Below are 57671 nucleotides of genomic sequence, written 5' to 3' on the forward strand. Positions count from 1 at the left end.
TGATGCCGTCGCAACCTTCCTTCTGCACGCCGGGCAGACCCGCGAGGAACTTGTCGGTGACGTCCTTGCCAAGGCCTTCCTTGCGGAACTTGCGGCCTTCGATCGCCAGCGTCTCCTTGCGCAGCGGCTTTTCGCCGGGCGCGCGGTTGCCGTCCGACCACTGCAACTCGAACGTCGCCACCGGCACATCGTGAATCTTGCCGAGGTTGTGGTCCATGCGCGTGATCTCGAGCCAGTTGCCCTCGGGATCGACCATGCGCCACCACGCGAGATTGTCGAGTGCGGTGCCCCACAGCACGGCCTTCTTGCCGCCGGCGTTCATGGCGACGTTGCCGCCGATGCACGAGGCATCGATCGAGGTCGGATCCACCGCGAACACGAGGCCCGCCTTGTCGGCGGCATCCGCCACGCGGCGCGTGACCACGCCCGCGCCAGAGAAGATGGTCGCTACCTTGTGCGCCACGCCCGGCAGATCGGTCTGCTCGACCGGCCCCAGCTGCTCGAGCTTTTCGGTGTTGATGACCGCCGAGAACGGCGTCAGCGGCACCGCGCCACCGGTATAACCGGTGCCGCCGCCGCGCGGGATGATGGTCAGGCCGAGTTCGAAGCAACCCTTCACCAGGCCAGCGATCTCTTCCTCGGTGTCCGGCGTGAGCACCACGAACGGATATTCCACGCGCCAGTCGGTGGCGTCGGTCACGTGCGAGACGCGCGACAATCCATCGAACTTGATGTTGTCCTTCTGCGTGACGCGGCCCAGCACGCGCTGCGCGCGCTTGCGCAGATCATAGGCGTCGGCGAATTCCTGCTGGAAGGCCTCGATCGCCTGCCGCGCGAACGCAACCAGTTGCTCCACGCGGTGCGAGCGATCCTCGGCGGCCGGCTCGGCATGCTCGGCGCGATCCGCCGCGCGACGCTTCTCGATCTCGCCCAGCCGATGGTGCAGCGCGCCCACCAGCATCTGGCGGCGCTTGGGATTTTCGAGCAGGTCGTCCTGCAGATACGGGTTGCGGCGCACCACCCAGATATCGCCCAGCACTTCGTACAGCATCCGTGCCGATCGACCGGTACGGCGCTCGCTGCGCAGCTCGTGGAGAATGCGCCAGGCTTCCTCGCCCAACAGGCGGATGACGATCTCGCGGTCGGAAAAGGACGTGTAGTTATAGGGGATCTCTCGCAGGCGCGGAGCGGTGTCCTGCGCGGCGAGCTTGGCGTCTAGCACGAGTGGGGCGTTCATGGCGGGACCGCTTCCTGCGGGCGCACGGGGACAGTGCGCATTTATTCGTTGAAGCGCGATTGTACTTCAACCCCCCTCCCTCCGCCCCTTGTTGGGGCGGTCTTTCCTGTTTATCCCGCACTGCAACAAGGGGCATTCGGGCCGGTCAGAACCACGCCTTCAGGGTGTTGCCGATGCTATGCCAGAAGCTGTCGGGGATCCATAGCAGACTGCCCGTCATGGCCAGATAGCGCAAAAACTTGCCAATCGCCATGTAACCGAGGCTCGGCCAGAACGACAGACGAAGCCAGCCGGCCAATGTGCACAATGGATCACCAACAACAGGCAACCACGACAGCAGCAGTGTCGGCGGACCGAGCCGGCGCATCCAGCGAAAGTATTTGGCGTCCAGCGCGGGCTTGCGCGGCTTGCGGGGATGGCGCTGATGCTGGGCGTGCTCGGCCTCGTGCTGCCGGTGCTGGCGCCGCAGGTGGTAGCGCACGAGCGCGAGCTTGGCCCAATAGCCGAGCCACCAGTCGATCGCCCCACCAATCGTATTTCCGGCCGTCGCGACGAGGATCGCGGGCCAGAACATGTCCGGGTTCAGCTTGATATAGCCGAACACCGCCGGCTCGGAGCCGAGCGGCAGCAGCGTGGCCGAAATCAGGCTGATCAGGAAGATTGCCGGCAGCCCCACCTTCGGGAGGGCCACCATGCCGAGCAGCGAATCGAGGAACGCTTCCATATAAGAAATACCGGCTGAATACAGGTGGCACGGGAGGTTCGCCGCCACACATCGAGGTGCCCAAACGGTGAGCAACACTCATAGCGATACCGTGCAATTTGTGATTAACTGTTAGAGCCAGTTGCGGTCAAACGTTCACCGCTCATCACCCGGCAAGCACCAATATCACGAAATAGCCGTAGCAACCAAGCGGCAGTACAGCGTCGTGGCCAGTCCCGCGCAGTCATGTGTTTGGGATGCCGGTATTGGCCATGCGCGTCACCCACATGGAGACAAGCATGGCGATTCCGATCCGCCTGACGGTCAATGGCAAGCCCGTTGACGCGCAGGTCGAACCTCACACCCTCCTCGTCCAGTTCCTGCGTGAAACCCTGCGTCTGACCGGCACCCATGTGGGTTGCGACACGGCGCAGTGCGGCGCGTGCACGGTGCATATGGACGGCCGCGCGGTCAAGGCCTGCAACCTGCTTGCGGTGCAGGCGGACGGCATGCAGGTGACCACGATCGAGGGCTTGTCGGACCACGGCGAACTGCACCCGATGCAGGAAGCGTTCCGGGAGTGCCACGGCCTGCAATGCGGCTTCTGCACGCCCGGCATGGTCATGGCCGCCACCGCGCTGCTGCGCGAGCGGCCCAATGCCGATGCCCAGGCGATCCGCGAACAGCTCGAGGGCAACCTGTGCCGCTGCACCGGATATCACAACATCGTGCGCGCGGTGCAGCAGGGGCAGGCCATGATGCAAGCGCCGGTCGCGGCGGAATAAGGGGAGCGACGCCATGAACGCACCCGAGAGACACCCGCTGATCGGCACGCCGGTCCGGCGCAAGGAAGACTATCGCTTCCTGACCGGCAACGGCCAGTACACCGACGACATCGTGCTGGCGCACCAGAGCTATGCATGTTTCGTGCGCTCGCCGCATGCGCATGCGCGCATCCGCTCGATCGACACTACCGAAGCACTGGCCGCGCCCGGCGTAATCGCCGTGCTCACCGGCGAGGATATGGCAGCCGACAAGGTCGGCGGCCTGCCCTGTGGCTGGCTGATCCACAGCATCGACGGCACGCCAATGAAGGAGCCGCCACATCCGGCGCTCGCGCATGGCAAAGCGCGCCACGTGGGCGACCAGGTGGCCGTGGTGATTGCCGAGACGCTGCAGCAGGCGCGTGACGCGGCCGAGAAAGTGGACGTCGACTACGAGCCATTGCCCGCGGTGGTGGCGCCGGCCTCCGCCGCGCAGTCGCAGACGCTGGTCCATGACGACGTGCCCGACAACACGTGCTACACGTGGGGCCACGGCGACAAGGCGGCGACCGATGCGGCGTTCGCCAGGGCCGCGCATGTGACCACGCTGGAGATCGTCAACAACCGGCTGATTCCGAATGCGATCGAGCCGCGCGCGGTCAATGCCAGCTATCAGCGCCAGGACGACAGCTACACGGTCTACGTGGCCAACCAGAATCCTCACGTCGAGCGCCTGCTGATGGGTGCGTTCGTGCTCGGCCTGCCCGAGTCCCGGCTGCGCATCATCGCGCCCGACGTCGGCGGCGGCTTCGGCTCGAAAATCTTCCTGTATCCGGAGGATGTCGCGCTGACGTGGGCCTCGAAGAAAATCGGCCGCCCGGTCAAATGGACCGCCGATCGGTCGGAGTCGTTCCTGACCGACGCCCACGGCCGCGACCACGTGACGCGTGCCGAGCTCGCGATCGATGCCGATGGCCATTTCCTTGCGATGCGCGTGCATACCGTCGCCAATATGGGCGCGTATCTGTCCACGTTCGCGAGCAGTGTGCCGACCATCCTGTATGCGACGCTGCTGGCCGGCCAATATGCGACGCCGGCGATCTATGCGGAAGTGCACGCGGTGTTCACCAACACCGCGCCCGTCGACGCGTATCGCGGCGCGGGCCGGCCCGAGGCCACGTACGTGGTGGAGCGGCTGGTCGAGACCGCCGCGCGCGAGCTCGGGACCGATCCGGCCGAACTGCGCCGCAAGAACTTTATCCGCGAGTTTCCGTATGCGACCCCGGTGGGGCTGACCTACGACACCGGCGACTACGAGCCTTGTCTGGCGCGCGCGCAGGAACTCGCCGACGTGGCGGGCTTCCCGGCGCGGCGCGAGGCATCGAAGCAGCGCGGCAAGCTGCGTGGGCTCGGTTACTCGTGCTACATCGAGGCGTGCGGGCTGGCGCCATCGAATGTCGCGGGCGCGCTCGGGGCGCGCGCGGGACTGTTCGAGGTGGGCGAGATCCGCGTGCATCCGACTGGCACCGTGACCGTGTTCACGGGGTCCCACAGCCATGGCCAGGGGCACGAGACCACCTTCGCGCAGATTGTCGCGGACCGGCTCGGCATCGCGCTGGACGCGGTGGAGATCGTGCACGGCGATACCGGCCGCGTGCCGTTCGGCATGGGCACCTACGGTTCACGCTCGCTCGCGGTGGGCGGCTCGGCGATCATGAAGGCGCTCGACAAGGTGGAAGCCAAGGCGAAGAAGATTGCCGCGCATCTGCTGGAGGCGTCCGATGTCGATATCGAGTTCAGTGACGGCGTGTTCCGCGTGGCCGGCACCGATCGCACCAAGACGTTCGGCGAGGTGGCACTGACGGCTTACGTGCCGCACAACTATCCGCTAGACAAACTCGAACCGGGCCTCAACGAAAACGCGTTCTACGATCCGACCAACTTCACGTATCCATCGGGCGCGTATATCTGCGAGGTGGAGGTCGACGCGGATACCGGCGAGTCGCAGGTGGTGCGCTTTACCGCGGTGGATGACTTCGGCAACGTGATCAACCCGATGATCGTCGAAGGGCAGGTCCACGGTGGCATTGGCCAGGGACTGGGCCAGGCGATGCTCGAGCAGTGCGTGTACGACGAGGACAGCGGCCAGTTGCTGACCGGCTCGTATATGGACTATGCAATGCCGCGCGCGGGCGATCTGCCGGACTTTACCGTGGAGACCGCCAAGGGCACGCCATGCACGCACAACCCGCTGGGCGTGAAGGGTTGCGGCGAGGCCGGCGCGATCGGTTCGCCGCCGGCGTTTATCAACGCGCTGGTCGATGCGCTCTCGCCGCTGGGCGTGCGCGATATCCAGATGCCGGCGACCCCTCACCGTGTGTGGCAAGCGATCCAGCGTGCCGCGCAGCAGTCCACTACCGCCTGAGCGAAAGGAGCACGACATGTACGCATTCCAGTACGAACGCGCGGCCGATGCCAAGGCGGCCGTGGATATGTTGAAGGCCGACGGCGAGGCGCGCTTCCTCGGTGGCGGGCAAAGCCTGCTGGCCTCGATGAAGCTGCGGCTGGCTTCGCCTTCCACGCTGATCGACGTCACGCGGATCCCGGGCATGTCGGCGATTCGCATGGAGGGGGACGAACTGGTGATCGGCGCCGCCGCGCGCCATGCCGATGTGGCCAGCAACCCAGAGGTCATGCGCCGCATTCCGGCGCTTGCCGTGCTCGCCAATGGCATTGGCGATCGGCAGGTGCGCGCGATGGGCACGCTCGGCGGCTCGCTGGCCAATGACGATCCGGCCGCGGACTATCCGGCGGCGGTGCTCGCGCTCAACGCGATCATCGTCACGGATCGGCGCAATATCGCCGCGGACAATTTCTTCAAAGGCCTGTTCGAGACGGCGCTCTCGCCCGACGAGCTGATCACCGCGGTGCGGTTTCCGCAGCCTGATCAGGCGGCCTACGTGAAATTCCGCAATCCGGCGTCGCGCTTTGCGCTGGTCGGCGTGATGGTGGCGCGCACCGGCAAGACCGTGCGCGTAGCGGTGACCGGCGCGGCCGACAAGGTGTTTCGCGCGCCCGCGCTGGAGCAGGCCCTGTGTGCCGCGTTCACCCCGGCCGCGGCGCGCGCGGTGCGCATGGACCCGTCGGGGCTCGGCGCGGACCTGCATGCATCGGCCGAGTATCGCGCGCACCTGATCCCGGTGCTCGCGAGCCGTGCGGTGGAACAGGCGTTGAAGGGATAGTTGCGGTTGCACCCCTCTCCCGGTGGGAGAGGGGGACATAATCGGCTACGCCTATGCTGCCTGCTTCCATCGACGACACGATCGCGCTGCTGGCGCGTCAGCAATACTTTGCCGATCGCGAGACGGCCACTGTGGTCTACCTTGCGCTGCGCATGCAGCGGCCGCTCTTCCTCGAAGGCGAGCCCGGCGTGGGCAAGACCGCGCTCGCGCAGGCGATGGCGGACGGACTCGGCACGCGGCTGCTGCGCCTGCAGTGCTACGAGGGCCTCGATATCGCGAGCGCGCTCTACGAGTGGGACTATCCGCGCCAGATCATGGCGCTGCGACTGGCCGAAGCGCGCGGCGAACGGCCCGCGCAGCAGTCGCTCTATCACGACGATTTCCTGCTCAAGCGGCCCCTGCTGGAGTCGCTGCTGCCCGATGCAGCCGCGCCAAACGTGCCGCGCGTGCTGTTGATCGACGAGATCGATCGCGCCGACGAACCGTTCGAGGCGTTTCTGCTCGAAGTGCTGGCCGACTATCAGGTGTCGATTCCCGAGATCGGCACCGTGCGCGCCGAACGGCCGCCGTTGATCATCGCCACCTCCAATCGCACGCGCGAGGTGCATGACGCGCTCAAGCGGCGCTGCCTGTATCAATGGATGGGTTATCCGGGCCGCGAGCGCGAGTTGCAGATCGTGGCCGCGCGTGCGCCCGAAGCCGCCGCCGCACTGCAGCAGCAGGCCATCGATTTCGTGCATCGCCTGCGCGGCATCGACCTGTTCAAGGCGCCGGGCATCGCCGAAGCCATCGACTGGTGCCGCGCGCTGGCGACGCTGGGCGTCACGGAGCTCGATCCACAGTCGGTACGCGACACGTTGGGCGTGCTGCTCAAGTATCAGGACGATCTGGCGCGCGCCGATGGGCCGACCATCGCCGACCTGCTCGCGCGGCCCGCCTCATGACCGGCATGGATGCGCGTGCGCGTGAACCCGCGGATGGCATTGCCTTGCCCATGCTGGCGCGCAACGTCACGCATTTCATGCGGCTGCTGCGCGACGCGGGCTTTGGGCTATCGCCCGCGCATGCGGTGGATGCGCTCGAGGCGCTGCGGCACGTCGAGATCGGCCAGCGCGACGAGGTGCGCGCGGCGCTGGCGGCGCTGACGTTGTCGGGCCCCGATCAGCGTCCGCTTTTCGACGCGGCCTTCGATCTGTTCTGGCGCGACCCCGACTGGGAGGGCAAGCTGCGCGCGCTGCTGCTGCCACGCGTGGATGCCGGTGCCCCGCCGCCACGACGCAGCAACCGTCTGGCCGATGCGTTGGCCGCGCGCACACCCGAGGCGCCACCGCGGCCGCAGCCGCCCGCCGCGGAAGAGCGCATCGCCATACCGTTGACGTTCTCCGCGCAGGAGCGCCTGGCGCAGCGCGACTTCGAAACGCTCGATGCCGAGGAATGGCGCGCATTGCAGCATCTGATTCGCACGCGGCGCGCGCATCTGGGTCTGCAGCGCACGCGTCGTCTGCGCGCGGCCACCCACGGTACGCACGCGGATCTGCGCGCGAGTGCAAAGCTTGCGGTGCGCCAGCATGGCGAATGGCTGCGCTGGAAGTATCGCCAGCATGCCGAGCGCAAGCTGCCGATCGTGCTGTTGCTCGATATCTCGGGCTCGATGAGCCAGTACTCGCGCGCGGTGCTCTACTTCTGCCACGCGCTGATGCAGTCGCGCGAGCGGATGCATGTGTTTCTGTTTGGCACGCGCCTGACCAATGTCACGCGCGCGCTGCGCGAGCGTGACCCCGACGATGCGGTGCGGCTGATCACCGAACAGGTGCGCGACTGGGCCGGTGGCACGCGCATCGGCACCGCGCTGGCCGAGTTCAACCGGCACTGGGCGCGGCGCACGTTGTCGGGACGCGCCACGGTGCTGCTCGTGACCGACGGTATCGACTTAGAGGACATCGACCTGCTCGACGCCGAGATGGCGCGGCTCGCGCGCTTTGCGCATCGCATCGTGTGGCTCAATCCGCTGCTGCGCTATGCCGGGTTTTCGCCACAGGCGCGCGGCATGCAGGCCATCCTGCCGCATGTGGATGCGCTGCGCGCCGCGCACAACCTGGACAGCCTGCTGCAGCTGGAGACGCTGCTCGCGCACGCCACGGATCGCACAACGGATCACCCCACGGATCACATCAAGGCGGATAGACAACGCCAGAAGAGGCCATCATGGAAATGAATCAGACCCAGCGCCTGCCCGTGCCGCGCGACATCGCATGGGCCGCGCTCAATGACCCTGAACTGCTCAGGCAATGTATCCCCGGATGTGAGAGCATCGAGCCCGATGGCGACAATGCGTGGCAGCTGGCGCTGACGGCGGCGGTCGGGCCTGTGAAAGCCCGTTTCAAAGGCCGTATGGCGCTACAGGATATTCAGCCGCCCGAAAGCTATACCATCGCGTTCGATGGCCAGGGCGGCGCGGCCGGCTTCGGCAAAGGCGTGGCGCGGGTGTCGCTGGCACCCGATGGTGACGAAACGCTGCTCACCTATGCGGTGACCGCGCAGGTGGGCGGCAAGATTGCACAGATCGGCTCGCGGCTGATCGATGCAGCCGCGCGCAAGATGGCCGATACTTTCTTCGTGCGCTTTACCGAGGTGGTGAGCGGTAGCGATGCGGAAGCGGACACGGAAGCGGCAAATACGGACAACGATGCCGGCGGGCAGGCGGATGGCGCCTCTACCGCCGGAGAGCAACAGGAAGGGAAGCGGAAACGATCATGGACAGCGTGGATCTCGAAGCCTTGAAGAGCAGCGTGCGGTGGCAGGCCGAAGGCCATCGCGTGTTGCTGGTGACGGTGGTACGGACGTGGGGCTCGTCGCCGCGGCCTGAAGGCGCGATGCTGGCGGTGCGTGACGATGGCCTGGTGGTAGGCTCGGTGTCGGGCGGCTGTATCGAGGACGACATCATCGATCGCGTGCGGCGCGAGGGCATTCGCAGCGATCGGCCGGAAGCGGTCAAGTACGGCGTCAGTGCCGAGGAAGCTCACCGGTTCGGGCTGCCGTGTGGTGGCACGATCGAACTCGTGACGGAACCGCTGTCGGCCATAAGCGGGATTGGCGAGCTGCTGGCCGCGGTGGAGTCCGGGCGGCTGGTCTCGCGCCGCCTCGACATGGCCACGGGGCGTGCGACGCTTGGTTCCGCCCAGGTCACCGATGGATTGGGGTTCGACGGCGACACGCTGCTGACGATTCACGGGCCGCGTTATCGCATGCTCGTGATCGGCGCGGGTCAGCTTTCGAAGTATCTGTGCCAGATTGCGGTGGGGCTGGGGTTTCAGGTGACCGTGTGCGATCCGCGCGAGGAGTACACCGAGACGTGGGATATTCCGGGCGTGTCGATGGTCCGCACGATGCCCGACGATACCGTGCTGGCGATGCGGCTCGACGAGCGTTGCGCGGTCATTGCGCTCACGCATGATCCCAAGCTCGATGATCTGGCGTTGATGGAGGCGCTGCATACGCCAGCGTTCTATGTTGGCGCGCTGGGTTCGCGCCGCAACAATCAGGCGCGACGCGAACGGCTCAAGGAGTTCGATGTCACCGAGGCCGAGCTCGCGCGTCTGCATGGGCCGGTTGGCATTTATATCGGCAGTCGCACGCCGCCCGAGATTGCGATTTCGATTCTGGCCGAGGTGATCGCGGCCAAGAATCATGTGTCGCTGCCGGACATTCTTCAGGTGGAAGGCGCGAAGGCCGCGCGCGAGATCGCGGCGGGCGAGGCGGAATGTCCCATTACGCCCGCCGGCTCGGCGGTGGCCTGAGCGCATGAGTGCCGCACCGCTGATCCTCACGGACCTGCCCACGGGCGTGCTGCTTGCCGCGGGCTTCGGCCGACGGTTCGATGCCACCGGCACGCGCAACAAGCTGCTACAGACGCTGCCCGACGGCCGCACGGTCGCGTGGCGCAGTGCGCGCACGCTGGCCGTGGCATTGCCCACGACGATTGCGGTGGTACGACCCGGGCAGGACGAACTGGCGGCGCAACTGCGCCATGCCGGTTGCCGCGTGATCGAAAGCGCCGCGGCGGAAGCTGGCATGGGGGCCGCGTTACGCGACGCGGTGGCCGCGACCCCGGACGCGCGCGGCTGGGTGGTGGCGCTGGCCGATATGCCGTGGCTGCCGATCGAGCTGGTGCGCGCGGTGGCGCTGACGATTACCGCACCCGACACGATTGCCGCGCCGTGGCGCAATGGACAACGTGGGCATCCGGTAGGTTTTGGCGCTGCGTGGCGCGAGGAGCTGCTGAAGCTCGAAGGCGATGAAGGTGCGCGCGCGCTGCTGAAAACGCAGCCGGTCACGCGCATCCTTACCGAGGATGATGGGGCGTTTCGGGATATTGATTTGCCCAAGGATCTGGCTTGACCCGTGTGCCCTCACCCCCGGCCCCTCTCCCCGAGGGAGAGGGGAGAAAACAATGGGTTAATTAACCTTTCACCCTCTCCCCCGGCCCCTCTCCCTCCAGGGAGAGGGGAGCAAACCAAGGGCATGCGGCACGCCTGCCCTTCCCGGCGGGAGAGGGTTCACGGCGAGGGCGGCGGGCGCATCAGTCCGCCACCACTATCCCTTCAACCGTTTTCCGTTTCCGCCAGCGCGCGCAGGAACTCGCTGCTCCACCAGTGCACGTCCTGCGCGCGAATGCGTTCCAGCAGTTTGGCATGTCGCGTGCGGCGTTCCGCCAGCGGCATATGCAGTGCCTGCTGAATCGCCTGCGCGGTTGCGCGGAAGTCGTATGGATTCACCAGCAACGCTTCCTTCAGCTGCTCGGCGGCGCCCGCGAAGCGCGATAGCACCAGCACGCCCGGATCGTCGGGGTCCTGCGCGGCGATAAACTCCTTGGCCACCAGGTTCATGCCATCACGCAGCGGCGTGACCAGTGCCACGCTGCTGGCGCGGCACAGCCCCGGCAAACGCTTGCGCGCGGTCGAGCGGTGGATGTAGCGCACCGGCATCCAGTCGAGCTCGCCATACTCGCTGTTGATCGCGCCCGTAATGCCCTCCATATCGCGCCGCAGATCGGCGTACGCATCGACCGACTCCCGCGACGGTGCCGCGATCTGGATCAGTGTCGCGCTCGCGCGGTTCTCCGGATACTCGGCCAGCAGCGTCTGAAACGCCTTGAGACGTTGCGGCAAACCCTTCGAATAATCGAGCCGGTCGATGCCCAGCAACAACCGACGCCGCGCATACTGGGCACGCATCATCTCGTACGTCTCGCGCGAATCGTCGCCCTTGCCGAGTTCGATGAATTCATCCACGTCGATGCCGATCGGAAACGCCTGCGCACGCACGGTGCGATGGAACGCGCGAAAGCGATACTCGCCCATCGGCTCGGCCCCCGCTTCGTCCTGCGCGTAGCGCGCGAAATGATCGACATCGGCCTGACTCTGGAAGCCAATCAGGTCATACGCGAACATCGCGCGCATCAGCCATTCGTGCTGCGGAATCGCGGCGAGGATCAGCGGCGGCGGCAACGGGATATGCAGGAAGAAGCCAATGCGCTGCCCACAGCCAATCGCCCGCAATTCGGCCGCGAGCGGAATCAGGTGATAGTCGTGAATCCAGATCACATCGTCGGGCTTCAGCAGCGGCGCGAGCTTGCGCGCGAACAGCTGGTTCACGCGCCGGTAGCTGTTGAGGTTGCCACCGGAGTCGAAGTCCGCGAGATCCAGACGATAGTGGAACACCGGCCATAGCACGCCGTTGCTGTAGCCAAGGTAGTACGCGTCGTAATCCTCACGGCTCAGATCCACCGTGGCCAGCGTCACATTGCCGGCCTGCTGCAGATGGAGTTCGCCTTCGCCGGGCGTGCCGCCCTGATTGATATCAATGGCTTTGCCGCTCCAGCCAAACCACAGGCCGCCAGTCTTGGAGAGCGCCTCGGAGAGCGCGACGGCCAGACCGCCTGCCGCATGATTGCGCGGATCGGCGACCCGGTTGGATACCGCTACAAGTCTTCCCATTGGCTCTTTATTGTTTCGTTTCGCTGCGTCAATGCGTGTGGTCGCTCCCGTTTTACGGTTGGCCCAGGGAGGCTTCGGGCTACATCCTTGTCAATGCGCCGCGACTCAGATCACGGTGTCCCACGGCGCGGACAGGCGCATCGCACCGTTGATCAGGCCGACCATCGAATACGTCTGCGGGAAATTGCCCCACATCTCGCCAGTGACCGGATGCGTGTCCTCGGACAACAGGCCGAGCGGATTGCGCGCGGCAAGCATCGCCTCGAAGATCTCGCGCGCCTCGTCGCGGCGGCCGATGCGCGCGAGCGCATCGATACGCCAGAACGTGCAGATATTGAACGCGGTCTCGGGCTTGCCGAAATCATCGGGGGCTTCGTAGCGGCGCATATAGGGGCCATCGCATAACGAATCCTCGAGCGCCTTCACCGTCGCGATGAAACGCGGGTCGCGCGGGTCGATGAAATTGACCTCCGCCATCAGCAGCACGCTCGCATCGAGCTCCTTGCCGCCGAAGCTCTCGGCAAACGACTGGCGCGACTCGGACCACGACTCGGCCAGGATCTGCGTCTTCATGCGATCGGCATGATCGCCCCAGTAGACCGCGCGCGCGGGCTGTTCGAGCTTGAGCGCAATCTTCGCGAGCCGGTCGCAGGCTGCCCAGCTCATCAGCGCCGACGACGTATGGACACGCGCGCGCGTGCGCAACTCCCACATACCGGCATCGGGTGTGCCGAACACACGCACGGCCTGCTCGCCCACTTCCTCGAGCCGGTGGAATTCGGCGGCACCGCCGCGATGCAAAAGCCGGTGATCATGAAAGGCCTGCGCCGCGCCGAGCACCACGTTGCCGTACACGTCGTGCTGGAAGTGCTCCTGCGCCTGATTGCCCACGCGTACCGGACCCATGCCGCGATAGCCGCAGAGATGATCGAGCATGCTTTCGGGCAATTCGCGTTCGAGCCCGATGCCATAGAGCGGCTGGATATGCCCGTCCTGCGATTGCATCACCACGTTGGAGAGCCAGCGCAGGTAGTCCTCCATGGTGCCCACTTCGGACAGGCTGTTGAGCGCGCGCACCACAAAGAACGCGTCGCGCAGCCAGCAGTACCGGTAGTCCCAGTTGCGGCCGCTGCCGGGCGCTTCCGGAATGCTCGTGGTCATGGCCGCGACGATCGCGCCAGTCTCCTCGTACAGCGACAGCTTGAGCGTGATGGCCGCGCGAATCACCGCGTCCTGCCATTCGCGCGGTACCGCCAGGCGGCGGCTCCACAGGCGCCAGTACGAGGTGGTCTCCTGTTCGAAGTCGCGCGCGGTTTCTTCCACGCCCTGCGCGAGCGTCTCGTCGGGACCGAGGATGAAGTTGTACCCACGCGTGACGAGGAACGGCGTGTTCGACATCACGTAGGCCAGCGGCGCGTCGGTGGTCATGCGCAGCGTGGTGCCATCGCCGACGTAACGCACATGGCTGCTGCCGCGCGTGATTTCGGGCTTGATGCGGCCCCACTGGAAGCGCGGCGCCACAGTCACGCGCACACGCGGCGCGCCGCGGATCGGACGAATGCGGCGCACCAGCGTGATCGGCCGGAAATAGCGACCCAGCCGGAAGAAGCGTGGCGCGAAGTCGGTGATCTCCAGGCAGTTGCCGTGCTTGTCGATCAGCCGCGTGTGCAGCACGGCCGTGTTCGGCTCGTACCACTGTGTCGCTTCCTGAAAATCCTCGATCTCGATCGAGAAATGCCCGGCGTTGTCGCTCGGGTCCAGTAGCGCATTGAAGACGGGGTCGCCATCGAAGCGCGGCAGGCACATCCACACGACGCGGCCGCGCCCGTCGATCAGCGCCGAAAACGCGCAGTTGCCGATCATGCCGAGCGAGAGCGAAGCATCGGCGACGCGACTGGAACAGTCCCTGTCGACGTTCACCGCCGCTTCCGAGGCGATGCTGGCGTTGATGGCCGCGCTGGCCGCGGCGCTGGCGGCGGCGCTGCCTGCCGCCTCGTTGGCAGGACTGCCGGACGTGGTACCGAACGTGGTGTCGGAATGGCTCACAGCGAATCCTCCCTTAGAGTCGGTGTGAAGGGTTATTACCAGCGGGGTTGGAACCAGTGTCGGCCTCGTGTGCCACTGACGAGGCCTGCGCCGACTGATGCAGCCAGCTGCGCAGCGCGTCCGGGCCGCTGACGCTCACGCTGGCCGCGCTCGCGCGCTGGCCCACGAGCACGCCGGTGCCGCCCAGTTCATTGACGACAGCAAAGCCCGCTTCATCGGTGACGTCGTCGCCGGCAAACACCGGGCGGCGTCCCGCGAACGGTGGCATGCGCATGAACGAGGCGATCGCCCCACCCTTGTCCACACCGGCCGGCTTGATCTCGACGACCATCTTGCCGGGCAGCGCCTCGAGGCCCGCCGCGTCGCGCAGCACATCCGCCACCGCGGCCCGCACGAGCGGTTCCAGCTCGGGCGCCTGCCGGTAATGGATGGCCACGGCAATGGTCTTGTCCTCGAGCCGCAGCCCGGGGTGCTTACGCACGAGCGCCTCCAGCCGCGGCATCAGCATGCTGATGTCGGGCGATGGCGGCGTAATCAGGTGTTCGCCGATATTGCGGAATTCGGCCCCGTGCACGCCAGCCGCGGGCAGGCGCAAGGGCTGCAGGAAGTGGTCGAGCTCGGCCACAGGCCGGCCCGAGACGATGGCGAGCGCGCCGTCCAGCCATCGATACAACGTATGCAACGTGGCGACCAGTTCGGGCTCCACGCGCACCAGTTCGGGGCGTGGGGCGAGGTCGGCCAGCGTGCCGTCGAAGTCGAGGAACAGCGCTGTATCGGGTTCGATCAGAGGTAGCGGAGACATCGCGTTAAACCGTAGCACGGAGGCATGACGGGCCGCCACCGGGCGCTGTCCTACAAATCGCCACATGGGCGGCCAGTGACGCCCGACTCACCTTCCCTTCCGCGATACCGTGCGCGCGAAGCACGCGGCAAAAGACGGCAGGAAGGCGGAAGATGGGCGCCATCCATTATCATTGGCGGTTTCCGCCGATTTTTCCGGCTTTTTTTGCAGTGCCACGTGCGCTTAGCTGCCCGCCCCTCATGACCCGCCCGTCCGCCCAGCCTGACTACCTCAAGAAGATCCTGACCGCCAAGGTGTATGACGTGGCACAGGAAACCGAACTGACCTATGCGCACAACCTCTCCGCCCGCACCGGCAACGCGGTGTGGTTCAAGCGCGAGGACACCCAGCCGGTCTTCTCGTTCAAGATTCGCGGCGCCTACAACAAGATGGCGTCGCTCACCCCCGAGGAACTCAAGCGCGGTGTGATTGCGGCCTCCGCCGGCAACCACGCGCAGGGCGTGGCGATGTCCGCCGCGCGGCTGCAGTGCAAGGCCATCATCGCGATGCCGACCACCACGCCGCAGGTCAAGATCGACGCGGTGCGCGAGCGTGGCGGCGAATGGGTAAAGATCGTGCTGCATGGCGAGTCCTACAGCGATGCGTATGTCCACGCGGCCGAACTCGAGAAGAAACACAAGCTCACGTTTATCCATCCGTTTGACGATCCGGAGGTCATCGCGGGTCAGGGCACGATCGCGATGGAGATCCTGCGCCAGCATCCGGGCCCGCTCCATGCGATTTTCGTCGCCATCGGCGGCGGCGGCCTGATCTCGGGCGTGGCCGCGTACGTCAAGGCCGTGCGGCCGGACATCAAGGTCATCGGCGTGCAGACGACGGACTCGGACGCGATGAAGCGTTCGGTCGACGCGGGCAAGCGGGTGGAATTGAAGGAAGTGGGCCTGTTCTCCGATGGCACCGCCGTGAAGCTGGTGGGCAAGGAGACCTTCCGCATTACGCGCGAACTCGTCGACGAGATCATCCTCGTCGATACCGACGCGATCTGCGCGGGCCTCAAGGACGTATTCCAGGACACGCGCTCGATCCTCGAGCCGGCCGGCGCGCTGGCGATTGCGGGCCTCAAGGCCTACGCCGCGCGCGAAAAGCTCAAGGGCCAGCATCTCGTGGCCATTGCCTGCGGCGCCAATATGAACTTCGACCGTCTGCGCTTCGTGGCCGAGCGGGCCGAGGTAGGCGAGGCGCGTGAAGCGGTGTTCGCGGTGACGATTCCCGAAGAGCGCGGCAGCTTCCGCCGTTTCTGCGAGATCGTCGGTACGCGCAGCGTGACCGAGTTCAACTACCGCATTGCCGATCGCAAGGCCGCGCATATCTTCGTGGGTGTGCAGATCGCGAGCCGTGCGGAAAGCGACAAGATGGCCGCGAATTTCCGGCGCCACGGTTTCGATACGCTCGATCTGTCGAACGACGAACTCGCCAAGCAGCACATCCGCTATATGGTCGGCGGCCATTCGCCCGAGGCCGACAACGAGTTGCTGTATCGCTTCGAGTTCCCCGAGCGCCCGGGCGCGCTGATGAAGTTCCTGTCGAGCATGAGCCCGAACTGGAATATCAGCCTGTTCCATTACCGCAATCAGGGCGGCGACACCTCGAACATTCTGGTCGGCATCCAGGTACCGAAGAACGACAAGCGCGCGTTCCGCGACTTTCTTTCGACGCTTGGTTACGTACACTGGGATGAGACCGACAATCCCGTCTACAAGCTGTTCCTGTCACGATCGTAAGCCGACCATGAGCGACACCCACAGCGACACCCACAATCAGCCGGAACATTCGCCGCTCGGCAAGCCGTCGGCCTACAAGAACGAGTACGACCCGACGCTGCTGTTTCCGATTTCGCGGCAGCCCAAGCGCACCGAGATCGGTCTGCCCGCGGGGAAATCGCTGCCGTTCTTCGGCGTCGATATCTGGAATGCGTACGAGCTGTCGTGGCTGAACCTCAAGGGCAAGCCGCAGGTGGCACTGGCGAACTTCATCATTCCGTCCGACACGCCCAATATCGTCGAGTCGAAGTCGTTCAAGCTCTATCTGAATTCGTTCAACCAGAGCAAGATCGCGTCGCCTGAGGCGCTGCAGCAGTTGCTGCATCACGACCTGTCGGAAGCCACCGGCGGCACCGTGCAGGTGCGGCTGGTCACCGAGTCGGACCTCGGCAAGCAGAAGATGGGCGAGCTCGACGGCCTGCTGCTCGATCGCCTCGATATCGAGACCGATATCTACGAACCCGATCCGTCGCTGCTATCGGCCGAGCAGGACGAAACGCCGGTGGAAGAAGCACTGGTCTCGCATCTGCTGAAGTCCAACTGCCTCGTGACGGGCCAGCCGGACTGGGGCAGCGTGCAGATTCAGTATGTGGGCGCGCCGATCGATCAGGAAGGTTTGCTCAAGTACCTGATCTCGTTCCGCAACCACAACGAGTTTCACGAGCAGTGCGTCGAGCGGATCTTCACGGACGTCCTGCGCCAGTGCAAGCCGGTCAAGCTGGCCGTGTACGCGCGCTATACGCGCCGCGGCGGGCTCGATATCAATCCGTTCCGCACCAACTTCAACACGCCCTGGCCCGACAATCGTCGGAATGCTCGTCAATAGGGCACGCCGGTAGCCATCAAAACTCCGCGTGCGCGCGGATACCAAAGAACTTCGCCGGCCCGCGGTCCCGGTTATAGCCGGGATTGCGGATGTACTGGAAGTCCGGCGACAGGCTCAGCGTCTTCCATACCGCAAAGCTGTAGTAGATCTCGAATATCTGCTCGGGACCGTAGCGCAGCGCGCCGTCGCCAAGAAACGCGCCGAGCCCGCCGGCGGCCAGATACGCGCGATGGTGCGGCCCCAGCATGTTGGCCGCCAGCGCCACCCCCACCTCGTCTTTCGCCCGTCCCCATGCGTGGCCCTTGAGCGTGCCGCCGAGCGCGACCTGCCGGCCGATCTCCGTGAACGCGTAGGTCTCGGTCTTGTCGTCGGACCAGTTCGCGCGCAGGAACACGCCCAGCGAGTCGTTGACCTCCTGCAGGAACGCCACCCCCACCCCAACCTTGGCATGCTCGCGGCGCACGTCGGCGACGTCTGGCGTCACGCCATTGGCCTGCCCAAGCGCGATGGCGTCCGTGAACGATCCCATGCGCGCCTTGTTGCGCCATAGCAGCAGGCGCGCCTGGCCTGGCCGTCCCGCAATCTCGTAGCGCTTCTCCAGTTCGACCACATCGCCATAGTGTTCGAACAGGCGCGTGTCGAGCTCGCGCCCGTTGGACTCGATCGGCAGCAGGAAGCGGCCGTAGCGGGCCGACCAGCCATCGCCGATGTACTCGAGCGCCGCGCCCCAGTTGTAGCCGCGCGAATCGGCCGGATAGTCGAACGAGCCATGCGTGAGGAACGACCAGTTCATGAACTGCGTGCGCGGGTCCGAGCCGTACGGATTCTGGTCGAACACGTCGATCACGCCGAAGTTGCCGGCGGTCAGCACCACGCGCTGCTTGTCCACCGTGCGCGCGAACTGGTTGAAGTCCGCCTCGAGCGTTTCCTCGCCGCCGCCCATGCCCCAGACCTGCCGCACGAACGCGCGCGCGCGGTAGAACTTGGGGGTCGTGCTGGCCGTCTTGGCCAGCTCGCCATTGGAGAAGCCGCCGAGGCCATGCAGGTCGGAGAACGGCACGCCCTGCGCCACCTCGGGATTGAAGTGGAATTCCGCGCCCCGCCAGAGCCGCAGGCCCAGGTCGAGCGTACTGGTGAACGAATAGCTCTTGGCGCGCTGGTCGGTCAGGCTGTTATCGCCCGAGTACGCGGCATTGAATGCGGGCTTGCGTTGCCAGATGTAGGTGGCCTGGCCGTGGAACGCGAACGGGCTTTCGGTGTCGGCGGTGCTGGCATCGGGCGCACCTGCACCGGGCGCTGCGGATGGCAGCTCCTGTGCGGACACGACGGCATGAGCGGCCAGCATCAGCAGCGCGGCCACGGCAAAGCGAAACAAGGACATGTGCAAGCAGAGATTGCCGCGCGCCTTGCGTGAGGCGCGTCGTGCGAGATTTAGGTGGTGTCATGCGGCTGGCAACTCAGCTTAGCCAAGCGCATATGACAAGTCCATCGTCGTCCCTTCAACGTTCGCGCATGTCGTTTCGCCGACATTGTAACGATCCTTGGAATTAATTAACTCGAAAATTAATATGGTTCGAGATTTCAGGAATGCACGATGGCAACCAAACCGAACGTCACACGCGCGCGCCGTCCCGGCCGGCCCTCGGCCAACGCCGGGGAGGCCGACAGCGCCGGCCAGCGCGATCTGCTGCTCGATGCCGCCACGCTGCTGTTCTCGCGGCATGGCGTGGCCGGCACACCGATCAAGGCCATCGCCGCCGAAGCGGGCGTGACGCCCGCGCTCGTCCACTACTACTTTCGCGACCGTGATCAGTTGCTCGATGCGGTGGTCGATGAACGGGTGCAGCCGCTGGTCGATCGGGTGTTTCCATCGATGCCGCCGACCGTGGCACCGGGCGAGCCCGCCCCGGACGTGGTCGCGATGATGACCGGCCTGGCCGGGCAGCTGATTCGCGTGGCCGCCGCCACCCCGTGGTTCCCGGGCCTGTGGATTCGCGAGATCGTCGGCGCCGATGGGCTGCTGCGCGAGCGGGTGGTGCAGCGGATCGCGCTGCGCCGTGGCGCGCTGGTGACCGGCGTGCTGGCCGCCGCCCGCGCGCGCGGCGAGCTCAACCCCGGGCTCGAGCCCGCGCTGGTCATGGTCTCGCTGATCGGCCTCACGCTGCTGCCGCTGGCCACCACGCATATCTGGCGCAGCCTGCCCGGTGCGGAGACGATCGACACCGACACCCTCGTGCGCCATGTCGGCGCGCTGCTCGCGCGCGGCCTCGCGCCTGCCTGACGCCAACCTGCCCCGCACTCGCCTACTCAGACCTACACGGAGCCCGTCCGATGCCCTTCTTCTCCGTCCACACCCGCGCGGCCTCTCGGCCGCACCCATCGCACCCATCGCACCCATCGCACCCATCGCACCTTTCCGCCGCCGCGCTCGTGCTCGGCACGGCGCTGGCGCTTGGCACGATGCTGGGCGGCTGCGCAAATGACGCGCCCGCCGGCTGGCAGGGCTACGTCGAGGGTGAGTTCGTCGCCGTCGCCTCGCCGTTCGCGGGCCGCCTCGATCGTCTGGCGGTGGAACGCGGTCAGCAGGTGGCCAGCGGCGCCCCACTGTTCGTTCTCGAGTCCGACGACGAGCGCGCCGCGCGCGATCAGGCCGCCGAACAGGTGCGTGTGGCGGAGGCGCAGTTGACCGACATGCAGACCGGCAAGCGGCCGGTGGAGGTAGCGGTGAACCAGGCGCAGCTGGTGCAGGCGCAGGCTCAGGCCACGCGCAGCGCGGCTCAGCGCAAGCGCGACGAGGTGCAGTTCGAGATCGGCGGCATCTCGCGTGCGCAGCTCGACGAAAGCCGGGCCACGGCCGAGTCCGATGCCGCGCGCGTGCGCGAGATGCAGCGCGACGTCGAGGTCGCGCGCCTGCCGGGACGCACCGCGCAACTGGCGGCACAGGCCGCGCAGGTGCAGGCCGCGCGCGCCGCGCTGGCGCAGGCGGAATGGAAGCTGTCGCGCAAGGCCGTGGCGGCCACCGCGGCCGGGCTCGTCTATGACACGCCGTTCCGCAATGGCGAATGGGTGCCGGCCGGTAGCCCCGTGGTGCGCATGCTGCCGCCCGGCAATGTGAAGGTGCGGTTCTTCGTGCCCGAGGGCGTGGTTGGCTCGCTCAAGAACGGTCAGGCCGTACAGATCCGCTGCGACGGTTGCGCGGCGCCGGTCGCGGCCACCATCACCTATGTGTCCAGCGAGGCCGAGTTCACGCCACCGGTGATCTACAGCAACGAGACGCGCCGCAAGCTGGTGTTTCTGATCGAGGCGCGCCCCACGCGCGACGATGCGCCCAAGCTGCATCCGGGCCAGCCGGTGGAGGTGCGCGCATCATGATGGCCACGCCCACCCACGAGGCGCCGGCGCTCGCCATCGACGTGCATGGCCTCAACAAGCATTTCGGCGACAAGCATGTGGTGAACGACCTGTCGATGCAGGTCGCGCGCGGCGAGATCTTTGGCTTTCTCGGCCCCAACGGCAGCGGCAAGACCACGTCGATCCGCATGATGTGCGGGCTGCTGACACCCGACTCGGGCTCCGGTACCTGCCTTGGCTACGACATCCTCAAGGATGCCGCCGAGATCAAGCGCAATGTCGGCTATATGACGCAGCGCTTCTCGTACTGGGAAGATCTATCGATTCGCGAGAACCTCGACTTCGTGGCGCGTGTGTACGACATGCCGAACCGGCGCGACGCAGTCGATCGCGCGCTCGAGGACCTCGGTCTGCAATCGCGCGCGACGCAGCTCGCGGGCTCGCTCTCGGGCGGATGGAAGCAGCGGCTGGCGCTGGCGGCATGCCTGCTGCACGAACCGCGGTTGCTGCTGCTCGACGAGCCGACCGCGGGCGTCGATCCGAAGGCGCGCCGCGACTTCTGGGAGCAGTTGCATCAACTGGCGGCACGCGGCATATCGGTGCTCGTCAGCACGCACTATATGGACGAGGCCGAGCGTTGCCACAAGCTGGCGTATATCGCGTACGGCAAGCTGCTGGCGCAGGGCACTTCGCAGGAAGTCGTCGATAGTCAGCACCTCACCACATGGAGTGTCGAAGGCGAAGACCTCGCCGGCCTGTCCGCGGCGCTGCAAGGCAAACCCGGGGTCGAGCAGACGGTGGCGTTCGGCACCGCGCTGCATGTCACGGGACGCGATGGCGTGTTGCTGGGCGAGACGCTGAAGCAACTGGCCGGACCGAAACGCCATATCGAACAGACGCCGACCAGCCTCGAAGATGTGTTCATCCACATGATGAGCGGCGCGCAGGACAACATGGCCATCAAGCAGAAGGAGCGGGCATGACGTCGCCGAGGTTCTCGTTCCAGCGCTGGTGGAGCATCGTACTGAAGGAGTTCCTGCAACTACGGCGGGACCGCGTGACGTTTGGCATGATCGTGGGTCTGCCGATCATCCAGCTGATGCTGTTCGGCTTCGCGATCAACAGCGATCCGCGTCATATGCCGACCGCGATCATCAGCGCCGATCAAAGCGACTTCACGCGCTCGTTTATCGCGGCGCTGGAGAACACCACGTACTTCAAGGTCGTCGGCACGCTGCCCAACGAGCAGGCTGGCCGCGAAGCGCTGATGCGTGGCGACGTGCAGTTCGTGCTGACGATTCCCACGGACTTCTCGCGCAAGCTGCTGCGCGGCGAGCGGCCTGCGCTGCTGATGGAGGCGGATGCCACTGACCCGTCCGCGACCGGTCCCGCGATCGGCGCGCTGGCGAGTCTGCCGGACAGCGTCGCGCGTATGGACCTCAAGGGTGCGCTTGCGCCGCTGGCCGGCGGCAAGTCCGCGTTCGATGTCGATGTGCAGCGCCTGTACAACCCCGAGGGCATCACGCAGTACAACATCGTGCCGGGCCTGATGGGCGTGATCCTGACCATGACGATGGTGATGATGACCGGCCTCGCGATGACGCGCGAACGCGAGCGCGGCACGATGGAGAATCTGCTCGCCACGCCCGTGCAGCCAGTGGAGGTGATCTCGGGCAAGATCGTGCCGTATATCTTTATCGGCCTGATCCAGTCGACGATCATCCTGGCCGCCGCGTACTGGGTATTCGCGGTGCCGTTTCTGGGTTCGATCATCGCGGTCTACCTCGCGGCGCTGCTGTTTATCGCCGCCAATCTCACCGTCGGCATCACGCTGTCCTCGCTCGCGAAGAACCAGTTGCAGGCCGTGCAACTCACGTTCTTCTACTTTCTGCCCAACATCCTGCTGTCGGGCTTTATGTTCCCGTTCGTCGGCATGCCGAAGTGGGCGCAATGGATCGGTAACGTGCTGCCGATGACGTATTTCAACCGGCTGATCCGCGGCATTCTGCTCAAGGGCAATGGCTGGACCGAACTGTGGCCGAACGTTTGGCCGATGGCGATCTTCACGGTCGTCGTGATGACAATCGCGGTGCGCTTCTACAAGCGCACGCTGGACTGATGGAGGCCGCGATGCGAGCAATCCTTTTCTCATGCACGGCGCTTGCCGTGATGGCCGGCGTGGCTGGCTGCGCGGTGGGTCCGGACTTCCGCGCGCCGGACGCGACCACCGATGCACGCTATACCACCGGACCGCAGCCGCAGCGTACGGTGGCCACCGAGATCGCGCAGGGTCAGGCGCAGACGTTTGTCGAGGGCGATGTGCCGACGCAATGGTGGACGCTGTTCCAGAACCCCGCGCTCGACGAGACGATCCGCCGCGCGCTCGACCACAGTCCCACGCTCGCGCAGGCCAGCGCGCGGTTGCGCGAGGCGCAGGAAACACTGACCGCGCGCACGGGCGCGACGCAGTATCCGAGCGTCGATGCGAAGTTCAATGCGATGCGCCAGCAATACGACATCAAGTCGCTCGGTATCAATGCCATTCCGAACCCGGGACCGTTCACGCTGTACGGCGCGTCGGTGCAGGTCTCCTATGTGCTCGATCTGTTCGGCGGGCAGCGGCGCGAGCTGGAAGGACTGCGCGCCGTAGTGGATTACCAGCGCTACGAGTTCGAGGCCGCGCGGCTCTCGCTCGCCGCCAATGTCGCCACTACCGCGATCCGCGAAGCGGGCCTGCGCGCGCAACTGGCCGATACGGTCGCGCTGGCGGAGGCGCAGCAGCGGCAGCTTGGCATCATGGACGACCGCTTCAAGGCGGGCGGTGTGGCACGCGTGGATGTGCAACGCCAGCGCGCCGAGCTTGCGCAGACGCAGGCGCTGATCCCCGGCCTGTCGCAGCAGGTCGACGCCGCACGGCATCAGCTTGCGGTCTACACCGGCCAATCGCCCGGCAACGCGCAGTTGCCGGAGTTCTGGCTCGACGACCTGCATCTGCCCGAGACATTGCCGGTGAGCCTGCCGGCGACCCTCGCGCGGCGCCGCCCCGATATTCGCGCCGCGGAAGCGTTGCTGCACGAGGCTTCCGCCAATATCGGCGTGGCCACCGCGAACCTGTATCCGCAGATCACGCTCAGCGCGAGCGCCGGCACACAGGAGTCACGCGCGCGCGACCTGTTCAACAGCCTCAATATCTGGAGCCTCGCCGCGGGCGTGGTGCAGCCCGTATTCCGCGGCGGCGAATTGCTGGCGAAGAAGCGCGCGGCGGAGGCCGCCTACGAGCAGTCGCTCGCCGCGTATCGGCAGGCGGTACTGCAAGGCCTGCAGAACGTCGCCGACTCGCTGCGCGCGCTCGACGCCGACGCCGGCACGCTACAGGCCCGCGCCGACAACGCACGCCAGACCCGCGACACGCTGGCGATCGTCTCCGAACAGTACCGCCTGGGCGGCGTCAGCCAGTTCACGGTCATCGACGCCGAACGCCAGTCCCGCCAGGCCGCGCTCGATCTCGTGCAGGCACGCACGAATCGATTGGCGGATACGACGGCGTTGTTGCAGGCGTTAGGTGGTGGCTGGTGGCAGGAAGAGGTGACGCTGTCCCGCAAGTAAGGCGACACAGCGCTGAAGCAGAAAAGACAAAGGGCGCCGAAGCGCCCTGGATTGCAGGTGCGGCAGGCTTGTCATCGCCCGGTGCCGCCCCTGGCTTCCTCGACGCCGAAGCGGAGGAAGACTCGCAGTCCCTTTCGGGAACATGCGGAGTATAGCCGCATTCAATCCAGCACGCTATCGTGTTGCGTTTTGAGATGATCCAGCCGGTCATAGGCGTCCATCCGCAACGCCGCGCGGACACCACGCATGATTCCCCGACGATCCGCTTCGGCCACGATCGGCGTGAGCGGCTGGCGTCCTCCGCGTCGGGTTCAGGCACTACCATGCCCGCAAAATCGCACAACACTACCGCCCACAATCGAGGCTGATACGTCAGGGTCATCCACTGCGGCTTACTTTCAATAGCGGTTTCGCGACTATCGACTTAGATACCGCCGTAACCGCGCGACGCCTTCGTCGAGACGTGCGACGTCGCACGCGTAGCACCAGCGCACGAAGCCTTCGCCCTCGTCGCCGAACGCGCTGCCCGGGGCGAGGCCGATGCGGGCTTCGCGGACCAGTGTTTTGCATAGCGCGAGGCTGTCGGTGGCGCCGTCGAAGCGGAAGAACACATACATCGCGCCATCGGGCACGCGGGCGTCAACACCGGGCAGCGATGACAGTGCGCCGACCAGATGGTCGCGGGCCTGCCTTGTGCGGGCGACCAGGTCCTGCGTGAAGGACTCGCCTTCGCGTACCGCGACCACGCCCGCCTCCTGCACAAACGATGGTGCGCACGACGTGTTGTATTCGATGAGCTTGCCGAGGTCCGCCGTCAGCGAGGATGGCAGCACCATCCAGCCCAGCCGCCAGCCCGTCATCAGCCATGCCTTCGAGAACGAGTTCACGCAGATCACGCGCTCGTCGCGCGTGGCGATATCGAGGAACGACGGCGCGGTCAGTGCACCACTGTCGTTGCCGTAGTACAGACGCTCATAGACCTCGTCCGCGATGATCCAGATGCCGTGGCGACGGCAGTGGTCGAGCACGACCTGTTGCGCCGCGCGTGGCATCACCCAGCCAGTGGGATTGTTCGGCGAATTGATCATCACCGCGCGCGTGTCCGGCGTCAGCGCGGCCAGCAGCTTGTCGACATCGAGCGTCCAGCCCTGTTCGGTATAGTCGAGCGAAACCGTCTCCACGTTCGCGCCGAGGATGCGCGGAATCTCGACCAGGTTCGGCCACAGCGGCGTGACCGCCACCACGCGATCGCCGGGGCCGGCCACGAGCTGCGCGGCAAGCATCAGCGCATTGACGCCCGCGCTGGTCACCACCACGTGATCGACCGCGGTCGCGCCGTGCAGCCGCGTGGCGTACGCGGCCAGCGCCTCGCGCAACGGGAGAATGCCAAGGTTGTGGGTGTAGAACGTGGCGCCGTCGGCAAGCGCCCGGCTGGCCGCGTCGCGAATAAACGCGGGCGTGACCTGATCCGACTCGCCGAACCAGAACGGCAACACGTCCGGCAGACCGATACCGGCGTTGGCCACCTCGCGGATGCGCGACGCGCGCAGGTTGTGGACAACGTCCCGTGCAGACAGCGGGGCGGACCGCATGGTGGACCGCATGGTGGACGACAGGGCGGGGGCGGCGGACATCGGGGCTCCTTGGCAGGGAATGCGATGGGCTACGGATGCATGACAGCTGCCAAGCGTACCACCCTCACCCGCCAAAAAACCACGTCAGCCGTGTTCGGCGCACTTCTCGTTGTAGACGCGCTGAAGCTGGCGCCGCGTACGATCGCGCTCGACGGTCGGAATCTCGGTGCCCTGGCTGTTTTCCACGCTCTGACCCGAAGGCCGATAGCTGCGGCGCGGCAAATCGCCGATCTGAGCCGCCAGCGAGTTGCACTCGGCATCGCGCGACGGCGGCTGGCTCGGCGTGGGGCGGAACTGCGGCTCCCCTTCGCGCACCGCGTTCGAAATCGCATTATTGATGGCGGCGTCGCCCGCGCTCTGGGCCCGCGCCTGCGCATGATGAAACGCCGGCGGCAGCGGCAATTGCATCAACAAGCCGCTTGTGGTCACGAACAAGGATGCGACAACCATACTGCGAGCGAGGCGGGGCATGGAACAGTCTCCTGGGCGGGCGTGCTTCCATGGTAGCCCAATCGCGCAACGCCCTCACCCCCAAAGCTGCCCGGCTGTTGCTACGGCGCTCAGCGCAGCACGAACGCCTTCTGCCGCACGTTCTCGGCATCGAGGCCGATCTGCACGTTGAACTCGCCCGGCTCGGCCACGTATTCGAGCTTCGCATTGAAGAACTTGAGCTTGTCCTCGTCGATCGGGAACGACACCACACGCGACTCGCCAGCTTTCAGCGGAATCTTGCGAAAGTCCTTGAGCTCCTTGATCGGACGCACGACCGACGCGGCCACGTCCTGCAGGTACAGCTGCAGCACCACCTCGCCATCGCGCGCGCCGGTGTTCTTCACCGTCACGCTGGCCTCGATGCTTTCGCCGGCGCGCAACGTGTCCCGCGACAACCGGACCTCCGACACCGAGAAATCGGTATAGCTGAGGCCATACCCGAACGGGTACAGCGGACCGGAAGCCTCCTCGAAGTACTGCGAGGTGTAGTTCGCGGGCTTGCCCGGCGTGAACGGCCGCCCGATGCGCAGCTGGTTGTAGTACGTCGGAATCTGGCCGATCGAGCGCGGAAACGACACCGGCAGCCGGCCCGACGGGTTGTAGTCGCCAAACAGCACATCGGCAATCGCATGCCCACCCTCGGTGCCCGCGTACCAGGTTTCGAGCATCGCGTCGGCGTTCTCTTTTTCCCAGTTCAGCGTTAGCGGCCGGCCGTTCATCAGCACCAGCACGATCGGCTTGCCGGTCGACTTGAGCGCCTTGATCAAGGTCTGCTGCGAGCCCGGCAACGACAGCGTGGTACGGCTCGACGCTTCGTGCGACATACCACGCGACTCGCCCACGGCCACCACCACCGCATCGGCCTCGCGCGCGGCGGCCACGGCCTCGGCGATCATATCGCCGAGCGGACGCGGATCCTGCACCAGCTCTTTCGTATCCCAGTTCAGGAAGTTCAGATACTCGACCACGCGCGGATCGTCGGTCAGGTTCGCCCCGTGGGCGTGGATCACACGCCCACGGTCACCCAGCGCATCGCGCACGCCCTGCAGCAGCGTGACCGCATGCTTCGACTTGCCGGCCGCCGACCAGCTGCCGAGAATATCGATCGGGGCATTGGCCAGCGGACCGACCACAGCGATGGTGCCGCCCTTCTTCAGCGGCAGCGTCTGGTTGCGGTTCTCGAGCAGCACCAGCGAACGGCGCGCGACGTCGCGTGCGTCGGCGCGATGCAGGCGGCTATCGGCTTCGACATCCGCGGGATCGTCCGCGGCACGGCCGATGCGGCGATACGGATCGGCAAACAATCCGAGGTCGTACTTGGCGCCAAGCACTTCGCGCACCGCCTCGTCGACCACGCTCACCGGCACCGCCCCGGACTTCACGAGACCGGGCAATTGCTCGAGGTACAGCGAATCATGCATGCTCATGTCCGCGCCCGCCTCAATGGCCAGTCGCGCGGCTTCGCGGCCATCCTTCGCCACGCCATGGCGCATCAGCTCGTCGATTGCGCCGTGATCGCTGACGGTCAGTCCCTTGAAGCCCCACTGCTTGCGCAGCAGATCGCGCAGCAGCCATTTGTTCGAAGTAGCCGGCTCCCCGTTGATCGAATTGAGCGCGATCATCACGCCGCCCGCGCCCGCATCGATCGCCGCCTTGTACGGTGGCAGATAGTCCTGGAACATTCGCATCGGACTCATGTCTACCGTGTTGTAGTCACGGCCACCCTCCACCGCGCCGTACAGCGCGAAGTGCTTGACCACGGCCATCAGGCTGTCACGGTTTGCGGGCGATGATCCCTGAAATCCCTTGACCATCGCGCGCGCGGACTGGGAAACGAGGAACGGATCCTCGCCAAAGCCCTCGGACGTGCGGCCCCAACGCGGATCGCGCGAGATATCGACCATCGGCGCGAAGGTCATGTCGATACCGTCGGCGGTGGCCTCCAGAGCCGAGACGCGCGCGACGCGTTCCACGGCGCCCATGTCCCACGTGGAGGCCACCCCGAGGCTGATGGGAAATATCGTGCGATGACCGTGCACGATGTCGTAGGCGAAGAAGATTGGAATGCCGAGACGGCTCTTGACTGCGGACTCCTGCAGCGGACGATTCTCGGATGGCGTCACCGAGTTGAACGTGCCACCCACACGGCCGGCTTCGAGCTCCTTGCGCAACTGCGGCTGCGGCATATCGGAGCCGATGCTGATCAGGCGCAACTGGCCGATCTTCTCGTCGAGCGTCATGCGCGCGATCAGGTTGTCGATGAACGCATTGCGTGCGGCGGGGGTCGTACCGGTGGCGGCGGGACTCTCCGCGGAGGCCGCCGCCGCGACATCGATCAGGCCCGGCGAGCAAAGCAGGCTGGCGGCGAGCGCCAGCGAGGTAAACAGTCTCATCTAATTGTTTTTCCCAAGTGGCGCGGCCGAATGCAGAAACGGCGATCGGAACCGCGCTGGCAACGGAATGCGTGCCGTGCTGGCTTATGCCCGACTTTGTCGGACTTTTTTACAGTGTTCGCATGCGCTGGCAGGCACGCATCGTGCAAAGGTAACTTTTTATGCACTGCACCGGCAGTGTACCGTCTATAAACTAGCGACTTCGCGCCGCAGCCGTCTGCGGCAACATTTTTTAACGTGTCTTACTGGAGGAATCCGTCTTGATAGCCGCCTTTGCCGCGACTTTAGGAGTCAGCACCAGAGCCCGAACCCGTGCCATCCTGCCCGCGCTTGCCGCCATGCTGGCGCTGCTGCAAGGGGGTCACGCGGCCGCCTTCTCGCTCGACGATGTGACCGCGCGCGCGAAGGGCCTGGCCGACAAACCCTACGCGGCCCCCGCGAACAATCTGCCCCCGGCCTTCCAGCAGATGCAGTTCGCCGACTACATCAAGATTCAGCCGCGCGTCGACAACCTCGAGTGGAAGGACCTCGGCACACCGTTCAAGCTCGGCTTCTACCACCAGGGCATGCAGTTCAGCTCGCCGGTGCGCATCAACGAGATCGTCGGCAAGACGGTGCAGGAGATTCGCTACGACACCTCGCGCTTCGATTTCGGCGATCTCAAGCTCGATCGTTCCGCCACGGCCAAGCTCGGCTACGCGGGCTTTCGCGTGATGTATCCGGTCAACCGCCCCGACAAGCTCGACGAAGTCCTGAGCGTGCTCGGCGCGAGTTATTTCCGCGTGATCGGCAAGGGCCAGGTGTATGGCCTGTCGAGCCGCGGGCTGGCGATCGACACCGGCCTGCCGATTGCCGAGGAGTTCCCGGCCTTCCGCGAGTTCTGGATCGAGCGACCCAATCCACAAGACAAGAAGCTGGTGTTCTACGCGCTGCTCGACTCGCAGCGCGCCACCGGTGCGTATCGCTTTGAGCTCGCGCCCGGCGATGACGCGACGCTCAAGGTGCAGGCGCGCGTGTTTATGCGCGACAAGGTGACCAAGCTCGGCGTGGCCCCGCTGACCAGCATGTTCCTGTTCGGCCCGAACCAGCAACGCGACCCGAACAACTTCCGTCCCGCGCTGCACGACTCCAACGGTCTGTCGATTCATACCGGCGACGGCGAATGGCTCTGGCGTCCGCTCAACAACCCGCGCCACCTCGCCATCAGCCAGTTCACGGTGAACAACCCGCGTGGCTTCGGCCTGCTGCAGCGTGGCCGCGAATTCTCGGCGTACGAAGACCTCAAGGATCGCTACGACCTGCGGCCGAGCGCGTGGATCGTGCCCGAGGGCGACTGGGGCAAAGGGAAGGTCGAGCTCGTCGAGATTCCCACACCTGACGAAACCAACGACAACATCGTCGCGTACTGGACGCCGGATGTGCTGCCGCCCAAGGGCACGCCGCTGGTGGCCAACTACACGATGCACTGGACCATGGACGAGCGCGCACTGGTGCCGAAGGAAGTGGCGTGGGTCAAGCAGACCCTGCGTTCGGCCGGCGAGATCATGCAGGCCAACCTGATTCGCCACCTCGATGGCAGCATCGGCCTGCTGATCGACTTCGAGGGCGCTTCGCTCGCGAACCTCGCGCCGAGCGCGCAGATCAATCCGCAGGTCAGCCTCAGCGACAACGCGGAACTGATTGAACGCGTGCTGCAGGTCAATCCCGCGACCAAGGGCCAGCGCCTGACCCTGCGCTTCAAGGTCAAGGATCCGAAGAAGGTGGTCGAGCTGCGCGCCGCGCTGGTGTCCGCGGATAACCGTCCGCTGACCGAGACGTGGAGCTATCAACTGCCGCCGGATACCGCACCGAAAGCACAGTAACCCCCGCAGTAACCCCGCAGTAATCCTTAACCGAAGGCGATGATCAGATCATCGCTTTCGGCACCCACACGCGCAGCAGCGAATACAGCTGGTCCAGATCCACCGGCTTGGCGATATAGTCGCTTGCGCCCGCGGCCAGACACTCGAGGCGATCTTTCTGCATCGCCTTGGCCGTCACCGCGATGATCGGCAGGTTCCTGAGCTTCAGGTCCGCGCGAATCCTGCGCATCGCTTCCAGCCCATCCATCCCCGGCATCATCACGTCCATCAGCACGATATCGATATCCGGCGTACGCGCCAGAATCTCGAGTGCCTCATGGCCGTTGCGGCCAATCTCCACGCGCATGCCCTGATGTTCGAGCGCGCTCGTCAGCGAGAACACGTTGCGCACGTCATCGTCCACCACCAGAATGCGTCGCCCTTCGAGCTCGCGGCTGCGTGCCCGCGCAGCCAGCAGCATATGGCGGCGGTCCTCGGGCAGGTCCGACTCCACCTGATGCAGGAACAGCGTCACCTCGTCGAGCAGGCGCTCCGGCGAACGCGCGCCCTTGATAATGATCGACTGTGAATACTTGAGCAGCTCGCGCTCCTCGGCGTTAGACAGGTTGCGCCCCGTATAGACGATCACCGGCGGGAACGAGCACGCCTCCGTGGTCGCCATCGAGCGCAGCAGTTCGCTGCCCTGCATGTCGGGCAGCTTGAGGTCGACGATCATGCAGTCGAACACTTCGGTCAGCAGCCGCTTCAGCGCCTGTTCGCCGCTTTCCACCGCCACGATCTCGATCTTCTCGTCGCCGATCAGCTGCACGATGCTGTCGCGCTGCCGCGCGTCGTCCTCCACCAGCAGCACGCGCTTGACCTGCCGCGCGATCTTCTCCTGCAGCCGGCGGAAGATATTGGAGAGATCGTCGCGCGAGGTCGGCTTGACCGCAAACCCCACCGCGCCAAGATGCAGCGCGGTGTCGGCGCGGTCGGTGGCCGAGACCACATGTACCGGGATATGACGCGTGCGCGGGTCGCCCTTGAGCTCCTGCAGCACCATCAGCCCGGAACGATCGGGCAGGCCGAGGTCGAGCAGAATCGCCTGCGGCCGAAACTCGCGCGCCACCGCGACGCCATCGCCGCCGGTGCCACAGACGATGCACTGGTACTGCATGTCGTGCGCGGTCTCCAGCAGGATCTGCGCGAACTGCGGCTCGTCCTCGATCACCAGCACGAGTCGCTCTCCAGCCAGCGCGTCGCGATCGTCGGCGATGACCATACGCGTTTCGGTGTGCGCGGAAGTCTCGGCAGCCAAAGCGGCAGCCGCGGCGTGCAGCGCCGGCTTTGGATGCGAAGGCGGCGCGGTGTCCGCAGCAGCCTGAACCGGCCGTACCGTCTCCGCCGCCGCGCGATCGGTGGCGTCATCGGCAACATAAGCCACCGGCAGCGTCAGCGAGAACGCCGAACCCCGCCCTGGCGCGCTCTCCAGCGTGATCTCGCCGCCCAGCAATTCGGCCAGGCTACGCGAAATCGACAGCCCGAGGCCCGTGCCACCGTATTGCCGGCTGGTCGTGCCATCGGCCTGATGGAAGGCCTCGAACACGCGCGCGTGCTGCGACGGCGCGATGCCGATGCCGGTATCGATGACCGTGCAACGCACGCGGCCCGGTCCGGCCATGGTCCACGCCACCGACACCTGCCCGTTCTCGGTGAACTTCACCGCGTTCGACAACAGGTTCTTCAGCACCTGCTCAAGGCGGTGACCATCGGTTGTGATCGTGGCTGGCACGTCGGGCGCCACCGCGCACTGGAATGTCAGGTGCTTCTGGCGCGCGAGCGGATCGAACGTGCGCACGAGGTTGCCGTTGAGCTGCTCCAGCGACACCGTGTCGATCACGAGCTCGACCTTGCCGGCCTCGACCTTGGCGAGGTCGAGGATGTCATTGATCAGCACCAGCAGATCGTTGCCCGCCGAATGAATCGTCTGCGCGTAGCGCACCTGTTCGCCCGACAGATTGCCGGACTTATTGTCTGCCAGCAGCTTGGACAGGATCAGCGAGCTGTTCAGCGGCGTGCGCAGCTCGTGGGACATATTGGCGAGGAACTCGGACTTGTACTGGCTCGCGCGCTCCAGGTCGGCAGCCTTCTCCTCGAGCGAGGTCTGCACGCGCGTGAGCACGTCGTTCTTCTCGTCGAGCGCACGCGCCTGCGCGGACAGCTGCTCGTTGGTCTGTTCGAGTTCGGCCTTCTGGTTGGCGAGCACCGCGCGCGACTGCGACAGCGCCGAGGTCTGCTGCTCCAGTTGCTCGTTGGCCACGCGCAGTTCTTCCTGCTGGCTCTGCAATTCCTCGTTGAGCTGCTGCGTTTCCTCGAGAACTTCCTGCAGTCGCTCCTGCTGCTGCGCCGCGGCCACAACGTCGCCGATCGAGGCGCTCATCAGCGTGAGGAATTCGTTGGTGCGCGCATCGGGCGGCGCCATAAACGCCAGTTCGAGCGCGCCGATCACGATGCCGTTCGCACGGATCGGCGCCACGGTCAGCGCCTTGGGCGGTGCGGCACCGAGCGCGGACGTGACGGCCCAGTAATCGGATGGCACCGCATCGATATGCAGGGCCTGTGCCGAAGTAACCGCGCGACCCACCAGCGTGTCGCTGACCGCAATGCGCTGCGGAAGGGCATCCGCATTGGCCAGACCGACCGCGCCGCGGCGCTCCAGCGTGTTGCGGCTGGCCAGTACATAGAGGGTGCCGGCCGCGGCGCCGAGGTAATCCGCCAGAAATTCCAGCACGACCGGCGCCAGCCGGGCCAGTGAGTCCTGCCCCACCACCTGCGCGCCAAAGCGTACCTGCCCGTCGCGCAGCCACGCCTGATGCGCGCGCACACGGGCCTGCTCCTCGTGCGCGGTCAGCGACGCGCTGTACGCACCCGACAGTTGCACCAGATCGTTGCGTCCGCGCCAGGCCACGATAATGCTCAGCAGCACGCTGGCCACCACCGAACCGATGATCGTCACCAACGCGAACTGGCTGCCGGAGTCGGCACGGTTGACCCGCAGCGTCTGCTCGATGCCGAGGAACGCCTCGAGCTCGCGATTGGTGGCATCGCGCTCGGCTTCGCCACGGCCGGCCAGCAATGCGGCCTGCACGTCGTTGCCGCCATGGCGCAGCGCGATCAATTCGTCGGCCTTCTTGTCCCACTGCTGCTGCCACGCCTTGATGCGCTGCAGCCGTTCCACCTGAGGCGCGTTGTCAGCGACGAGATTGGCCAGCGCGTCGACGTCGGCCATCAGCACCGGGCGCGCGAGGTCGTAGTCGCGCGTGTATCGATCTTCGCCGGTCATCGCAAAGCCGCGCAGCGCCGCTTCCTTGCGCCAGACCAGCCGGCCGATCTCCTGCGTATTGCCGATGACGCGCTCGGAATGCTCGATCCAGCTATTCGCGGAGAGCAGGTACATCACGAGCGAGATAAAGATCGCGGCGGTAACCCCTCCGACCACGAGCGGCAACATGATATTGCGCCGCAGGATCCGCCGGAACGCCAATTCATCGAGACCTGACGAGGGGAGCATGTTCTGATCGGAGCCGGAAAAAACCGCGCACCAAAGCAATTGAGGTGGCGGCATCTTACCTCAGCGATTCGCCCAATAAAAAAGCCGTGCCCGAAGGCACGGCTCAGGGGACGACGCGGGAAAGACGCGTCGCTTCTCGGGGAGAGAAACCTTTTACAGCGACTGCAGGAAGGCGACGATGGCGTCGCGGTCCGTCTTGGGCAGGGCCTCGAAGCGCGTACGCGCATCGTTGGCTTCGCCGCCGTGCCACAGGATGGCCTCGACCATATTGCGAGCGCGGCCGTCATGCAGCAGACGCACGCTCTGGTCGGCGTTGGTCTGCACGAAGCGCAGCGAACCGATGCCCCACAGCGGCGCGGTACGCCATTGGTTCGGCGCGGCACGGCCTTCGCTCAGCGTGTCGGTCAGGCCCGGGCCCATGTCGTGCAGCAGCAGGTCCGTGTACGGATGGATGGTCTGGTCGCGCAGTTCCACGAACGGGTGGTTGGTACCCGTCTTCAGGCTCGCGGTGTGGCAGGCCACGCAGCGGGACTGGGTGAACATCAAGCTGCCGCGCGCAATCTGGTCCGGGTTCACGTCATGCTCGGGCGAGACCCGCACGCCGGCCGGGAAGCCGCTGCGCAGGCTGCGCTGGGCGGGCACCGCGATCAGCGACAGGTAGCTCGTCAGGCGTTCGATTTCCGTTTCGGAGATCGCCGTGGCCGCGGTGGCCTTGCGGCAATCGGCCGAGCCCATCTGGCAACCGCGCGTCGGGAACACCGGCGAAGTCACGCCCATATCCTTGCTCAGCGCATCGCCGGCCTGCTGACGGATGCTGCCCTTCGAAGCCTTCCAGCCGAAACGGCCCAGATGGGTCTTGCCGGTTTCCGGATCGGTCACCCAGTTCGGCACACCACGCACGCCGTCGCCGTTGGTATCGTCCGGATCCGCGAGGGCGAGAATGGTCTTCTCGTCCAGCGCTTCGAGCAGACCCATACCGATGACCTGCGCGGCCTGACGCGCCGAGTATTGCGCGGGGGTCGGTCCCTTGAACGCGTAGACCGGCTTGACCAGCTCCACCTTCTCGCCGTCCGGCAGCGTGCGCACCGTGGTCTCGTACGACTTGATGCTGACGTCGTACTGCGGCGCATTGCCGTCCTGGGCGTGCTGCTGCACGTTCCAGCCGTAGGTCGGATCGGCCTTGCCATCCGCGCCGGCGGTCAGGATCGACATCGTGTCGAGCTTCACGCCAATGCCCGGCGAAATGCTGCGGCCGTTGTTGGTGTGGCACTGGATACAGCGCGACTGGTTGTAGCGCGGACCGAGCTGGCCGATGTGGGCCGTGAACACAGGATTGTCGGCATCATGCTCCGAGTGCTTGCCGTCGAGGAACGACGTGTGGAACAGACGACGGCCTTCCACGAAGCGCTGCGTGTTGGCGATGCCGATATTGTTCGACATCTGCTGGAACACGCGCATCGGCTCCTCGGAGTAGTTGTACGAGAGGCTCGCCTGGCCGCCCAGCAACGCTTCGTCCGGAATCGGTTCCGAGTCGAGGTTCGGGACGATGCCGTACCACGGCTTCATGCCCTGGCCCACCACGTACAGCTGCTCGAACGAGTAGTAGCGGCTGCCACCGCCATCGACCACCGGATCGCGCTTGAGGCGCGGTGCCGGCGCGAGTTCGATCTTGTCGCCGATCGCCAGCTTGCTGTGCGGGTCCGTGCGCCAGTTCGAATCCACGGTCATCATGCAGTTTTCTTTGGGCTGCCCTTCGATACAGATCGGCAGTCCACCCTGCGTCGGATTGTTGAAGCCGTAGTTCAGCGACCAGCCATAGTCACGCACTTCCGGATTCTGAATATTGCGGAACAGGCTGAACGTGGTGCCGTCGAAGATGCCCTGGTTCACGCGCAGGTAGAACGAAATCTTCTGGCGGCCCGCGGGCACCTCGTCGCGAATCTCCAGACCGAACGTGCGGTTCTGGAAGTAGAACGTCGGGAACGTGAGGTAGCGGCCCGGACCCGCGTCCGGCGCATCCCACGCCTCGCCGCGTTCGCGCGCATGGCGCTCGGTCGGGCGCATACCCACCAGCGTCACGAGCGTGCCATCGGCCTCGCGGTACTGGATCTGCTCCATCGCCTGCGTCGTGGCGTCGTACAGCGGCGAGTAACCTCCCGCCGGTTGCACGGGTGTGGAGTTGCTGGCGTTGTTATTGCCGGACGGCGCGGCAGCACCATCGCCACCACCACCGCCGCCGCAGGCGGCAACGATCGACGCGGCAATCAGGGAAGCGGCAAGCGCGGCAACCGCGCCCGTGCCTCGCTTGGGGACGGGAAATTGCATTTTTCTGACCTTCTCTTGTTGTTATCGAATACCCGCGGCCAGGCATGACGGCCGCCGGCGGGATCAACGAACTGCAAACACTGCAGACAACAGAAATCCCCTGGATGCGCCGGAGCCGGCGATCCATATGGATGCAAGACTGTTGGATGAGCGACACCGTCAGGTGCCGTGGAACGGAAGATGGCTAACTAGCGCGTGACATATTGGGTGAATGCAAGACCCCGATCTCGCCCGTTATCCTGGTATGTTCCACGTCAGCAGACGCGCGCCGCGGTAGCTGGCTACCGTGGCAACCGCATCCACGCATGGAGCGGGTTCCCGTCTGAAATGCCTGGCTTCTTCATACCCTGACCCTTTTTGTTAGTGTTGTTTTGTTTTTGATGTGACAGGCCTGTATCGCAAGCATCGTGCCTGCCATTTCTCGCCGGTCTGGTTACTGTCAGTGGTCATTCATTGGCCTGAAGATCGCGACATATTCGAACGAATTGGCGTATCCAACCAAAGGGGGATATGGAAACGACCGGATTCTGTCGAAATGCACGAAGGCGGTCACCACACCCCGTGTCAGAAAATGGCCAATGAGGTGACATCATTTGGCAGTCGCCCCGCATTCCCTCGCATTTAATGGCCTTCAACGATCCCGTCACGCTGCTCCTGATCATTACGCCGTTCGGGCTCATGACGATGCTGCTGCTGTGCCTGTCTTACGTGGGCCTCGGCAAGGACAACACCTCCCTGCACTGGTGGATCGCCGGCGACCTGCTGCTGGCCGCATACCGCATTGCGGCCACGCTGCAACCGGGTGTGCCCGGTGGCGTGTTTGCATGGGTCCCCACCATGACGCCGGCCGCCGCGTTTATCGCCGGCACCACGCTGCTGCTTGCGGCAGTGGGCGCCCACACCCTCGCGCTGTACCGGCTGGACGAACACCGCCGCGCCGCGCCCTGGCTCACGCGTCTGTGGCTCGGGCTGCCGGCGCTCTATGCGCTCGGCGCGCTGGCCTCTGTACGCTCGGCCTACGCGCTGCCATGGCATTCGCTATTTATGGTCGCAACGATCGCGATCCAGGTCCGCGTGACCCTGCGGCTCGCGCGCAAGTATCGCGGCGCGCTCGGCTTGCTGGCGGGGCAATTGGTCATACTGCTCTATCACGCATGGAGCGCGCTGACGCTCACGCTGCATCCCCTGCCGCCGCTCCCGTTCGATCGCCCGTTCCTGCCCCTGGTGCCGGCGCTGATGATGGACGTGATCGTGTCGTTCCTGTTCACGCTCAGTTATGCGCTCGCGCTACAGGAACAACTGCGGCTGCGCATCCTGCAGCTCAGCATCACCGACTCGCTGACCGGCGCGCTGAACCGGCGCGGCGCGGTCGGCCCGCTTCAGGACGCGTGGGCCCGCGCGAATGCCGAGCGGCATCCAATCGCCATCGCAATGGTCGATCTCGATAACTTCAAGCGCATCAACGACCAATACGGCCATTCCGCCGGCGACGCCGCGCTGCAGACGTTCGCGGACACCGTGGCAGGGCTCAAGCGCAAGTCCGATGTGTTCGTGCGCTGGGGCGGCGAGGAATTCCTGCTGTTGCTGCCGCGCACCGACCTCGGCCAGGCCGAGCTTTTTCTGATCCGCCTGCGCGACCAACTCAAGGCACTGCCACTTACGCCCGCGCGGCCCTTTCATCTGGAATTCAGCGCCGGTCTGGCGGACAGTCATACGAGCGCCGCCACGCGCGATTTCGAGGCCACGCTGCGCGCGGTGGACAAGGCGCTGTACCGCGCCAAGGTCGATCGCAACCGCGTGGAAGTGGTGACCGAGGTCGATGGCTGATCACTTGCGGCGGCGATTATTGAGGCGGCGTCAACAAGCTTTCCCACTGGCTTGCCTTTTTCTCAACCATGATGCGCCGCACAATCCGGGTTATCAGATATCCGGAGATCCGGCATGACACCGTCTCACTCTTCTGCGGAAGCATCCGCGGACCCCTCTCAACCCAACGGCAGCGCGGCGCTACCGTTATTCGCGCTGGCCGTTGGCGCTTTCGGCATTGGCACCACCGAGTTCTCACCGATGGGCCTGCTGCCCACCATTGCCAGCGGCGTGAACGTGTCCATTCCGACCGCCGGCATGCTGATCAGCGCCTATGCGATTGGCGTGATGGTCGGCGCGCCGCTCATGACGCTTGCGCTATCGCGCTGGTCGCGCCGCACGGCGCTGATCGTGCTGATGAGCATCTTCACGCTCGGCAACCTGTTGTCGGCGGTGGCCCCCGATTACACGACGCTGCTGCTGGCACGACTGGTCACCAGCCTCAACCATGGCGCGTTCTTCGGCCTCGGCTCGCTGGTCGCGGCCAGCGTGGTGCCGCGCGAGAAGCAGGCCAGCGCGGTGGCCACGATGTTCATGGGATTGACGATTGCCAACGTCGGCGGCGTGCCCGCGGCGACATGGCTCGGTAACGTGATCGGTTGGCGCATGTCGTTCGTGGCCACCGCCGGTCTCGGCGTGCTCGCGATGGCGGCGCTGTGGTTCGCGTTGCCGAAGGGCAGCGCCGGTCAGCGGCCGAACGTGCGCGCGGAACTGGCGGTGCTCACGCGGCCTGTCGTGCTTGGCGCGCTGGCTACCACGGTGCTCGGCGCGGGCGCGATGTTCACGCTCTATACCTATATCGCACCGACGCTGACCGACCTGACAGGCGCGTCGTCGGGCTTTATCACCGCGATGCTGGTGCTGATCGGTCTGGGCTTCACCATCGGCAATGCGGCCGGCGGCAAGCTCGCCGACCGCTCGCTCGACGGCAGCCTGATCGGTTTCCTGATCCTGCTGATCGCGGTCATGCTCGCCTTCCCGCTGCTGGGGAAATCGCACGCAGGCGCGGCAATCGGCCTGCTGGTATGGGGTCTCGCCACGTTCGCGGTGGTACCCCCGCTGCAGATGCGCGTGATGCGCGCGGCCGTGGAAGCCCCGGGACTGGCGTCGTCGGTCAACGTGGGCGCGTTCAACCTCGGCAACGCGCTCGGCGCGGCCGCCGGCGGCTGGGCCATCTCCGCCGGCTTTGGCTACAAGGCGGTGCCCATCGTCGGCGCGGTTATCGCCGCCGCCGGTCTGGCCCTCGTGCTGATCCAGATCTCCGCGCGCCGCAAGCCGGCGGGGTTGTCGCTCGGCGAAAGCGGTCAGTAATCGGCGTCACGCAAGACCGAGCCGCTGCCGCTCGGTCTGCACCTGATCTTCGCCGTCGCGGCGGCCGATGATCCAGCCTTCCGCGGGCACCAGCGCGCGGTATTTCACGTCGACGATCTGTTTCCAGTCCTGGATCAGATCGCGATGGGCGACGCGCCACTCCCCTTCCCTCCGCTCCATGTGATCGAGATAGCGTGACGATGTGAACATATCCATCGGCGTGCTCTCGTCACCGGCCGCGCCCCCGGTCAACTGCGCCAGCTGCTGCGTGGCCTCCTTCGGATACTGCTGGATCGTGCGCACGTAGGTTTCCACCAGCGCGACGTCGTCGCTCGCGAACTCGATCAGCATGTTGCCGATAAAGTGGCTCGAGGTGGCAATCGGGCGATGTCGCACGAGGATCCATTCGACCAGTCCTTCGGCGGGACCGATGTAGGGACCATGGCTGTCGATCGCGCCGGGCCAGAAGATATCGAGCATGCCCTGACGATCGAGCCGATCGACAGCGCGGCACCAGCGGAACATCAGGTCCTGGATCTGCAGGCGCGAGACGATGCGCTCGGGCGTGTATTGCTGGGTAGTGGTTGTCATGGCTCAGGTAGTCTTGCTCATGCAGTCTTGAACTGCACGCGGGTGGAAAGCTCCTGCATCTGCGTCGCTTCCTTACGGATCAGCGTCGCGAGATCGGTCGGGGTACCGCCGACGGGCACGATGCCATAGCCCTCCATCTTGGCAACGATGGCCTTGTCGGCGAGCATGCCGTTGAGCAGCGTATTGATGCGCGCCACAATCGGCTTCGGCGTACTCGCAGGCGCGCCCACGCAGAACCATGGCGACATCACGTAGCCCGGCATGGTCTCGGCCAGCGTGGGCAGATCCGGCAGCAGCGGCGAGCGCTGCGCGGAGGTAACCGCCAGCGCCTTGATGCGTCCGGCCTGAATCAGCTTGAGCGCGGACGAGATCTGATCGATCGTGAAGTCGATATTGCCGGCGATCAGGTCGGTCAGCATCTGCGATCCACCCTTGTACGGCACATGCACGGCCTGCACGCCGGCGCGCTGCTTGAACACCTCGCAACTGATCTGCGCGCTCGACGCCACGCCGGAACTGCCGTACTGGAAGCTCGCGCCCTTGGCCTTCATGCGCGCGATCAACGCGGCCGGAGAATCGACGTCGAGCGAGGGCCGCACCATCAGCACGTTCGGCGTCTCCGCGAGGTTGATCACCGCCGCGATGGAGTCGATCGTGAACGGCAGCTTCTCGTACGCGAAATGGTTGGTCACCATCGTGCCGACCGAACCCATCAACAGCGTGTAGCCATCGGGATTCGCGCGCGCCACCGCGGCGACACCGATCGTGCCAGTGGCACCGGGCAGGTTCTCGACCATCACCGGTTTGCCGAGGGTCTTCTGCAGGTGTTCGGCGACGAAGCGGCCAAGGATATCGGTGGACCCGCCGGGCGGGAACGGCACCACGACCTTGATGGATTGCGCGGGCCAGCCATTGGGCAGCGCCGCAGCCGCGTCGGTAGTGGCCTGCGCATGTGCGAGCCGCGCCAGCGGTAGCCCAAGGCCCGCGGCAAACGACCCACCGATGCATTGCTGCACGAAACGCCGTCTCGATGATTGCATGACATGTCTCCTCTTGTTTTTGGATACCGCACTGCCGAAGCTTCAGGCGTGCCAGCCCGCGGCGATCTCCGTCGCCATCTGCGCGGCCTGCGCCAATCCCGCCCGCGCGCTCGGCACGCACCGGGAGGGATCGAGAACGTTGTCGGTCATTGCATCGAGCGACGCCGCATCGGGCACCAGCACCGACACGCGCGCGCCGCGCGCCTGCAACGTGTCGACTTCAGCCCGCAGGTGACCGCTGACGGGGTTGCCGTCGGCATAACCAAGCGGCGCGATGACAAGCACATGTGCCGCGTCCGGAGCGAGGTCCGCGTTGGTCAGCGAGCGGATGCCGCCGTCCATGTACACCCGCGCGCCGATCGGCACCGCGGGCCACGCACCGGGCACCGCGCAGCTCGCGGCAATGGCGTCGATGAAATCAACGTCGCTGCGCGCATCGAACACCGAGTGCTCGCCGGTTGCGGTATCGACGGCCACCACGTAAAGCGTGCGGTCGGGCCATGTCGTGCGTGGGAGGCGCGCGGCCACGATCTGCCGGCGCACCTCGAGCGGCACGGTCTCGCTGCGCAACGCAAAGGCGCCAATGCGTCGCCGCGCGGCATCGAGGTCGCCACCGACCTTCTCCATCAACTGTCGGTTGCGCGCATCGGCATCGGCCTGCGAGTACGGTCTTGCCTGCTCCAGTGAACCGGCGGGAGGTGAAAGCTGCTGCGCCAGCAACGTTTCGATCGACACGCCCGAGGCGAGCTGCGCGCCCACCACCGAACCCGCCGATGTGCCGACGAACGCGTCGGCTTCCGCAATGTCCACACCCGCGCGCGCCAGCCCCGCCGCGATGCCCGTGGCCCACGCGATGCCGGCCACCCCGCCGCCGCCCAGCACGACGGCGCGCTTCATATCACCCCCGCGTCGTTGAGTGCCGCCAGACGCTCGGGTGACAGACCCAGCAACTCGCCATAGATCTCGCCGTTGTGTTGACCGAGGTCCGGCGCGGGTTCGATCGGTTTCTCGGCGCTATCCGGAAATTTCGGTACCACGCCGGCCATCTTGATGGGACCGATATGCGGATCTGGCACCGACGCGATGGTGCCGCGCGCCTGATAGTGCGGATCGTTCATGATGTCCTCGATGCTGTAGATGAACGAGTACGCGAGCTTGGCCTCGTCGAGGATGGTGCATAGCGCCTCCACGGGCACACTCTCGATCCACGCGGCCAACGCGGCGTTGAGTTCATCGACGTGCTGCCAGCGTTGTTCATGCGTGGCGAAGCGCGGATCGTCGAGCCAGTCCTGCCGTTGCATCGCCTGCGCAAGCCGCTGAAAGCCGGCATCGGCGGAGACCGTGAGAATCATGTACCGGCCATCCGAGGTCCGGAAGTGCTCGCCCGGCGCGGCCGCGAAATGCTTGTTGCCGCGCCGCTCGCGCACGGTGCCCAGGCGGTCATACGCGGGCACGAGCACCTCGGTGAAGCGGATGATCGACTCATACATCGCAAGGTCGATCTGTTGGCCTTCTCCATCGTGCAGGTCGCGATGGTAGATCGCCATCATCAGCGCGAACGCCCCGAGAATCGCCGACTGATAGTCGGCGATCGATGTACCGATGCGTACCGGCGGCCGGTCCGGAAAGCCCGTGATGCCCATCAACCCGCCGAACGCGAGCGCGATGCGGTCGTAGCCCGCGCGTTCGCGATACGGTCCGGTCTGGCCAAAGCCCGAGATGCGCAGCATGATCAGGCGCGGATTGCGGGCCTTCAGCTCCTCCCAGCCGAGCCCCCACTTCTCGAGCGTGCCGGGACGGAAGTTCTCCACCACGGCGTCGGCGTGCTCGACGAGGTCGAGCAGCAGGTCGCGCCCCTCGGGCTTGCGCAGATCGAGCGTGATTGATTTCTTGTTGCGATTTTCAACGCTCCAGTACAGGCAGTGGCCATCGACAAAGGGCCCGAGGTCGCGCACGGTGTCGCCGCGCCGTGGGACTTCCACCTTGATCACCTCGGCACCAAAGTCGCCGAACAGCGTGGCCGCCACGGGGCCCGCGACCATCGTACCGAGGTCGAGGATGCGCAGACCACTCAGCAGATGCGGACCGGGACCGCGATCGATCTTCATGATGCTGCGCCCTCCTTGTGCTTGCCGTGCGCGGGCGATGTGTCGTGCTGACGGCTGTCTCCGACCCGCACGACGTAATCGGCCAGACCCGAGTTGCGCGTCATATGCCAGTAGTCGTCGTTGCGGAATGGAGTCGGTGCCACAACGCGGCCGCGCGCATTGCGGTACCAATTGGACATGCCCTTGTGCGTCCAGATCATGCGTGCGTGCGCGTCCTGCACGCGAACGTTGTAGGTATCGTGCACGTCCTGGCGCACCTCGATCTCGAACGGCCCGTCATACGTGTTCAGCGCGGCCTTGAGCAGCGACATCACGTACTGCACTTGCGTCTCGAGCAGCGCCACCACGCTGCCACCATGACCGAGCGCGGTGTTGGGCCCGGCCAGCATGAAGAAATTCGGAAAGCCCGGCGTGGCTACGCCGAGGTAGGCCTGCGCGCCGTGCGCATCCCAGTGTTCGCGCACGTTGCGGCCGCCACGGCCGTGCAGGTTGAACGACGACAACAGATTGACCGCATCGAAGCCCGTGCACACCACGATGATGTCGGCTTCATGTCGTTCACCATCGGCAGTGATCACGGCATCGCGCTCTACACGCTCGATGCCGTGATTGACGATGCGCACGTTGTCGCGCGTGGCGGTGCGGAACCAACCGTTGTCCATCAGCATGCGCTTGCCGAACGGTGGGTAGTCGGGCAGCACGTCGGGCAGCAGGTCCTGGCGTTCGCCGAGCTGCTGCCGCACGTACGAGACGAAGAACTCGCGATGCTTGTCGTTGCGGCGATTGATCGCGCGCTCGGGATGCGGCCATTCCGGGTCCACCTGCAACGAGGCGTGGATACGATCGTTGAAGATCCACGCCAGACGCTGGCGATACCACGGTTGGTAGTACGGCAACTCCTTGAGCAGAAAACGCGCGGCACTCGGTACCGGCTTCTGAAAGCGGTCGAACGGCGCGGCCCATTGCTTCGAGCGCTGGAATACCGTGAGTTGCGACACGATCGGCGCGATCGCTGGCACGATCTGCATCGCGCTGGCGCCGTTGCCAATCACGACCACACGCTTGCCGGTGACGTCGAGCCCCTCGGGCCAGCGCGCGCTGTGGAAGCATGGGCCCGCGAAGGTGTCGAGGCCGGCGATCGCGGGCATCTTCGGCATATTGAGCAGGCCCACCGCGCTGATCACGATATTGGCGCGAATCACATCGACGTTGGCATCGTTGCGGTCATCATCGGCATCGGACACGCGCACGGTCCAGTCCATGCTGCCCTCGTTGTAGGTCGCGGCATCAACTTGCGTGCCGAAGCGAATATGCTCGCGCACGCCAAAACGATGCGACACGTCGACGAAGTACGCCTGAATCTCCTCGCGCAACGCGAAATAGCGCGTCCAGTCGGCCTTGGCGAACGAGTACGAATAGATGTGGTTGGGCGTATCGACGCCGGCACCCGGATAGCGATTCTCGTACCACGTGCCGCCGACCTCGGCGTTCTTCTCGATCACCGTGTGCGGAATGCCCGCACCCTGCAGGCGGATCGAAGCACAGAGGCCGGCCACACCCGCACCGATCACGACCACGTGAAAGCCATCGGGCACGCGGTACTCGCCGCGCTGATCGATCAGAAACTCGGCATCGCCGCCGAGCCAGGCGCCGACCATCGGGCCGTACGCTTCGGGGACGTCTTCACCGACGCTGCTGCGCATCATCTCCACGAGCAGTTCGAGTTCGGGCAGCGGCAGTGCGGCGGGTTGGCCGGCCTTCCACGCGAGCACGGCCTTGCGCGCGGCGGTGCGCACTTCCTCCTGCACCTCGGGTGGCAGGCCACCACTGTCGTGATCGTCGATGCCGCGGATATGCGTGCACTGGTAGCGCTCCGACAGCCACTGCCGATCGCCGGTCAGATGCAGCAGCATCATCAGCAGCGTGGGCACGTTGGCCGACGGCAGTGCCTGGTCGAGCTGGCGAGTCCAATCAGGATCGATCGAGGCGGAGGAGATCGTGGAGGCGGTGGCGTTCATTGGCGGGTTCTGGGCAAAAGGGGGCCCACGGCGGACCGCGCGCGGCCGCCGGAGGCATGGAACGTCGGGAAAAATGCTTGTTAGTTACTTGGGCGACATGCCGGAGGTGCGCACGACATCGCCCCACTTCGCGTATTCGGCGACAACAGTTTTCTGCATGAATTGCGGCGTGCCGGGCCACGGCTCAAACCCGAGCGCGTCCAGCTTCTGCTTGACCTGCGGCATCTTGAGTACCTGCTGCAATTGCGCGCTGAGCTTCTGCACCACGGCGGGCGGTGTGCCACGCGGCGCGACCAGCGCGGTCCAGCCAAGCGCTTCATAGCCCTTCACACCAGCTTCGATCATGGTTGGCACGTCGGGCGCGATCGGCGAGCGCGTGCTGTCGAGCACTGCCAGTGCCTTGAGTTTTCCGGCCTTGATGTTCTCGTGCTGCGCGCCAATGGTGTCCACCATCAGTTGCGCGCGGCCGGACATGACGTCGATCGAGGCAGGCGCGCCGCCCTGATAGGACACCGTGGTGATATCGATGTCGGCCTTGGACTTGAACAGTTGCAGCGCGAGTTCAAAGGCCTGCGCGCCCGACGCGAACATCAACTGACCAGGCTTCTTGCGCGCATCGCGAATCACGGCTTCCACGCTGTCGTAGCCGCTGGCGGGACTCGCCAGCAACACCATTGGCGCCTTGGCCACCATGCCGATCGGCTCGAAGTCGTTCAGCGCGTCGTAAAGCTTGTTGGCCTGCAGATGCGGGCCAGTAGTCAGCGTGCCGCTGACCGCGAGGCCGAGCGTGTAACCGTCTGGCGGCGCCTTGGCGACGAGGCCCATCGCGATCATGCCGCCGACCCCGGGGCGGTTCTCGATCACGAACGACTGGTTGTTGAGCTTCGACAGTTCCTGGCCGATCAGCCTGCTGATGGTGTCCGAGGCGCCGCCGGGCGGGTAACCGACCAGCAGCTTGACGGGCTTGGTCGGGAAATTGTCGGGCCCCTGCGCGTAGGCGCCGCCGGGCAGCAGCAGCGCCAGGCAGGCGGCGGCGATAAGGGGTGCGCGTGTCATGTTGTCTCCTGTCGTTCTGTTTTGTTTTGCTGTCAGAGACAGTATCGGTAGGGTCTGCGCATGGGGTAAAACATTGGATACCGATTCGTTCATAATGTGAACGTTTTATTCGGCCGATGGTGACGCGCCTTCGATGCATGCTGCACCGTAGCAAGGGCACTCGCGCATCATCCTTTTGCAGGAGTTCACATTGTGAATACGGAAACCGACAAAGGGCGCATGCCCGGCGCGCAGGCGGTGTTTCGCGCCATCGACCTGCTCAAGCTTGTCGGTCTGAACCACGAGCACGGGATTTCGCCGGCGTCACTGGTGGCGGCAACGGGGCTCGACCGCGCCACCGCGTATCGGTTGCTGAGCTCGCTCGTGCAGAGCGGCATGGTGGCGCGCGACGAGGGCAAGCTGTATCGGCTGGGGCTGGAGTCGATGCAGCTCGGCCTCGCGACGATGAGTCGTGTACCGATCATGGAGCGCTGCCGGCCAACGATGATCCGACTGGCACGCCGGACCGAGGACACGGTCTACCTCGTGGTGCGAAACGGCGATTACGCGCACTGCGTCCACTACGAGCAGGGCGCGTTCCCTATCAAGGCGCTGGTGCTGCAGGTGGGCGGGCTGCGCCTGCTGGGGGTCGGGTCGGCGGGCACGGCGCTAATGGCGACATTGTCGGAGGCCGAGCTCGAAGGGTTTCATGCACGGCATGCGGCCGAATTGCCGCCCGAACGCAGTTCGATGCCGCATCTGCTGCGTCAGGTGGCACAGATCCGTCAGCAGGGGCATGCGCAGACCGACAACCTCGTGGCCACCGGCGTGGGTGGAGTGGGCGTGGCGTTCGAGGTCACGCCGGGAACCTACGCCGCGATCAGCGTCGGTGCCATTCGCACGCGCATGGACGACGCGCGGCGGCGGTGGATTGCCGACCTGATGCGTGAGGAACTACGGAGCGCAGGATGGTCATTATTGCCGGCGCGGTGAACGTTCCACCAATGTTTGCGTGAACCACCGACTCCCCTCACACTAGCGGCCATGGGTCACTCACAGGCAACCAAGGCCGCCACGCGCGAACGCCTTGTCGTCACCGCCGCGCGGCGACTGCTGCGCGAAGGTACCGGCGGCGCAAGCGTCGGCGACATTGCGGCGGACGCGCACGTCACGGCAGGCGCGATCTATCGGCACTTCGCTTCGCGCGATGCATTGCTGGGCGATGCATTTGGCGCCGCAGCCACAGTGCTGGCCGACTGGGCACGCAAGGCGCCCGATTTCGAGACCGCGGTGGGTCTATACCTCAGTCCCGCCCATCGCGATGCCGTCGGCGCCGGGTGCCCCGTCGCCGCACTGGCGAGCGATATGGCGCATACCCACGACACCACCGAAGCCGCATTGCGCGGCGCGTTCACCCAACAGGTACGCGATGCGCTCGAAGTACTGACCGAGCGCCTGCAGCCTCAGGTGGGAGCGCAGGCACGCGCGCGCGCCATCGTGTCATGGTGTGCATGTGTGGGCGCGCTGGGTCTGTCGCGGGCGATGAGCGATCCGTCGGCTGCGGATGCGTTACTGGCGGAAGTTGCCGCGGGCCTTACGCAATGGCCGGCAACGGTTCCGCAAACGCCTCGATAAGCTGATCCGCAACCGTATCGAGAATCTCGCGCGACAGCGCCGGATCATCGACGGCACGCGATAACGTGAGCGCACCCACGCAGGCGCTGAAGATCAGCCGCGCGTGCGCGCGTCGCTGCTCGCGAATCTCGGCTGGCAGCAAGCTTTCGAGAAACTCGAACACGCGGCCGAGCTGGGCAGCATAGGCGTCAGACGCGTTGATCGAACGGATGCGCGGCACATCGTTGAGCAGCGCGGACAGCGGGCAAGCGTCGGCGGGATCGTCGCGGTGAGCGGGCGACAGATATCGTGTGATCGCATTGCGCAGGCTCGAGCGCGCTTTGGCTTCCCACGCTTCGAGGCTACCGAACGTGGCGGCAAGCGCCTCGACGACGAGGTCTTCCCGCGAGCCGAAGTGCTTGTAGAAGCCGCCGACCGTCAGCCCCGCCTCCCGCATGATGTCGGCCACGCCAATACCATCGAAGCCACGCTCGCGAAAGCGGCGCGCGGCAATCTGCACGATACGTTGATGCGTGGCGGCTTTCTCCGCGCGGGAATGCCTCATGGTGAATGCATGGGTCGGGGACGCGACAATCGTAGCACGCGGCTGCCCAGCCTTAAGTCTCCTTTAAGTCTTCGTCCCTAGACTCAAGCCATATTCACCAACGGGACAGGAGATAGCCATGACCCCCCAGGAAACTCAAGTGCTGGAACGCTTCTTGACCCAACTGTCGCAGGCGCGTGCCGCCGCGAAGGATCCGCAGGCCGACGCCATGATCGCCGAGGCGGTTGGCCGGCAGCCGGATGCCGCCTATTTGCTCGTGCAGCGCGTATTGCTGCTCGACAATGCGCTCGCCGCCGCGCGCGAGCAGAACGCCACGCTGCAATCGCAACTTCAGGCCGCCCAGGGGGGCGGCGGGCGTGGCTTTCTCGATGACAACGCATGGGGCAACGGCGCGGGTCGCGCTGCGGCGCCCGCCGCCGCATCCATGGCGCCACCCCAGGCGCCGCCCGCTCAGGCACCCATTCAGCCACCGATGGCGTATCAGGGCGCCCAGGCACAGCCACCTGCAAAAACCGGTTGGCTCGGTGGCGGGTTGGGTGGCACGTTGGGGAGCATTGCGACCACGGCGGCTGGCGTGGCGGGTGGAGCCTTCCTGTTCCAGGGGCTCGAGAACATGTTCCATCGCAATAGCGCGAGCAACGTGTTGGGGCAGCCGGATATGGCAGTGCTGGATCAGCCCAACGAGACCGTGGTGAACAACTACTACGGCAACAACGACGGGCAGTCGGTGGATACGGCCAGTGCGGCCTCGGGGAATAGCTTCCTCGATGACGACGATTCCAGCAATGGATCGTTCTTCGACGACGATTCGTCGTGGACGTGAGGGTCAGGATTGTCACCGCCGGCCCCTTCGCGGGCCGGCGGTGACAGCAGACTAGCGCCAGATCTGGCGCTTAGTCGTCCAGCAGCGACAGGTCGCGCACCGCGCCCTTATCGGCCGACATCACCAGCTTGGCGTAGGCCTTGAGCGCACCGGTCACCTTGCGCGGACGCGGCTTGGCCGGCTTCCAACCCTTGGCATCCTGCTCCGCGCGACGGCGTGCAAGTTCGTCATCGGACAGCAGCACATTGATGGTCCGGTTGGGGATATCGATCCGCACCTTGTCGCCATCGCGCACCAGCCCGATCGCGCCACCAGCAGCCGCTTCCGGCGAGCAGTGACCGATCGACAGACCCGAGGTGCCGCCCGAGAAACGACCATCCGTCAGCAGCGCGCACGCCTTGCCGAGACCCTTCGACTTGATATAGCTCGTCGGGTACAACATCTCCTGCATGCCGGGGCCGCCCTTCGGACCCTCGTAACGCACGATCACGATGTCGCCAGCCTTGACCTTGTCGTTGAGGATGTTCTCCACCGCCTCATCCTGCGACTCCGTCACGTGCGCATTGCCCTCGAACACGAGAATGCTCTCGTCCACGCCAGCCGTCTTCACCACGCAGCCATCGAGCGCGATATTGCCGGTCAGCACGGCCAGGCCGCCCTCCTTCGAGAACGCATGCTCATACGAGCGAATGCAGCCTTCGGCGCGATCGAGGTCCAGGCTCGGCCAACGCGTGTTCTGGCTGAAGGCCACCTGCGTCGGAATGCCCGCGGGACCCGCCATATAGAACGTCCGCACGGCTTCATCCTGCGTGCGCACGATGTCCCACTGGTTCAGCGCATCGCCCAACGTCGGCGTATGCACGGTCGGCACATCGGTATGCAGCTTGCCGGCACGCTCGAGCTCACCGAGAATCGCCATGATGCCGCCGGCACGATGCACATCCTCGATGTGGTACTTGTTCGTGTTCGGTGCCACCTTGCACAACTGCGGCACGATGCGCGACAGACGATCGATGTCCGCCATCGTGAAGTCGATCTCGGCTTCGCGGGCAATCGCCAGCAAATGCAGAATCGTATTGGTCGAGCCACCCATTGCGATATCGAGCGTCATGGCGTTCTCGAACGCCTTGAAACCCACCGAACGCGGCAGTACGCGCGCGTTCTCCTGCTCGTAGTACTCGCGCGTCAGTTCGACGATACGACGGCCAGCGCGCTTGAACAGCTGCTCGCGGTCGGCGTGCGTGGCCACCACGGTGCCGTTGCCCGGCAGCGAGAGACCCAGCGCCTCGGTCAGGCAGTTCATCGAATTGGCCGTGAACATGCCCGAGCACGAACCGCAGGTCGGGCACGCGGAGCGTTCCACCTCGGCCACGTCGGCATCCGAGTACGACGAATCGGCCGCGATCACCATCGCGTCCACGAGATCGAGCTTCTTGAACTCCATGGTCTTGGTCACCGGATTGGCCAGGCGCGTCTTGCCGGCTTCCATCGGACCACCCGACACGAAGATCACGGGAATGTTGAGGCGCATCGCGGCCATCAGCATGCCCGGGGTGATCTTGTCGCAGTTGGAGATGCACACCATCGCGTCGGCGCAGTGGGCATTGACCATGTACTCGACCGAGTCGGCAATGATCTCGCGGCTCGGCAGCGAATACAGCATGCCGTCGTGACCCATCGCGATGCCGTCATCGACGGCGATGGTGTTGAATTCCTTGGCCACGCCACCCGCCGCCTCGATCTCGCGCGCGACGAGCTGGCCGAGGTCCTTCAGATGGACGTGTCCGGGGACGAACTGCGTGAACGAATTGACCACCGCGACGATCGGCTTCGAGAAGTCTTCGTCCTTCATGCCGGTGGCGCGCCAGAGCGAGCGCGCTCCCGCCATATTGCGACCGGCGGTGGAGGTTTTGGAACGGTATACGGGCATCGTGGGAACTGTAGGAATCGGAATCGCGAGAAAAAGGGTCGTCGTGGACCCGGGGCCGCGGGAATAAGGACCCCTTCGCTCGCCCGGCGAACAACCTCTTGAGCCGCGCCCTGGGCAAAACCCGACGATTATCCCATATCGGAGATAGGACGGCCGTCATGGCCATCGGGTATAAAGGAGCGGCAGCTCACAACCCCCTTCCCTCACACATGGACACCAAGTTGACCACCAGCGCGACACGCGCGGGCTCGGCCGCCGAGGTTCTCGCCGTTTTCCTCAGACTTGGACTGACATGCTTCGGGGGACCGGTCGCGCATATCGGCTACTTTCGCCAGGAGTTCGTGGAGCGACGTCGCTGGCTCGACGACGAAGCCTTTACGGATCTGTTCGGCCTTTGCCAGTTTCTGCCGGGACCTGCAAGCAGCCAGCTCGGCTTCTCCATCGGGATACAGCGGGCCGGATGGCTCGGTGGTCTGGCGGCGTGGTGCGGCTTCACGTTGCCGTCAGTGCTGATGCTGATCGCCTTTGCCGTCATGGCACCCAGCCTCGGCGGCCCTGTCGGCGCGGGGCTCATTCATGGTCTGAAGCTCGTGGCCGTTGCGGTAGTGGCCCAGGCGGTCTGGGATATGGCCAGACGCATGTGCCCCGATCACCGCCGCGCCGGCATCGCGTTGGCGGCTCTTGTTCTGCTGAGCCTCCTGACGACCGTCTATGCCCAGTTGATCGTCATTGCCTTGGGCGCGGCGGCAGGGCTGCTGCTCTGTCGATCCTCAGAAACTCCGCCCGCTGTTAGTCGAACCCCGCTCGCACAAGGGTTCCTGGTCTCGCGCACGGCGGGTGCCGTGGCGCTGGGGTTGTTCCTCCTCCTGCTGCTCGGCTTGCCCGCTCTTGCAACCGCCGATGCAGGCCGCTCGGTACAAGTGTTCGACGCTTTCTACCGCTCCGGCGCACTGGTGTTCGGGGGCGGTCACGTCGTGCTGCCGCTGCTGCAGCAACAAACTGTAGCGACGGGCTGGGTCAACCCGAACGACTTTCTGGCGGGCTATGGCGCCGCGCAAGCGGTCCCTGGCCCGCTCTTTACTTTCGCGGCGTTCCTGGGATGGGTATCGGCCCCCGCGCCCAATCACTGGGCCGGCGCCGCCATCGCAACGCTCGGCATCTTTTTGCCGGGGCTATTGCTGGTCATCGCCGCACTACCGTATTGGCGAGCCCTCAGAACCCGCCCGTCGATGGTCGCCGTGCTGAATGGCGTCAACGCGGCAGTCGTCGGCCTGCTCGCCGCCGCGCTGTACACGCCGGTCTGGACCAGCGCAGTGCTTTCGCTGCTCGATCTTGCGATCGCCGCGGTCAGCTTCTTCCTGCTGCTCCGGTGGCGGGCCCCACCGCTAGTTGTCGTGGCCCTGTGCGCTGTTGCCGGCATCGCCCAAAGCCTGTTGCATTAAGTGCAGGCGCGGCGTAGCCGTTGCAACGTTTCCATGTTTCGACTATATTCGAAACATGGAAACCGATAACGCGCTCGAAGCGCTCGCCGCCCTCGCCCACGCCGTCCGCCTCGCGGTGTTCCGGCTGCTCGTCCAAGCCGGCCCGGAAGGCCTGCCCGCGGGCCGCATCGCCGAGCTGATGGAAACGCCCGCCTCGTCGCTCTCCTTTCACCTCAAGGAACTCAACCGCGCCGGCCTGCTGGCCGCCCGGCAGGACGGACGATCCATCATCTACACGGCGCGCTATGAAACCATGAATGACCTGCTTGGCTACCTCACGGAGAACTGCTGCGGTGGGGCGCCGTGCGGGCCACTGGTTGCCTGCGCGCCGTCGGTCAAGTCATGAGCGGCGCGTCATCGATGCAGGCCGCCGCCCGAACCGGCGGCATCGGGGTGTTCGAGCGTTACCTCACGCTGTGGGTGGCGCTCTGCATCGTGGCCGGCATCCTGCTTGGCCAATGGTTGCCCACGGTGTTCCGCGCCATCGGCGCGATGGAAGTCGCGCAGGTCAACCTGCCCGTCGGCGCGCTGATCTGGGTCATGATCATTCCAATGCTGATCAAGATCGATTTCAGTGCGATGGGTCAGGTTGCCGGCCACTGGCGCGGTATCGGCGTGACGCTGTTTGTGAACTGGCTCGTCAAGCCGTTCTCGATGGCAATGCTCGGCTGGATCTTCGTGCGGCATCTGTTTGCAGGCTGGCTTCCCGCGGATCAGCTCGACAGCTATATCGCCGGCCTGATCCTGCTCGCAGCGGCACCCTGTACCGCGATGGTCTTCGTCTGGTCGCAACTCTGCGAGGGCGATCCGTATTTCACGCTGTCGCAGGTCGCGCTCAATGACGCGATCATGGTGGTGGCCTTCGCGCCGGTGGTCGGTCTGCTGCTCGGACTGTCGTCGATCTCGGTCCCGTGGGACACGCTCCTGACCTCGGTCGCGCTCTATATCGTGGTACCCGTGCTCATCGCGCAAGGCATCCGTCGGGCGCTACGCGCTCGCGGCGAGGCAACGTACCAGCGCGTCGTCGGTGCCATGGGCCCGTACTCGATTACCGCCCTGCTCGCCACGCTCGTGCTGCTGTTCGGCTTCCAGGGCAATGCGATCGTCGGGCAGCCACTGATCATCGTGCTCCTGGCCGTGCCGATCCTGATTCAGGTCTTCCTGAATTCCGGCCTTGCCTATGTGCTCAACCGCAAGCTGGGCGTCGCGCACTGCGTCGCCGGCCCCTCCGCACTGATCGGCGCGAGCAATTTCTTCGAACTCGCCGTCGCCACGGCCATCAGCCTGTTTGGTTTCCACTCGGGCGCCGCGCTGGCCACCGTCGTCGGCGTGCTGATCGAAGTCCCCGTCATGCTGTTGGTCGTGCGTGTCGTCAATCGCTCGCAACGCTGGTACGAATCGAAGTAGGAAACGACATGTCCGTCACCATCTTTCATAACCCCGCGTGCGGCACGTCGCGCAACACGCTGGCCATGATTCGCAACGCCGGAATCGAGCCCACGATCATCGAGTATCTGAACACGCCGCCGGACCGCGCCACGTTGCAGGCGATGATTCGCGATGCGGGCCTCACAGTACGCGCGGCGATGCGCGAGAAAGGGACGCCCTATGCCGAACTCGGCCTCGGCGACCCCGCGCTTACCGACGAGCAATTGTTCGATGCGATGCTTGCGTACCCGATCCTGATCAATCGCCCGTTCGTCGTCACCGATCGCGGCGTGCGACTCTGCCGTCCGTCCGAAGTCGTGCTCGAGATCCTGCCTTCACCGCAGCAGGGCGCGTTCACCAAGGAAGACGGCGAGGCGGTGGTCGATGCGCAAGGACGAAAGATCGGATGACAACCGACCTGCCCAATATCGTGCCCGCCGTGCTCGACATGCCGGATCTGCACAAGCTCGAACCCGCACGCGTCAGCACACATCCGCCCCGCATTCTGCTGCTCTATGGCTCGCTGCGTACGACGTCTTACAGCCGCCTGCTCGTGCAGGAAGCCGAGCGCATCCTCCAACAGTTCGGTGCGGAGACCCGCGTATTCGATCCCGCCGGCTTGCCGATCGCCGATAGCGTGCCCGCCGACCACCCCAAGGTCGCCGAACTACGCCAGCTCTCGCAATGGTCGGAAGGACAGGTGTGGTGCAGCCCCGAACGCCACGGCACGCTGACGGCGGTGTTCAAGAACCAGATCGACTGGCTGCCGCTCGAGTTCGGCGGCATCCGCCCCACACAGGGCCGCACGCTTGCCGTGATGCAGGTCAGCGGCGGCTCGCAGTCGTTCAACGCGGTCAACGCGTTGCGTGTACTTGGACGCTGGATGCGCATGGTGACGATTCCAAACCAGTCGTCGGTGGCCAAGGCCTGGCAGGAGTTCGACACCAACGGCCGCATGAAGCCCTCCTCCTACTACGACCGCGTGGTCGACGTGATGGAGGAGCTGTACAAGTTCACGCTGCTGGTGCGCGATCGCAGCGACTACCTGACGGATCGCTATAGCGAGCGCAAGGATGCGGCAGAGAAGTCCGCTGCGTTGGTGACGGCAGCGATGGCGCACGAAGCGCCCGCGGAAGATAGCGATAGCGGCGAAGTGGAATGACAGATCGTTCGCAGTTGGCACTCAATCGCGGCGTGATCGCGCGGCTCGGCATTGCCCAGACGCTTGCGTGGGGCTCGACCTACTACCTGCCGGCAATGCTTGCTACGCCGATGGCGCGCGACCTCGGCGTGACACCACCCACGATCTTTGCCGCATTCAGCGCAGCGCTGATCGTGTCCGCGCTAATCGGCCCGTCGGCAGGCCGAATGATCGATCGCACCGGCGGTCGCGCAGTGCTGATCGCCACGAGTCTTGTATTCGCGCTCGGCCTCGCTGGCCTCGGCATGGCGCAAGGCTTGGTCGGCCTGTTCGCCGCATGGCTCGTGCTAGGCATCGGCATGGGCGCGGGTCTCTACGAAGCGGCATTCGCTACGCTGGTAGCGCTGTACGGCCACCGCTCGCGCAGCGCGATCACCGGCATCACACTGATCGCCGGCTTCGCGAGCACCGTGGGTTGGCCTCTATCAACCTACATGGAAACCCACATCGGCTGGCGCGGGGCATGCCTCGCATGGGCTGCATTGCATCTGACGCTCGGACTCGCGCTAAACCTGAGCATGCCGCGCCGCGGGGCATCCGTGGAGACGTCGGCCAACACGCGCACCAAGCCAGAAATCAATCCGCCAGCAGCAGTTACGCGCTCTGAGGACATTCCACCGCAGCGCCTAGCATCCTTCGCGCTCGGGTTCGTCTTCGCCGCAACATGGTTCATCAGCACCGCGATGGCCGCGCATCTGCCCAGACTGCTGCAAGCGGGCGGCGCCACGCTAGCCACAGCAGTCACGGTCGGCGCCCTGATCGGCCCCGCACAAGTAGGTGCCCGCATCCTCGAGTTCGGCCTGCTGAGAAAGGTCCATCCCTTACTCTCGGCCCGCCTCGCCGCAGCCATGCACCCACTCGGCGCGCTCGCCTTCGGCATCTTCGGCGCCCCCGCCGCCGCGCTATTCGGCATCCTCCACGGCGCCGGCAACGGCATCCTGACCATCGCCAAAGGCACGCTACCGCTGGTGATCTTCGGCCCAAGCGGCTACGGCCACCGCCAAGGCGTACTGATGGTCCCCGCCCGCATCGCGCAGGCATTGGCCCCATGGCTCTTCGGCATCTGCCTCGACGCGTTCGGCATCGGCGCGCTATGGGTGTCGTCAGCAATCGGCGCCACGGCAGTACTCATGCTGATGCTACTCGGCCGCAAAGTCCCCACGCCTCAAATCAACGAAATGCGATAGCCCGCTGGTGTGCGTGCTTGCTATGCTCCGCGCATACACGGTTGGACCAGCCGCTCCCGACCTGATCTCGGTCAGGATCGATGCGCACTGCTCAACTACGCGGTGAGGTGCTGCGCAATCGCAAACCTCCTAAAAATCCCCGGCCCCAAATAGCAAAAGCCCCGCGCGAGGCGGGGCTTTCACTGACACTTTCCGTGACCCGAGGTCAGAACGGAATGTCGTCGTCCATATCTTCAAAGCCGTTCGACGGCGATTGCGGGCGGCGTTGACCGCCGCCTTGGCCACCACCTTGCTGGCCACCTGCAGCGCCGCCGCCTTGACCGCGGCCGCCACCACCGGCGCCGCCGCCGTAGCCACCACCGCCGCCACCCGATGCTTCGCGGCTGTAGCCACCGCCACCGCCGCCACCACCGTAGCCGCCTTCATCACCACCACCGCCACCACCTTGACCACGGCCGCCCAGCATTTGCATCTGGTCCGCGACGATCTCGGTGCTGTATTTGTCCTGGCCCGCCTGATCCGTCCACTTGCGCGTGCGGATGCGGCCTTCGATATAAACCGACGAGCCCTTCTTCAGGTACTGGCCGGCGATTTCGGCCAGCTTGCCGAAGAACGCGATCCGGTGCCACTCGGTGGCTTCCTTGAACTCGTTGCTCTGCTTGTCCTTGTACCGATCGGTCGTCGCGAGCCGAATGTTGGTCACGGCGTCGCCGCTGGGCATGTAGCGCGTTTCCGGGTCAGCGCCCAGGTTGCCGACGAGGATGACTTTGTTGACCGATGCCATATGAATATTCTCCGAAGGACCACCTCATCCGAGGTGGCAA

General features: G+C 65.4%; 47 protein-coding genes (1 of these 47 running past the window's edge). 27 read left to right on the forward strand and 20 right to left on the reverse strand.

From position 1 onward, the window contains the following. Together LDO41_RS10010 and LDO41_RS10015 are read right to left on the reverse strand one after the other, a co-directional pair. On the reverse strand, nucleotides 1-1237 hold the 5' portion of the coding sequence (locus tag LDO41_RS10010) for a DUF3683 domain-containing protein (protein WP_223985991.1). Its footprint begins 2738 nt before the window's first position; 1237 of the gene's 3975 nt are visible here — the first part of the coding sequence; the start codon lies at nucleotides 1235-1237; its stop codon lies beyond the left edge, outside the window. 145 nt (nucleotides 1238-1382) lie between these two features. Beyond that, nucleotides 1383-1961, reverse strand: a complete 579-nt coding sequence (locus tag LDO41_RS10015) for a YqaA family protein (RefSeq protein ID WP_223985994.1) — start codon at nucleotides 1959-1961, stop codon at nucleotides 1383-1385. Nucleotides 1962-2239: 278 nt separating this feature from the next. Here LDO41_RS10015 and LDO41_RS10020 point away from each other — a divergent pair, with 278 nt between their 5' ends. The 8 genes from LDO41_RS10020 to LDO41_RS10055 are packed head-to-tail and all read left to right on the forward strand — an operon-like array spanning nucleotide 2240 to nucleotide 10344. Next, complete coding sequence (locus tag LDO41_RS10020; RefSeq protein WP_223985997.1) at nucleotides 2240-2725, forward strand: (2Fe-2S)-binding protein; 486 nt, start codon at nucleotides 2240-2242, stop codon at nucleotides 2723-2725. A 13-nt stretch (nucleotides 2726-2738) separates the two neighbouring features. Next, the gene (locus LDO41_RS10025; protein WP_223986000.1) at nucleotides 2739-5129 is read left to right on the forward strand and encodes a xanthine dehydrogenase family protein molybdopterin-binding subunit; all 2391 of its coding nucleotides are present in this window, start codon (nucleotides 2739-2741) and stop codon (nucleotides 5127-5129) included. Between the two features lie 16 nt (nucleotides 5130-5145). Continuing rightward, on the forward strand, nucleotides 5146-5946 hold the full coding sequence (locus LDO41_RS10030; RefSeq protein WP_223986004.1) for an FAD binding domain-containing protein: 801 nt from the start codon (nucleotides 5146-5148) through the stop codon (nucleotides 5944-5946). Between the two features lie 53 nt (nucleotides 5947-5999). Further along, the gene (locus tag LDO41_RS10035; RefSeq protein WP_223986007.1) at nucleotides 6000-6890 is read left to right on the forward strand and encodes an AAA family ATPase; all 891 of its coding nucleotides are present in this window, start codon (nucleotides 6000-6002) and stop codon (nucleotides 6888-6890) included. Next, nucleotides 6887-8161 (forward strand): vWA domain-containing protein, encoded by a 1275-nt coding sequence (locus tag LDO41_RS10040; protein WP_377741857.1) that lies wholly within the window; start codon nucleotides 6887-6889, stop codon nucleotides 8159-8161. The genes LDO41_RS10035 and LDO41_RS10040 overlap by 4 nt, the downstream gene beginning before the upstream one ends. Further along, the gene (locus LDO41_RS10045; protein WP_223986010.1) at nucleotides 8152-8727 is read left to right on the forward strand and encodes a CoxG family protein; all 576 of its coding nucleotides are present in this window, start codon (nucleotides 8152-8154) and stop codon (nucleotides 8725-8727) included. Before LDO41_RS10040 ends, LDO41_RS10045 begins: the two co-directional genes overlap by 10 nt. Continuing rightward, nucleotides 8700-9743 (forward strand): XdhC family protein, encoded by a 1044-nt coding sequence (locus LDO41_RS10050; protein WP_223986013.1) that lies wholly within the window; start codon nucleotides 8700-8702, stop codon nucleotides 9741-9743. Before LDO41_RS10045 ends, LDO41_RS10050 begins: the two co-directional genes overlap by 28 nt. Before the next feature lie 4 nt (nucleotides 9744-9747). Continuing rightward, the gene (locus tag LDO41_RS10055; protein WP_223986017.1) at nucleotides 9748-10344 is read left to right on the forward strand and encodes a nucleotidyltransferase family protein; all 597 of its coding nucleotides are present in this window, start codon (nucleotides 9748-9750) and stop codon (nucleotides 10342-10344) included. A gap of 203 nt (nucleotides 10345-10547) precedes the next feature. Here the strand turns inward: LDO41_RS10055 and LDO41_RS10060 are convergent, their stop codons facing one another. From LDO41_RS10060 to otsB, 3 genes are all read right to left on the reverse strand, one after another. Further along, a complete protein-coding gene (locus tag LDO41_RS10060) occupies nucleotides 10548-11942 on the reverse strand; it encodes an alpha,alpha-trehalose-phosphate synthase (UDP-forming) (protein WP_223986019.1) in 1395 nt (464 codons plus the stop codon). A 105-nt stretch (nucleotides 11943-12047) separates the two neighbouring features. Then, the gene (locus LDO41_RS10065) at nucleotides 12048-13805 is read right to left on the reverse strand and encodes a glycoside hydrolase family 15 protein (RefSeq protein WP_223987010.1); all 1758 of its coding nucleotides are present in this window, start codon (nucleotides 13803-13805) and stop codon (nucleotides 12048-12050) included. Between the two features lie 196 nt (nucleotides 13806-14001). After that, nucleotides 14002-14790 (reverse strand): trehalose-phosphatase, encoded by a 789-nt coding sequence (otsB, locus tag LDO41_RS10070; protein WP_223986030.1) that lies wholly within the window; start codon nucleotides 14788-14790, stop codon nucleotides 14002-14004. Between the two features lie 239 nt (nucleotides 14791-15029). Here otsB and ilvA point away from each other — a divergent pair, with 239 nt between their 5' ends. Together ilvA and queF are read left to right on the forward strand one after the other, a co-directional pair. Further along, complete coding sequence (ilvA, locus tag LDO41_RS10075; protein WP_223986033.1) at nucleotides 15030-16571, forward strand: threonine ammonia-lyase, biosynthetic; 1542 nt, start codon at nucleotides 15030-15032, stop codon at nucleotides 16569-16571. A gap of 7 nt (nucleotides 16572-16578) precedes the next feature. Beyond that, nucleotides 16579-17436, forward strand: coding sequence for an NADPH-dependent 7-cyano-7-deazaguanine reductase QueF (gene queF / locus LDO41_RS10080; RefSeq protein ID WP_223986036.1), 858 nt, complete (start codon nucleotides 16579-16581; stop codon nucleotides 17434-17436). 16 nt (nucleotides 17437-17452) lie between these two features. Here the strand turns inward: queF and LDO41_RS10085 are convergent, their stop codons facing one another. Next, on the reverse strand, nucleotides 17453-18817 hold the full coding sequence (locus tag LDO41_RS10085) for a carbohydrate porin (RefSeq protein ID WP_223986048.1): 1365 nt from the start codon (nucleotides 18815-18817) through the stop codon (nucleotides 17453-17455). Between the two features lie 213 nt (nucleotides 18818-19030). Here LDO41_RS10085 and LDO41_RS10090 point away from each other — a divergent pair, with 213 nt between their 5' ends. The 5 genes from LDO41_RS10090 (at nucleotide 19031) to LDO41_RS10110 (ending at nucleotide 24393) form a co-directional block, all read left to right on the forward strand. Further along, a complete protein-coding gene (locus LDO41_RS10090; RefSeq protein WP_223986051.1) occupies nucleotides 19031-19717 on the forward strand; it encodes a TetR/AcrR family transcriptional regulator in 687 nt (228 codons plus the stop codon). Between the two features lie 179 nt (nucleotides 19718-19896). Continuing rightward, nucleotides 19897-20808 (forward strand): HlyD family secretion protein, encoded by a 912-nt coding sequence (locus LDO41_RS10095; protein ID WP_223987013.1) that lies wholly within the window; start codon nucleotides 19897-19899, stop codon nucleotides 20806-20808. Continuing rightward, entirely contained in the window at nucleotides 20805-21770 is a 966-nt protein-coding gene (locus LDO41_RS10100) for an ABC transporter ATP-binding protein (RefSeq protein WP_223986053.1), read from the forward strand. The genes LDO41_RS10095 and LDO41_RS10100 overlap by 4 nt, the downstream gene beginning before the upstream one ends. Then, nucleotides 21767-22906: an ABC transporter permease gene (locus LDO41_RS10105; protein WP_223986068.1), complete on the forward strand. Its 1140-nt coding sequence runs from the start codon at nucleotides 21767-21769 to the stop codon at nucleotides 22904-22906. Before LDO41_RS10100 ends, LDO41_RS10105 begins: the two co-directional genes overlap by 4 nt. 11 nt (nucleotides 22907-22917) lie before the next feature. Next, nucleotides 22918-24393 carry an efflux transporter outer membrane subunit gene (locus LDO41_RS10110; protein WP_223986082.1) on the forward strand — a complete coding sequence of 492 codons (1476 nt, stop codon included), beginning with the start codon at nucleotides 22918-22920 and terminating at the stop codon, nucleotides 24391-24393. A gap of 416 nt (nucleotides 24394-24809) precedes the next feature. Here the strand turns inward: LDO41_RS10110 and LDO41_RS10115 are convergent, their stop codons facing one another. The 3 genes from LDO41_RS10115 to bglX all read right to left on the reverse strand — a co-directional run bounded on the left by LDO41_RS10115 (nucleotide 24810) and on the right by bglX (nucleotide 28912). After that, complete coding sequence (locus LDO41_RS10115; protein WP_377742194.1) at nucleotides 24810-25997, reverse strand: pyridoxal phosphate-dependent aminotransferase; 1188 nt, start codon at nucleotides 25995-25997, stop codon at nucleotides 24810-24812. A gap of 114 nt (nucleotides 25998-26111) precedes the next feature. Beyond that, complete coding sequence (locus LDO41_RS10120; RefSeq protein WP_223986087.1) at nucleotides 26112-26498, reverse strand: hypothetical protein; 387 nt, start codon at nucleotides 26496-26498, stop codon at nucleotides 26112-26114. 89 nt (nucleotides 26499-26587) lie between these two features. Next, the gene (bglX, locus tag LDO41_RS10125) at nucleotides 26588-28912 is read right to left on the reverse strand and encodes a beta-glucosidase BglX (protein ID WP_223986090.1); all 2325 of its coding nucleotides are present in this window, start codon (nucleotides 28910-28912) and stop codon (nucleotides 26588-26590) included. Nucleotides 28913-29250: 338 nt separating this feature from the next. Between bglX and LDO41_RS10130 the strand changes: the two genes are divergently transcribed. Next, nucleotides 29251-30774 carry a glucan biosynthesis protein G gene (locus tag LDO41_RS10130; protein WP_223987030.1) on the forward strand — a complete coding sequence of 508 codons (1524 nt, stop codon included), beginning with the start codon at nucleotides 29251-29253 and terminating at the stop codon, nucleotides 30772-30774. 43 nt (nucleotides 30775-30817) lie between these two features. Here the strand turns inward: LDO41_RS10130 and LDO41_RS10135 are convergent, their stop codons facing one another. Continuing rightward, entirely contained in the window at nucleotides 30818-34324 is a 3507-nt protein-coding gene (locus LDO41_RS10135; protein ID WP_223986093.1) for a response regulator, read from the reverse strand. Between the two features lie 153 nt (nucleotides 34325-34477). Beyond that, nucleotides 34478-36649 (reverse strand): di-heme oxidoreductase family protein, encoded by a 2172-nt coding sequence (locus LDO41_RS10140; RefSeq protein ID WP_223986111.1) that lies wholly within the window; start codon nucleotides 36647-36649, stop codon nucleotides 34478-34480. 624 nt (nucleotides 36650-37273) lie between these two features. On the opposite strand from LDO41_RS10140, the gene LDO41_RS10145 reads away from it, so the two are divergent. Together LDO41_RS10145 and LDO41_RS10150 are read left to right on the forward strand one after the other, a co-directional pair. After that, the gene (locus LDO41_RS10145) at nucleotides 37274-38476 is read left to right on the forward strand and encodes a GGDEF domain-containing protein (protein WP_223986114.1); all 1203 of its coding nucleotides are present in this window, start codon (nucleotides 37274-37276) and stop codon (nucleotides 38474-38476) included. Nucleotides 38477-38590: 114 nt separating this feature from the next. Then, on the forward strand, nucleotides 38591-39826 hold the full coding sequence (locus LDO41_RS10150; protein ID WP_223986117.1) for an MFS transporter: 1236 nt from the start codon (nucleotides 38591-38593) through the stop codon (nucleotides 39824-39826). 6 nt (nucleotides 39827-39832) lie between these two features. Here LDO41_RS10150 and LDO41_RS10155 read toward each other — a convergent pair whose 3' ends face one another. From LDO41_RS10155 to LDO41_RS10180, 6 genes are all read right to left on the reverse strand, one after another. Then, nucleotides 39833-40417 carry a nuclear transport factor 2 family protein gene (locus LDO41_RS10155; protein ID WP_223986119.1) on the reverse strand — a complete coding sequence of 195 codons (585 nt, stop codon included), beginning with the start codon at nucleotides 40415-40417 and terminating at the stop codon, nucleotides 39833-39835. Between the two features lie 17 nt (nucleotides 40418-40434). Further along, nucleotides 40435-41457, reverse strand: coding sequence for a Bug family tripartite tricarboxylate transporter substrate binding protein (locus LDO41_RS10160; RefSeq protein WP_223986133.1), 1023 nt, complete (start codon nucleotides 41455-41457; stop codon nucleotides 40435-40437). Nucleotides 41458-41499: 42 nt separating this feature from the next. Next, nucleotides 41500-42354, reverse strand: a complete 855-nt coding sequence (locus LDO41_RS10165) for a patatin-like phospholipase family protein (protein ID WP_223986143.1) — start codon at nucleotides 42352-42354, stop codon at nucleotides 41500-41502. Beyond that, complete coding sequence (locus LDO41_RS10170) at nucleotides 42351-43565, reverse strand: CaiB/BaiF CoA transferase family protein (RefSeq protein ID WP_223986146.1); 1215 nt, start codon at nucleotides 43563-43565, stop codon at nucleotides 42351-42353. Before LDO41_RS10170 ends, LDO41_RS10165 begins: the two co-directional genes overlap by 4 nt. Next, the gene (locus LDO41_RS10175; RefSeq protein WP_223986148.1) at nucleotides 43562-45583 is read right to left on the reverse strand and encodes a flavin-containing monooxygenase; all 2022 of its coding nucleotides are present in this window, start codon (nucleotides 45581-45583) and stop codon (nucleotides 43562-43564) included. Before LDO41_RS10175 ends, LDO41_RS10170 begins: the two co-directional genes overlap by 4 nt. An 84-nt stretch (nucleotides 45584-45667) precedes the next feature. After that, a complete protein-coding gene (locus tag LDO41_RS10180; RefSeq protein WP_223986151.1) occupies nucleotides 45668-46639 on the reverse strand; it encodes a Bug family tripartite tricarboxylate transporter substrate binding protein in 972 nt (323 codons plus the stop codon). Between the two features lie 192 nt (nucleotides 46640-46831). On the opposite strand from LDO41_RS10180, the gene LDO41_RS10185 reads away from it, so the two are divergent. Beyond that, nucleotides 46832-47611, forward strand: a complete 780-nt coding sequence (locus LDO41_RS10185; protein ID WP_223986154.1) for an IclR family transcriptional regulator — start codon at nucleotides 46832-46834, stop codon at nucleotides 47609-47611. Between the two features lie 51 nt (nucleotides 47612-47662). Then, complete coding sequence (locus tag LDO41_RS10190) at nucleotides 47663-48253, forward strand: TetR/AcrR family transcriptional regulator (RefSeq protein ID WP_223986157.1); 591 nt, start codon at nucleotides 47663-47665, stop codon at nucleotides 48251-48253. Here LDO41_RS10190 and LDO41_RS10195 read toward each other — a convergent pair. Next, nucleotides 48213-48797: a TetR/AcrR family transcriptional regulator gene (locus LDO41_RS10195; RefSeq protein ID WP_223986160.1), complete on the reverse strand. Its 585-nt coding sequence runs from the start codon at nucleotides 48795-48797 to the stop codon at nucleotides 48213-48215. The genes LDO41_RS10190 and LDO41_RS10195 overlap by 41 nt on opposite strands. Nucleotides 48798-48915: 118 nt before the next feature. Here LDO41_RS10195 and LDO41_RS10200 point away from each other — a divergent pair, with 118 nt between their 5' ends. Further along, the gene (locus LDO41_RS10200; RefSeq protein ID WP_223986163.1) at nucleotides 48916-49620 is read left to right on the forward strand and encodes a DUF2076 domain-containing protein; all 705 of its coding nucleotides are present in this window, start codon (nucleotides 48916-48918) and stop codon (nucleotides 49618-49620) included. A 70-nt stretch (nucleotides 49621-49690) separates the two neighbouring features. Here LDO41_RS10200 and ilvD read toward each other — a convergent pair whose 3' ends face one another. Beyond that, nucleotides 49691-51550 carry a dihydroxy-acid dehydratase gene (gene ilvD, locus LDO41_RS10205; RefSeq protein ID WP_223986166.1) on the reverse strand — a complete coding sequence of 620 codons (1860 nt, stop codon included), beginning with the start codon at nucleotides 51548-51550 and terminating at the stop codon, nucleotides 49691-49693. A 209-nt stretch (nucleotides 51551-51759) separates the two neighbouring features. Between ilvD and chrA the strand changes: the two genes are divergently transcribed. The 6 genes from chrA to LDO41_RS10235 are packed head-to-tail and all read left to right on the forward strand — an operon-like array spanning nucleotide 51760 to nucleotide 56847. Continuing rightward, nucleotides 51760-52992, forward strand: a complete 1233-nt coding sequence (gene chrA / locus LDO41_RS10210; protein WP_223986169.1) for a chromate efflux transporter — start codon at nucleotides 51760-51762, stop codon at nucleotides 52990-52992. Between the two features lie 55 nt (nucleotides 52993-53047). After that, the gene (locus LDO41_RS10215; RefSeq protein ID WP_223986174.1) at nucleotides 53048-53377 is read left to right on the forward strand and encodes an ArsR/SmtB family transcription factor; all 330 of its coding nucleotides are present in this window, start codon (nucleotides 53048-53050) and stop codon (nucleotides 53375-53377) included. Further along, nucleotides 53374-54438 (forward strand): ACR3 family arsenite efflux transporter, encoded by a 1065-nt coding sequence (gene arsB, locus LDO41_RS10220; protein ID WP_223986177.1) that lies wholly within the window; start codon nucleotides 53374-53376, stop codon nucleotides 54436-54438. Before LDO41_RS10215 ends, arsB begins: the two co-directional genes overlap by 4 nt. An 8-nt stretch (nucleotides 54439-54446) precedes the next feature. Then, nucleotides 54447-54869, forward strand: a complete 423-nt coding sequence (gene arsC / locus LDO41_RS10225) for an arsenate reductase (glutaredoxin) (protein WP_223986179.1) — start codon at nucleotides 54447-54449, stop codon at nucleotides 54867-54869. After that, nucleotides 54866-55621: an arsenical resistance protein ArsH gene (gene arsH / locus LDO41_RS10230; RefSeq protein ID WP_223986182.1), complete on the forward strand. Its 756-nt coding sequence runs from the start codon at nucleotides 54866-54868 to the stop codon at nucleotides 55619-55621. The genes arsC and arsH overlap by 4 nt, the downstream gene beginning before the upstream one ends. Further along, complete coding sequence (locus tag LDO41_RS10235; RefSeq protein ID WP_223986185.1) at nucleotides 55618-56847, forward strand: MFS transporter; 1230 nt, start codon at nucleotides 55618-55620, stop codon at nucleotides 56845-56847. The genes arsH and LDO41_RS10235 overlap by 4 nt, the downstream gene beginning before the upstream one ends. 205 nt (nucleotides 56848-57052) lie before the next feature. Here the strand turns inward: LDO41_RS10235 and LDO41_RS10240 are convergent, their stop codons facing one another. Next, entirely contained in the window at nucleotides 57053-57631 is a 579-nt protein-coding gene (locus LDO41_RS10240) for a single-stranded DNA-binding protein (RefSeq protein ID WP_223986188.1), read from the reverse strand. Nucleotides 57632-57671: the final 40 nt, after the last annotated feature.

This window comes from Cupriavidus pampae, assembly GCF_914271485.1.
Lineage (GTDB): Bacteria > Pseudomonadota > Gammaproteobacteria > Burkholderiales > Burkholderiaceae > Cupriavidus > Cupriavidus pampae.

Bases quoted from the DNA above. Each gene is read 5' to 3' on its own strand.
- LDO41_RS10015 (WP_223985994.1), bottom strand. From the start codon at position 1,961: ATGGAAGCGTTCCTCGATTCGCTGCTCGGCATGGTGGCCCTCCCGAAG.
- LDO41_RS10020 (WP_223985997.1), top strand. From the start codon at position 2,240: ATGGCGATTCCGATCCGCCTGACGGTCAATGGCAAGCCCGTTGACGCG.
- LDO41_RS10025 (WP_223986000.1), top strand. From the start codon at position 2,739: ATGAACGCACCCGAGAGACACCCGCTGATCGGCACGCCGGTCCGGCGC.
- LDO41_RS10030 (WP_223986004.1), top strand. From the start codon at position 5,146: ATGTACGCATTCCAGTACGAACGCGCGGCCGATGCCAAGGCGGCCGTG.
- LDO41_RS10035 (WP_223986007.1), top strand. From the start codon at position 6,000: ATGCTGCCTGCTTCCATCGACGACACGATCGCGCTGCTGGCGCGTCAG.
- LDO41_RS10040 (WP_377741857.1), top strand. From the start codon at position 6,887: ATGACCGGCATGGATGCGCGTGCGCGTGAACCCGCGGATGGCATTGCC.
- LDO41_RS10045 (WP_223986010.1), top strand. From the start codon at position 8,152: ATGGAAATGAATCAGACCCAGCGCCTGCCCGTGCCGCGCGACATCGCA.
- LDO41_RS10050 (WP_223986013.1), top strand. From the start codon at position 8,700: ATGGACAGCGTGGATCTCGAAGCCTTGAAGAGCAGCGTGCGGTGGCAG.
- LDO41_RS10055 (WP_223986017.1), top strand. From the start codon at position 9,748: ATGAGTGCCGCACCGCTGATCCTCACGGACCTGCCCACGGGCGTGCTG.
- LDO41_RS10060 (WP_223986019.1), bottom strand. From the start codon at position 11,942: ATGGGAAGACTTGTAGCGGTATCCAACCGGGTCGCCGATCCGCGCAAT.
- LDO41_RS10065 (WP_223987010.1), bottom strand. From the start codon at position 13,805: ATGATCGGCAACTGCGCGTTTTCGGCGCTGATCGACGGGCGCGGCCGC.
- otsB (WP_223986030.1), bottom strand. From the start codon at position 14,790: ATGTCTCCGCTACCTCTGATCGAACCCGATACAGCGCTGTTCCTCGAC.
- ilvA (WP_223986033.1), top strand. From the start codon at position 15,030: ATGACCCGCCCGTCCGCCCAGCCTGACTACCTCAAGAAGATCCTGACC.
- queF (WP_223986036.1), top strand. From the start codon at position 16,579: ATGAGCGACACCCACAGCGACACCCACAATCAGCCGGAACATTCGCCG.
- LDO41_RS10085 (WP_223986048.1), bottom strand. From the start codon at position 18,817: ATGTCCTTGTTTCGCTTTGCCGTGGCCGCGCTGCTGATGCTGGCCGCT.
- LDO41_RS10090 (WP_223986051.1), top strand. From the start codon at position 19,031: ATGGCAACCAAACCGAACGTCACACGCGCGCGCCGTCCCGGCCGGCCC.
- LDO41_RS10095 (WP_223987013.1), top strand. From the start codon at position 19,897: ATGCTGGGCGGCTGCGCAAATGACGCGCCCGCCGGCTGGCAGGGCTAC.
- LDO41_RS10100 (WP_223986053.1), top strand. From the start codon at position 20,805: ATGATGGCCACGCCCACCCACGAGGCGCCGGCGCTCGCCATCGACGTG.
- LDO41_RS10105 (WP_223986068.1), top strand. From the start codon at position 21,767: ATGACGTCGCCGAGGTTCTCGTTCCAGCGCTGGTGGAGCATCGTACTG.
- LDO41_RS10110 (WP_223986082.1), top strand. From the start codon at position 22,918: ATGCGAGCAATCCTTTTCTCATGCACGGCGCTTGCCGTGATGGCCGGC.
- LDO41_RS10115 (WP_377742194.1), bottom strand. From the start codon at position 25,997: ATGCGGTCCACCATGCGGTCCGCCCCGCTGTCTGCACGGGACGTTGTC.
- LDO41_RS10120 (WP_223986087.1), bottom strand. From the start codon at position 26,498: ATGCCCCGCCTCGCTCGCAGTATGGTTGTCGCATCCTTGTTCGTGACC.
- bglX (WP_223986090.1), bottom strand. From the start codon at position 28,912: ATGAGACTGTTTACCTCGCTGGCGCTCGCCGCCAGCCTGCTTTGCTCG.
- LDO41_RS10130 (WP_223987030.1), top strand. From the start codon at position 29,251: ATGCTGGCGCTGCTGCAAGGGGGTCACGCGGCCGCCTTCTCGCTCGAC.
- LDO41_RS10135 (WP_223986093.1), bottom strand. From the start codon at position 34,324: ATGCTCCCCTCGTCAGGTCTCGATGAATTGGCGTTCCGGCGGATCCTG.
- LDO41_RS10140 (WP_223986111.1), bottom strand. From the start codon at position 36,649: ATGCAATTTCCCGTCCCCAAGCGAGGCACGGGCGCGGTTGCCGCGCTT.
- LDO41_RS10145 (WP_223986114.1), top strand. From the start codon at position 37,274: ATGGCCTTCAACGATCCCGTCACGCTGCTCCTGATCATTACGCCGTTC.
- LDO41_RS10150 (WP_223986117.1), top strand. From the start codon at position 38,591: ATGACACCGTCTCACTCTTCTGCGGAAGCATCCGCGGACCCCTCTCAA.
- LDO41_RS10155 (WP_223986119.1), bottom strand. From the start codon at position 40,417: ATGACAACCACTACCCAGCAATACACGCCCGAGCGCATCGTCTCGCGC.
- LDO41_RS10160 (WP_223986133.1), bottom strand. From the start codon at position 41,457: ATGCAATCATCGAGACGGCGTTTCGTGCAGCAATGCATCGGTGGGTCG.
- LDO41_RS10165 (WP_223986143.1), bottom strand. From the start codon at position 42,354: ATGAAGCGCGCCGTCGTGCTGGGCGGCGGCGGGGTGGCCGGCATCGCG.
- LDO41_RS10170 (WP_223986146.1), bottom strand. From the start codon at position 43,565: ATGAAGATCGATCGCGGTCCCGGTCCGCATCTGCTGAGTGGTCTGCGC.
- LDO41_RS10175 (WP_223986148.1), bottom strand. From the start codon at position 45,583: ATGAACGCCACCGCCTCCACGATCTCCTCCGCCTCGATCGATCCTGAT.
- LDO41_RS10180 (WP_223986151.1), bottom strand. From the start codon at position 46,639: ATGACACGCGCACCCCTTATCGCCGCCGCCTGCCTGGCGCTGCTGCTG.
- LDO41_RS10190 (WP_223986157.1), top strand. From the start codon at position 47,663: ATGGGTCACTCACAGGCAACCAAGGCCGCCACGCGCGAACGCCTTGTC.
- LDO41_RS10195 (WP_223986160.1), bottom strand. From the start codon at position 48,797: ATGAGGCATTCCCGCGCGGAGAAAGCCGCCACGCATCAACGTATCGTG.
- LDO41_RS10200 (WP_223986163.1), top strand. From the start codon at position 48,916: ATGACCCCCCAGGAAACTCAAGTGCTGGAACGCTTCTTGACCCAACTG.
- ilvD (WP_223986166.1), bottom strand. From the start codon at position 51,550: ATGCCCGTATACCGTTCCAAAACCTCCACCGCCGGTCGCAATATGGCG.
- chrA (WP_223986169.1), top strand. From the start codon at position 51,760: ATGGACACCAAGTTGACCACCAGCGCGACACGCGCGGGCTCGGCCGCC.
- LDO41_RS10215 (WP_223986174.1), top strand. From the start codon at position 53,048: ATGGAAACCGATAACGCGCTCGAAGCGCTCGCCGCCCTCGCCCACGCC.
- arsB (WP_223986177.1), top strand. From the start codon at position 53,374: ATGAGCGGCGCGTCATCGATGCAGGCCGCCGCCCGAACCGGCGGCATC.
- arsC (WP_223986179.1), top strand. From the start codon at position 54,447: ATGTCCGTCACCATCTTTCATAACCCCGCGTGCGGCACGTCGCGCAAC.
- arsH (WP_223986182.1), top strand. From the start codon at position 54,866: ATGACAACCGACCTGCCCAATATCGTGCCCGCCGTGCTCGACATGCCG.
- LDO41_RS10235 (WP_223986185.1), top strand. From the start codon at position 55,618: ATGACAGATCGTTCGCAGTTGGCACTCAATCGCGGCGTGATCGCGCGG.
- LDO41_RS10240 (WP_223986188.1), bottom strand. From the start codon at position 57,631: ATGGCATCGGTCAACAAAGTCATCCTCGTCGGCAACCTGGGCGCTGAC.